51 protein-coding genes, 2 tRNA genes and 2 pseudogenes are annotated in these 57,321 nt (G+C 57.5%); 36 read left to right on the forward strand and 19 right to left on the reverse strand.

Annotated elements, in window-relative coordinates; genetic code table 11:
* The first annotated feature begins 44 nt into the window (after positions 1-44).
* The 25 genes and pseudogenes from ACUVSA_RS08705 to ACUVSA_RS08825 all read left to right on the forward strand — a co-directional run bounded on the left by ACUVSA_RS08705 (position 45) and on the right by ACUVSA_RS08825 (position 24,168).
* Positions 45-1,899, forward strand: a pseudogene (locus ACUVSA_RS08705) (NADH-ubiquinone oxidoreductase-F iron-sulfur binding region domain-containing protein).
* A 12-nt stretch (positions 1,900-1,911) separates the two neighbouring features.
* A complete protein-coding gene (locus ACUVSA_RS08710; protein ID WP_445894509.1) occupies positions 1,912-2,301 on the forward strand; it encodes an NADH-quinone oxidoreductase subunit A in 390 nt (129 codons plus the stop codon).
* Entirely contained in the window at positions 2,274-2,789 is a 516-nt protein-coding gene (locus ACUVSA_RS08715) for an NADH-quinone oxidoreductase subunit B (RefSeq protein ID WP_445894510.1), read from the forward strand. The genes ACUVSA_RS08710 and ACUVSA_RS08715 overlap by 28 nt, the downstream gene beginning before the upstream one ends.
* A 2-nt stretch (positions 2,790-2,791) precedes the next feature.
* Positions 2,792-3,265 carry an NADH-quinone oxidoreductase subunit C gene (locus ACUVSA_RS08720; RefSeq protein ID WP_445894511.1) on the forward strand — a complete coding sequence of 158 codons (474 nt, stop codon included), beginning with the start codon at positions 2,792-2,794 and terminating at the stop codon, positions 3,263-3,265.
* A complete protein-coding gene (locus ACUVSA_RS08725; protein ID WP_445894512.1) occupies positions 3,258-4,379 on the forward strand; it encodes an NADH-quinone oxidoreductase subunit D in 1,122 nt (373 codons plus the stop codon). Before ACUVSA_RS08720 ends, ACUVSA_RS08725 begins: the two co-directional genes overlap by 8 nt.
* Before the next feature lie 81 nt (positions 4,380-4,460).
* Positions 4,461-5,447, forward strand: a complete 987-nt coding sequence (gene nuoH / locus ACUVSA_RS08730) for an NADH-quinone oxidoreductase subunit NuoH (protein ID WP_445894565.1) — start codon at positions 4,461-4,463, stop codon at positions 5,445-5,447.
* A 124-nt stretch (positions 5,448-5,571) separates the two neighbouring features.
* Positions 5,572-6,012, forward strand: a complete 441-nt coding sequence (locus ACUVSA_RS08735) for a NuoI/complex I 23 kDa subunit family protein (RefSeq protein ID WP_445894513.1) — start codon at positions 5,572-5,574, stop codon at positions 6,010-6,012.
* On the forward strand, positions 6,009-6,536 hold the full coding sequence (locus tag ACUVSA_RS08740; RefSeq protein ID WP_445894514.1) for an NADH-quinone oxidoreductase subunit J family protein: 528 nt from the start codon (positions 6,009-6,011) through the stop codon (positions 6,534-6,536). Before ACUVSA_RS08735 ends, ACUVSA_RS08740 begins: the two co-directional genes overlap by 4 nt.
* Positions 6,533-6,841: an NADH-quinone oxidoreductase subunit NuoK gene (gene nuoK, locus ACUVSA_RS08745; protein WP_445892284.1), complete on the forward strand. Its 309-nt coding sequence runs from the start codon at positions 6,533-6,535 to the stop codon at positions 6,839-6,841. Before ACUVSA_RS08740 ends, nuoK begins: the two co-directional genes overlap by 4 nt.
* Before the next feature lie 67 nt (positions 6,842-6,908).
* Positions 6,909-8,852: an NADH-quinone oxidoreductase subunit 5 family protein gene (locus ACUVSA_RS08750; protein ID WP_445894515.1), complete on the forward strand. Its 1,944-nt coding sequence runs from the start codon at positions 6,909-6,911 to the stop codon at positions 8,850-8,852.
* A 63-nt stretch (positions 8,853-8,915) separates the two neighbouring features.
* Positions 8,916-10,391 (forward strand): complex I subunit 4 family protein, encoded by a 1,476-nt coding sequence (locus ACUVSA_RS08755; RefSeq protein ID WP_445894516.1) that lies wholly within the window; start codon positions 8,916-8,918, stop codon positions 10,389-10,391.
* Positions 10,392-10,413: 22 nt separating this feature from the next.
* Positions 10,414-11,835 (forward strand): NADH-quinone oxidoreductase subunit N, encoded by a 1,422-nt coding sequence (locus ACUVSA_RS08760; protein WP_445894517.1) that lies wholly within the window; start codon positions 10,414-10,416, stop codon positions 11,833-11,835.
* A 42-nt stretch (positions 11,836-11,877) separates the two neighbouring features.
* On the forward strand, positions 11,878-12,753 hold the full coding sequence (locus ACUVSA_RS08765; RefSeq protein ID WP_445894518.1) for an NADH-ubiquinone oxidoreductase-F iron-sulfur binding region domain-containing protein: 876 nt from the start codon (positions 11,878-11,880) through the stop codon (positions 12,751-12,753).
* On the forward strand, positions 12,660-12,953 hold the full coding sequence (locus ACUVSA_RS08770; RefSeq protein ID WP_445894519.1) for a 2Fe-2S iron-sulfur cluster-binding protein: 294 nt from the start codon (positions 12,660-12,662) through the stop codon (positions 12,951-12,953). The genes ACUVSA_RS08765 and ACUVSA_RS08770 overlap by 94 nt, the downstream gene beginning before the upstream one ends.
* A gap of 27 nt (positions 12,954-12,980) precedes the next feature.
* On the forward strand, positions 12,981-13,940 hold the full coding sequence (locus ACUVSA_RS08775) for a 4Fe-4S dicluster domain-containing protein (protein ID WP_445894520.1): 960 nt from the start codon (positions 12,981-12,983) through the stop codon (positions 13,938-13,940).
* Positions 13,937-14,989: a molybdopterin oxidoreductase family protein gene (locus tag ACUVSA_RS08780; protein ID WP_445894521.1), complete on the forward strand. Its 1,053-nt coding sequence runs from the start codon at positions 13,937-13,939 to the stop codon at positions 14,987-14,989. The genes ACUVSA_RS08775 and ACUVSA_RS08780 overlap by 4 nt, the downstream gene beginning before the upstream one ends.
* A 679-nt stretch (positions 14,990-15,668) precedes the next feature.
* Positions 15,669-16,055 carry a coiled-coil domain-containing protein gene (locus ACUVSA_RS08785; protein ID WP_445894522.1) on the forward strand — a complete coding sequence of 129 codons (387 nt, stop codon included), beginning with the start codon at positions 15,669-15,671 and terminating at the stop codon, positions 16,053-16,055.
* A gap of 13 nt (positions 16,056-16,068) precedes the next feature.
* Positions 16,069-17,205 (forward strand): DNA-processing protein DprA, encoded by a 1,137-nt coding sequence (gene dprA, locus ACUVSA_RS08790; RefSeq protein ID WP_445894523.1) that lies wholly within the window; start codon positions 16,069-16,071, stop codon positions 17,203-17,205.
* A gap of 67 nt (positions 17,206-17,272) precedes the next feature.
* Positions 17,273-19,612: a type I DNA topoisomerase gene (topA, locus tag ACUVSA_RS08795; RefSeq protein ID WP_445894524.1), complete on the forward strand. Its 2,340-nt coding sequence runs from the start codon at positions 17,273-17,275 to the stop codon at positions 19,610-19,612.
* Between the two features lie 20 nt (positions 19,613-19,632).
* Entirely contained in the window at positions 19,633-20,424 is a 792-nt protein-coding gene (locus ACUVSA_RS08800) for a prepilin peptidase (RefSeq protein WP_445894525.1), read from the forward strand.
* Positions 20,425-20,508: 84 nt separating this feature from the next.
* A complete protein-coding gene (locus ACUVSA_RS08805) occupies positions 20,509-21,333 on the forward strand; it encodes an RsmE family RNA methyltransferase (RefSeq protein WP_445894526.1) in 825 nt (274 codons plus the stop codon).
* Entirely contained in the window at positions 21,330-22,367 is a 1,038-nt protein-coding gene (locus ACUVSA_RS08810) for a hypothetical protein (RefSeq protein WP_445894527.1), read from the forward strand. Before ACUVSA_RS08805 ends, ACUVSA_RS08810 begins: the two co-directional genes overlap by 4 nt.
* A gap of 51 nt (positions 22,368-22,418) precedes the next feature.
* Positions 22,419-22,494: transfer RNA gene (locus ACUVSA_RS08815), tRNA-Phe, on the forward strand.
* Between the two features lie 85 nt (positions 22,495-22,579).
* Positions 22,580-23,194, forward strand: coding sequence for a hypothetical protein (locus ACUVSA_RS08820; protein WP_445894528.1), 615 nt, complete (start codon positions 22,580-22,582; stop codon positions 23,192-23,194).
* Between the two features lie 26 nt (positions 23,195-23,220).
* Positions 23,221-24,168: an iron transporter gene (locus ACUVSA_RS08825; protein WP_445894529.1), complete on the forward strand. Its 948-nt coding sequence runs from the start codon at positions 23,221-23,223 to the stop codon at positions 24,166-24,168.
* Here ACUVSA_RS08825 and ACUVSA_RS08830 read toward each other — a convergent pair.
* Positions 24,120-25,067, reverse strand: coding sequence for a D-alanine--D-alanine ligase family protein (locus tag ACUVSA_RS08830; RefSeq protein WP_445893197.1), 948 nt, complete (start codon positions 25,065-25,067; stop codon positions 24,120-24,122). The two genes, ACUVSA_RS08825 and ACUVSA_RS08830, sit on opposite strands and share 49 nt — an antisense overlap.
* 459 nt (positions 25,068-25,526) lie before the next feature.
* On the reverse strand, positions 25,527-26,093 hold the full coding sequence (locus ACUVSA_RS08835) for an HD domain-containing protein (RefSeq protein ID WP_445894530.1): 567 nt from the start codon (positions 26,091-26,093) through the stop codon (positions 25,527-25,529).
* A 572-nt stretch (positions 26,094-26,665) separates the two neighbouring features.
* Between ACUVSA_RS08835 and dnaA the strand changes: the two genes are divergently transcribed.
* A complete protein-coding gene (dnaA, locus tag ACUVSA_RS08840; protein ID WP_445894531.1) occupies positions 26,666-28,030 on the forward strand; it encodes a chromosomal replication initiator protein DnaA in 1,365 nt (454 codons plus the stop codon).
* 117 nt (positions 28,031-28,147) lie between these two features.
* Here the strand turns inward: dnaA and ACUVSA_RS08845 are convergent, their stop codons facing one another.
* From ACUVSA_RS08845 to ACUVSA_RS08870, 6 genes are all read right to left on the reverse strand, one after another.
* Positions 28,148-28,777, reverse strand: coding sequence for an ABC-type transport auxiliary lipoprotein family protein (locus tag ACUVSA_RS08845; protein ID WP_445892620.1), 630 nt, complete (start codon positions 28,775-28,777; stop codon positions 28,148-28,150).
* The gene (locus ACUVSA_RS08850; protein ID WP_445894532.1) at positions 28,774-29,775 is read right to left on the reverse strand and encodes an MlaD family protein; all 1,002 of its coding nucleotides are present in this window, start codon (positions 29,773-29,775) and stop codon (positions 28,774-28,776) included. Before ACUVSA_RS08850 ends, ACUVSA_RS08845 begins: the two co-directional genes overlap by 4 nt.
* Before the next feature lie 11 nt (positions 29,776-29,786).
* Positions 29,787-30,587: an ABC transporter ATP-binding protein gene (locus ACUVSA_RS08855; RefSeq protein ID WP_445894533.1), complete on the reverse strand. Its 801-nt coding sequence runs from the start codon at positions 30,585-30,587 to the stop codon at positions 29,787-29,789.
* A gap of 165 nt (positions 30,588-30,752) precedes the next feature.
* Positions 30,753-31,883, reverse strand: a complete 1,131-nt coding sequence (locus tag ACUVSA_RS08860) for an ABC transporter permease (protein ID WP_445894534.1) — start codon at positions 31,881-31,883, stop codon at positions 30,753-30,755.
* A 25-nt stretch (positions 31,884-31,908) separates the two neighbouring features.
* Positions 31,909-32,196 (reverse strand): integration host factor subunit alpha, encoded by a 288-nt coding sequence (locus tag ACUVSA_RS08865; protein WP_445892616.1) that lies wholly within the window; start codon positions 32,194-32,196, stop codon positions 31,909-31,911.
* Between the two features lie 168 nt (positions 32,197-32,364).
* Positions 32,365-32,441: transfer RNA gene (locus ACUVSA_RS08870), tRNA-Met, on the reverse strand.
* Between the two features lie 210 nt (positions 32,442-32,651).
* Between ACUVSA_RS08870 and queD the strand changes: the two genes are divergently transcribed.
* Together queD and ACUVSA_RS08880 are read left to right on the forward strand one after the other, a co-directional pair.
* Positions 32,652-33,026: a 6-carboxytetrahydropterin synthase QueD gene (gene queD, locus ACUVSA_RS08875; protein WP_445892615.1), complete on the forward strand. Its 375-nt coding sequence runs from the start codon at positions 32,652-32,654 to the stop codon at positions 33,024-33,026.
* A gap of 28 nt (positions 33,027-33,054) precedes the next feature.
* The gene (locus ACUVSA_RS08880) at positions 33,055-34,257 is read left to right on the forward strand and encodes a DUF2333 family protein (RefSeq protein ID WP_445894535.1); all 1,203 of its coding nucleotides are present in this window, start codon (positions 33,055-33,057) and stop codon (positions 34,255-34,257) included.
* Between the two features lie 68 nt (positions 34,258-34,325).
* On the opposite strand, the gene ACUVSA_RS08885 is transcribed toward ACUVSA_RS08880, so the two are convergent.
* The 6 genes from ACUVSA_RS08885 to carA all read right to left on the reverse strand — a co-directional run bounded on the left by ACUVSA_RS08885 (position 34,326) and on the right by carA (position 44,030).
* Positions 34,326-36,155, reverse strand: a complete 1,830-nt coding sequence (locus ACUVSA_RS08885; protein WP_445894536.1) for a M48 family metalloprotease — start codon at positions 36,153-36,155, stop codon at positions 34,326-34,328.
* Positions 36,155-37,063: a dihydrodipicolinate synthase family protein gene (locus ACUVSA_RS08890; RefSeq protein ID WP_445894537.1), complete on the reverse strand. Its 909-nt coding sequence runs from the start codon at positions 37,061-37,063 to the stop codon at positions 36,155-36,157. The genes ACUVSA_RS08885 and ACUVSA_RS08890 overlap by 1 nt, the downstream gene beginning before the upstream one ends.
* A 9-nt stretch (positions 37,064-37,072) precedes the next feature.
* Positions 37,073-38,038 carry a KpsF/GutQ family sugar-phosphate isomerase gene (locus ACUVSA_RS08895; RefSeq protein ID WP_445894538.1) on the reverse strand — a complete coding sequence of 322 codons (966 nt, stop codon included), beginning with the start codon at positions 38,036-38,038 and terminating at the stop codon, positions 37,073-37,075.
* Positions 38,039-38,120: 82 nt separating this feature from the next.
* Positions 38,121-39,551, reverse strand: a complete 1,431-nt coding sequence (purF, locus tag ACUVSA_RS08900) for an amidophosphoribosyltransferase (RefSeq protein WP_445894539.1) — start codon at positions 39,549-39,551, stop codon at positions 38,121-38,123.
* Between the two features lie 42 nt (positions 39,552-39,593).
* On the reverse strand, positions 39,594-42,824 hold the full coding sequence (gene carB / locus ACUVSA_RS08905) for a carbamoyl-phosphate synthase large subunit (protein WP_445894540.1): 3,231 nt from the start codon (positions 42,822-42,824) through the stop codon (positions 39,594-39,596).
* Between the two features lie 42 nt (positions 42,825-42,866).
* The gene (gene carA / locus ACUVSA_RS08910) at positions 42,867-44,030 is read right to left on the reverse strand and encodes a glutamine-hydrolyzing carbamoyl-phosphate synthase small subunit (protein WP_445894541.1); all 1,164 of its coding nucleotides are present in this window, start codon (positions 44,028-44,030) and stop codon (positions 42,867-42,869) included.
* 683 nt (positions 44,031-44,713) lie between these two features.
* Here carA and ACUVSA_RS08915 point away from each other — a divergent pair.
* Both ACUVSA_RS08915 and ACUVSA_RS08920 read left to right on the forward strand, forming a co-directional pair.
* Entirely contained in the window at positions 44,714-45,184 is a 471-nt protein-coding gene (locus ACUVSA_RS08915) for a hypothetical protein (RefSeq protein ID WP_445894542.1), read from the forward strand.
* Positions 45,165-45,416, forward strand: a complete 252-nt coding sequence (locus ACUVSA_RS08920) for a hypothetical protein (protein ID WP_445892606.1) — start codon at positions 45,165-45,167, stop codon at positions 45,414-45,416. The genes ACUVSA_RS08915 and ACUVSA_RS08920 overlap by 20 nt, the downstream gene beginning before the upstream one ends.
* A gap of 358 nt (positions 45,417-45,774) precedes the next feature.
* Here ACUVSA_RS08920 and kdsB read toward each other — a convergent pair whose 3' ends face one another.
* Positions 45,775-46,521 (reverse strand): 3-deoxy-manno-octulosonate cytidylyltransferase, encoded by a 747-nt coding sequence (kdsB, locus tag ACUVSA_RS08925; protein WP_445894543.1) that lies wholly within the window; start codon positions 46,519-46,521, stop codon positions 45,775-45,777.
* Positions 46,522-46,871: 350 nt separating this feature from the next.
* Between kdsB and ACUVSA_RS08930 the strand changes: the two genes are divergently transcribed.
* From ACUVSA_RS08930 to ACUVSA_RS08955, 6 genes and pseudogenes are all read left to right on the forward strand, one after another.
* The gene (locus ACUVSA_RS08930) at positions 46,872-47,747 is read left to right on the forward strand and encodes a 50S ribosomal protein L11 methyltransferase (protein ID WP_445892604.1); all 876 of its coding nucleotides are present in this window, start codon (positions 46,872-46,874) and stop codon (positions 47,745-47,747) included.
* Between the two features lie 33 nt (positions 47,748-47,780).
* Positions 47,781-49,019, forward strand: coding sequence for an isocitrate dehydrogenase (NADP(+)) (icd, locus tag ACUVSA_RS08935; RefSeq protein ID WP_445894544.1), 1,239 nt, complete (start codon positions 47,781-47,783; stop codon positions 49,017-49,019).
* Between the two features lie 8 nt (positions 49,020-49,027).
* Positions 49,028-49,819: a ComF family protein gene (locus ACUVSA_RS08940; RefSeq protein WP_445892602.1), complete on the forward strand. Its 792-nt coding sequence runs from the start codon at positions 49,028-49,030 to the stop codon at positions 49,817-49,819.
* A 197-nt stretch (positions 49,820-50,016) separates the two neighbouring features.
* Entirely contained in the window at positions 50,017-50,511 is a 495-nt protein-coding gene (locus ACUVSA_RS08945) for a putative molybdenum carrier protein (protein WP_445892622.1), read from the forward strand.
* Between the two features lie 173 nt (positions 50,512-50,684).
* Positions 50,685-51,458 carry an alpha/beta hydrolase family protein gene (locus ACUVSA_RS08950; RefSeq protein ID WP_445894545.1) on the forward strand — a complete coding sequence of 258 codons (774 nt, stop codon included), beginning with the start codon at positions 50,685-50,687 and terminating at the stop codon, positions 51,456-51,458.
* A gap of 105 nt (positions 51,459-51,563) precedes the next feature.
* Positions 51,564-52,772 (forward strand): annotated as a pseudogene (locus tag ACUVSA_RS08955) (citrate/2-methylcitrate synthase).
* Between the two features lie 17 nt (positions 52,773-52,789).
* On the opposite strand, the gene ACUVSA_RS08960 reads toward ACUVSA_RS08955, so the two are convergent.
* The 4 genes from ACUVSA_RS08960 to cysQ all read right to left on the reverse strand — a co-directional run bounded on the left by ACUVSA_RS08960 (position 52,790) and on the right by cysQ (position 57,306).
* Positions 52,790-53,773: a SphA family protein gene (locus ACUVSA_RS08960; RefSeq protein WP_445894546.1), complete on the reverse strand. Its 984-nt coding sequence runs from the start codon at positions 53,771-53,773 to the stop codon at positions 52,790-52,792.
* Positions 53,774-54,288: 515 nt separating this feature from the next.
* Complete coding sequence (locus ACUVSA_RS08965; protein ID WP_445894547.1) at positions 54,289-54,582, reverse strand: hypothetical protein; 294 nt, start codon at positions 54,580-54,582, stop codon at positions 54,289-54,291.
* Between the two features lie 27 nt (positions 54,583-54,609).
* The gene (locus tag ACUVSA_RS08970) at positions 54,610-55,971 is read right to left on the reverse strand and encodes a TrpB-like pyridoxal phosphate-dependent enzyme (protein ID WP_445894548.1); all 1,362 of its coding nucleotides are present in this window, start codon (positions 55,969-55,971) and stop codon (positions 54,610-54,612) included.
* Positions 55,972-56,496: 525 nt separating this feature from the next.
* Positions 56,497-57,306 (reverse strand): 3'(2'),5'-bisphosphate nucleotidase CysQ, encoded by an 810-nt coding sequence (gene cysQ / locus ACUVSA_RS08975; RefSeq protein WP_445894549.1) that lies wholly within the window; start codon positions 57,304-57,306, stop codon positions 56,497-56,499.
* Positions 57,307-57,321 lie beyond the last annotated feature (15 nt).

The following is a 57,321-nucleotide window of genomic DNA, read 5'->3' on the forward strand; positions in this document are numbered from 1 at the left end:
GTTGATTAAAGAGATCAAAGCCAAGAGCACGTAGGTGAAAAACCATGAAGCGGCTCACAAGCATTCAAGATCTGGACGCGTTGCGACAGCAGATCCTCGAAAAGCACAAGCACATTCGCAAGCGGATTCGCGTGTGCAACGGAACGGGGTGTCATTCCCAGGGAAGCCAGAAGCGGGTGGACCTCTTTGAGAAGGTGTTGTCGGATAAGGGGCTGGATCGAGACTATCTGGTGGTGCCCACGGGATGCAACGGCTTTTGCGCCGCGGGACCCATTGTGGTCATTGAGCCCGAGGAGATTTTCTACCAAAAAGTCAAGGCGGAGCGCGTTCCGGAGATCACCGAACGCAGTGTATTGGGCGCTGAGGTCATTGAGGATCTTTTGTACATCGACCCCACTACGGGCAACCGCATCGTCCATGAATACGAGATCCCCTTTTTCGCCAAGCAGCAACGCATTGTCTTTAAAGATACCGGCAGCAATTATGTGCGGGATATTGAAGATTATATCTCGAGGGGTGGCTACTCCGCCCTGGCCAAGGTGCTTTCGTCCATGACCCCTGAGCAGGTCATCGAGGAAGTCAAACTTTCCGGGCTTCGCGGCCGCGGCGGCGGCGGATTTCCCACGGGGGTCAAGTGGGAGTCGTGCCGTCGGGCCCATGGAGACATCAAATACGTCGTGTGCAATGCGGACGAAGGGGACCCTGGCGCCTACATGGACCGCTCGCTTCTGGAAGGCAATCCCCACCAGGTGCTGGAAGGCATGATCATCGGAGGGTATGCCATCGGAGCCAAGGAGGGCTACATCTACGTCCGGTTTGAATACCTCATGGCGGTGGAAAACGCCATCTGGGCCATTCATCAGGCCAAGGAATACGGCCTATTGGGCGAAAACATTTTGGGAACCGATTTCTGCTTGGACATTCATGTGAACCGTGGCGCCGGTGCCTTCATCTACGGCGAATCCACGGCGCTCATGGCTTCCTTGGAAGGCAAGATCGGAGAACCTCGCGGCAAACACATTCACACGGTGGAAAAGGGCCTGTGGAACCGCCCGAGCAATTTAAATAACGTGGAAACCTGGGCCAATGTGCCGCTTATCATCAACAACGGCGGCGCCTGGTACGCCTCCATCGGCACGGAGCGCAGCAAGGGGACCAAGATTTTCTCCTTAGTGGGCAAGATCGACAACACGGGCCTTGTGGAAGTGGCCATGGGGACGCCGCTGCGCACCATTATTGAGGACATTGGAGGGGGCATTCCAGGAGGGCGGAAATTCAAGGCGGTCCAGACGGGCGGGCCGTCGGGGGGGCTGCGTGCCGGAGCGGCTCATTGATCTTCCGGTAGACTTTGAAAGGCTCAAGGAAGCCGGCTCCATGATGGGCTCGGGCGGCATGATCGTCATGGACGAAGTGACCTGCATGGTGGATGTGGCCCGTTATTTTCTGAATTTCCTCGTGGAGGAGTCCTGCGGCAAATGCATTCCGTGCCGTGTGGGCGTCAAGCGCATGCATGAGCTGGGGGTGGACATGTGCGAGGGGCGTGGGACTCCGGAGCACCTGACCAAGTGGGAAGACCTGTGCCACGCCATTGAAGAAACGGCCCTATGCGGGCTGGGCAAGAGCGCCCCGAATCCTGTCTTGAGCACCCTTCGGTATTTTCGAGACGAATACGAAGCCCACGTTTATGACAAAAAATGCTCCGCCAAGATCTGTAAGCCTTTGATCCAGTATGTCATCGATGTGGACAAGTGTACGGGCTGCGGAGCCTGCCGTCGTCGCTGTCCGGAAAACGCCATCATTGGCGTCAACAAAGAGTGTCATGGGATCGACGAAGAAGTCTGCGCCCGGTGCGGTATCTGTATCGAGACGTGTAAGTTCAAAGCGATCACCATCGAATAAGAGGGACGTCTTATGGTGCCGCAAGTTCTGCTTGGAGACTTTCTGGCCGTCGCTTTTTACCTTCTGGTGGGTGTGGTTTTCGCGGTGATTCCCATCATCATCTCGCATCTTATTGTGCCGCGCAGCACGGGGCGTCGTCGGGACGAAACCTACGAGAGCGGCATGGAGACCATTGGGAGCGCCTGGATTCAGTTTACGGCGGCCTATTATATCTACGCCTTGATCTTTTTGGCCTTTGATGTGGATGTCCTGTATCTCTTTCCGGTCACCTTGGCCTACGGTCAGTATACGTTTCGCGACTGCATCGAGGTGGTGCTGTTTCTGGGCATTTTGTCCCTGGCGATCGTCTACGCGTGGCGAAAAGGAGTGTTTGAGTGGAAAACCAAAGAACAGAGCCGGTAATCCAGTTCGCACTGCTGGACGACCTTCTCAACCTGGCACGGGCCAATTCCCTGTGGCCCATGACCTTTGGCCTGGCCTGCTGCGCCATTGAAATGATGGCGACTGGGGCGTCTCGTTTCGATTTGGACCGGTTCGGGGCAGGGGTTTTTCGCCCGTCGCCGCGGCAATCGGACGTCATGATCGTGGCCGGGACCATTTCCAGAAAGATGGCGCCGGCGGTCCAGATGCTTTGGGACCAGATGCCCAACCCCAAATGGTGCATCGCCATGGGCAATTGCGCCATTTCCGGGGGGCCCTTTGAATACGATGGCCAGTATGCCATTGTGCCTGGAGCGGACCTCATTGTGCCGGTGGACATTCACATTCCGGGATGTCCGCCCAGACCGGAAGGGCTCATTCAGGGCATCCTGGCATTGGAAGACAAGATTACCAAAGGGGAAAAGCGCAACGTGTTGCGCCGTTTTCGGCGACTGAAAAAGGTGCGTTGATCATGGCGGCAAAAGACGAAGCGGTGCGGCGGCTTCAGGAGCTCCTCGGGGAGAAGGCCCTGACGGCGGATCCCGACTTTCGAACCGGAGTCTCGTGGACGGTGTCCTGTTCCACGGAATCCTTGGTTCCGGTCATGAAGGTCTTGAATGAGTGCGGCTTTTACCTGGAATCTTTGACCGGCTTGGACTTTCAAGACACTTTGGAGCTGGTCTATCACGTGAACACCTACGAACCGAGGGCACGCATGGCGGTGCGGGTTTTGTGCCCCCACGACGGCGAAGTCCCGACGGTGACGGGCATCTTTGACTCGGCCCTGTGGCAGGAACGCGAAGCCTGGGAATTTTTCGGCGTGCGCTTCCGTGGACATCCGGATCTCAGGCGGCTTCTGCTTCCGGAAGACGCGAATTTTTATCCGCTTCGCAAAGATTTCGGGACGGTTCACGCTTACCGAAAACGGGAAGAAGTTTATGGCTGATCACTTTCCTCAACCGGTCCAGCAGCAGCTCTACAGTCTCAACCTAGGGCCTCAGCACCCGAGCACGCACGGCGTTCTGCGCGTGCTTCTCACCCTGGACGGCGAGTACATTCTCAAAGCGGACCCTGTCATCGGTTATGGCCATCGCGGTCACGAGAAGATGGGTGAAAACCGCACCTATCTGCAGTTTATGCCCAATTCCAGCCGCATGGACTATCTCTCGGGGCTGCTTTACAACCACGGCTTTTGCCTGGCCGTGGAAAAGCTTGCCGGCATCGAGCCACCCGAGCGGGCCAAGTACATTCGAGTAATCTGCGCTGAGCTGAACCGCATTTCCAGCCATCTTTTGTGGTTCGGCACCTTTCTCATGGACTTGGGGGCCTTCACCCCGTTTCTGTATTGCTTCGACGATCGTGAAAACATTCTGGACATCTTGGACCGTGTCACCGGGTCTCGCCTGACCTACAGCTACTGCCGATTCGGCGGTGTGGCTCGCGATGTGGATGAGGTGTTCATCGATCAGACCCGGGCCTTCATTCGAAGGTTGCGAAGCCGATGGCCGGATTACCACAATTTGGTGACTAAAAACGTTATTTTTATTCATCGGGTTCGGGGTGTGGGCATCATCGACAAAGACCTGGCGCGCCGTTTTGGAGTCACCGGGCCGAACCTTCGCGCGGCTGGTGTGCCCTTTGACATGCGCAAGGTGGAACCCTATGAGGTCTACGACAGATTTAATTTCGAGATCCCCACGGGCACCAGGGGGGACGCTCTGGACCGCTACCGCGTGCGTCTGGAGGAGATGGAGCAGAGCTGCCGCATCATCGAGCAGGCCTTGGAGCAGCTGCCGGATGGAGCGTACCGTCAGGAGCGCGTTCGGTTGAAACTCACGCCGCCACGAGGTGACGTGTATTTCGCCTTTGAGAGCGCCCGTGGGCAGACGGCTTACTATCTCGTGAGCGATGGCAGTCCTTATCCGTATCGAGTCCATGTGCGGGTGCCAAGCTTCGGCAACCTGCATTGCTTGACCGAGGTGTTGCAGGAAACCCTTGTGGCCGATGCCATTGCGATCCTGGGCAGCATCGACATCGTCGTGCCGGAAATCGACCGTTGAGGGGCTTCGGGACCGCCCATGAGGCCTGGGCTTAGGAAATGACGGCCCGCACCAACTTCGGAAGGAGATCGTTTGGACATGATGGAAGCCGCCGCAACTTCGGGTGCCTATTGGCTGAGGCTCATCGTGGGCCTGATCATCGTCCTGGCGTTCAGCCAGCTCAATGCCCTCTTTCTCGTGTGGCTGGAACGGAAAGTGGCCGGCCATATTCAAGTCCGTCTCGGCCCCATGGAAGTGGGACCGCACGGTTTGCTGCAGACCATTGTGGACGGCATCAAGCTGGTGGGCAAGGAGCTTATCACGCCATCGCGAGCCGACCGAAAGCTCTTTGTGATCGCGCCTGTTTTAGTTTTCATGCCGGTTTTAGTGGCATTTTTAGTCTTGCCCTTTGGCCCGAACCTCATCCTTCGCGACATGAATGTGGGGCTGTTGCTGATCTTTGCCTTTTCCACGTTTACTGTACTGGCGATTTTAGTGGGCGGCTGGGCGTCCAACAACAAGTATGCCCTACTGGGTGCGATTCGTTCTGTGGCCCAAGCCGTGGCTTACGAGATTCCACTGCTTCTCTCGGTTATGAGCGTGGTGCTCATGGTGAATTCCTTTCGGTTCAGCGAACTGGTCATGGCGCAACAGCGCATCTGGTTTGTGTTTCTGCAGCCTGTGGCGGCGCTCATTTATTTTATCTGCGCCACGGCGGAAACGAACCGTGCCCCCTTTGACATTCCCGAAGCGGAATCCGAGCTGGTGGCTGGATTTCATACAGAATACAGCGGCATGCGCTTTGGCCTCTTTTTCCTGGCTGAATACACCAACATGTTCATCGTCTGCGCTGTGGCCACGAGCCTGTTTCTTGGGGGATGGCACGGACCCTTTGGGTTCAGTTTCAAGATTCCCGGCGTGGTCTGGTTTCTGGCCAAGACGTACGTGCTCCTCTTTGTGCTCATGTGGTTTCGATGGACGTTTCCGCGCGTGCGCTTCGATCAGCTCATGAACTTTTCATGGAAGGTGCTCATTCCCCTGAGCATGCTCAACCTGGTGATCACGGCCTTGGTGCTCAAGCTGGTGTGAGGGTTCATAATCCAATAACCTTTAACCACTAAAGCACAGGTGATCACGGCCTTGGCTGGTGTGAGGGCACCGACAGCTCGAGACGGTGTGACGACAAAGGCATAAGCGGAGTTAAAGGGCGGCTATGGGATACTGGAAAGACATCGTGCTGGGAGGCCGGAGCCTCATCGAAGGGATGAAGGTGACGGGCCGGGCTCTTTTCAAGCCGGTGGTCACGGTGCAGTACCCTCGAAAGCACCTGGAGATGTCCCCGGCATACCGAGGACACATTGAATTAAAGGTTTTTCCGGAAACAGGAACCCACGGGTGCATTGCCTGTGGAACGTGCCAGAGAGTGTGCCCGTCCAGTGTGATCAAGGTCCAAGGGGTGAAGGCGCATGCCCGCAGCGGCAAGATCGCTACCCATTACGTCATCGACTATACGCGCTGCAGCCTCTGCGGATTGTGTGTGGAAAGCTGCCCGACCCAGGCCCTGAAGTTTTCGACGGAGTACGAGCTGGCCGGCGACTCTCGATGGGACGCTGTGGTGGACTTGGTCTTGCGGATGGAGGAAAGCCGATCATGAGCGGAGGTTTTTTAGTGGACAGCCTGGCCCAAGCCGCCTTTTGGATGGTGGTGGGCATCGTCTTTGGAGGGGCCGTTGTGGCGGTTTTTCCTCGAAACATTGTTTACAACGTGCTGGGTCTGATTGCGTGCCTGAGCGGCGTTGCAGGGTTGTTTCTTTACCTGGGAAGCTTCTTTCTTGCTTTGATGCAGCTGCTGATCTACGTGGGGGCCATTTGTATCGCCATCGTCTTTGCCATCATGCTTTCCCGGCCTCTGCATCTGGAAGTGCCCAAGAGGCGCATGCCCAAACTGGCGGCGGGTATCGGGGCGGCTTTCCTCTTCTTTGTGGCCGTCACGGCCGTGGCCTGGAAGACGGCCTGGAAGCCGGCGGCGGAACGTGGGACGGACTGGACCATCACAACCATCGGCCACCTACTGCTCACGCGTTATGCTTTGGTTTTTGAAGTCATCTCCCTGGTACTACTGGTGGCCATCATCGGCGCCATCGTGACCACAGGATTCAGCCGGAGGTTGTCCTCGTGAACTCACTCACCGTCTATTTGATCATCGCGGCGGCACTCTTCAGCCTGGGACTGTTCGGAGTGCTCATGCGCCGTAACCTCATCGGTATGCTCATTTCCATCGAACTCATGCTCAACGGCGCAAACCTGAACTTCATGGCCTTCAACCGCTTTCTGGCACCCGAACCGGCCGTGGGGCAGATCGTGACCTTGTTTGTCATGGGCATTGCCGCGGCGGAAGCGGCCATCGGGTTGAGCATCATTTTAGCGCTTTTCCGCAGGCTTCGCTCCATCAACATCGAACGCGCTCAACGGCTGCGCGGTTGAAAACCCTTGCATTATGGTTGGTGTGGTTTGACTCATCCGTAACTTCAGCGTGTGAAGGACGATGTCCATGATGTGGCTACCGCATGATTCCGTTCTAACCGCGGCTCTGGCCTGTGCCACCTTACCGTTTTTGTCCATGGCGGTCATTCTCATTTTCACTCGAGCCTATCCGAGAGTCTCATGCGCCATTTCGGTGAGTGCCATCACGGTGTGTTTGGGCAGCGCCTTGTATCTGCTGCTTACCCTGCGCCACGCCCCGGCGGCCGTGGAATACCAATGGGCTTGGATCATTTCCAGCGACATGGTGATTCCCTTTGGATTCCTTTTGGATCGCCTGAGCCTGCTGATGCTCAACATCGTGGCGGTGATCAGTTTTCTCGTTCAAGTGTATTCCATCGGATACATGCACGGGGATCCCGGCTTCAGCCGCTATTACGCCTTTCAGTCCCTTTTCGCCTGGGCCATGATGACCATGGTCATCGCGCCTGGCATGCTGCAATTCTACATTTTTTGGGAACTGGTGGGCCTCGCCTCCTATCTTTTGATCGGCTACTACTACGAAAAATGGAGCGCTTCGCAGGCCGGCAAGAAGGCCTTTGTCATGACCCGCCTTGGAGACATCGGCTTCTTCTTGGGCATCATCACCGTTCTTTTGGGCTTTGGAGACTTGGGCATTCAGCACATGAACGCGGCGGCGCAATCCGGGGACATTTCCCCGTGGGTGGTGACCGTCGGGGCTTTGTTGATCTTTTGCGGCGTGGTGGGCAAAAGCGCCCAGTTTCCACTCTTGACCTGGTTGCCGGACGCCATGGAAGGTCCCACGCCTGTGAGTGCCCTGCTGCATTCGGCCACCATGGTCGCCGCTGGTGTGTACCTCATGAGCCGCATCTTTTCCTTCTTTGCCGCCTCACCTGATGCCATGGCGGTGGCCCTGGTCATCGGCACCATCACCATGCTCTTGGCGTCCACCATGGCCTTTGTCACCTATGACATCAAGCAGGTGTGGGCCTATTCCACGGTCAGCCAGCTGGGGTTTATGGTCATGAGCCTGGCGGCGGGGGGCTATTTTGCCGGCGTGTTTCACCTGACCACCCATGCCGGCTTTAAAGCCCTTTTGTTCTTGTGCTCCGGCATTTTCATTCATGAATACCACACCAACGATATGCGGGAGATCGGGCGTGGAGGAGGCCGAAAGCTGATCATTCCCATGATCTGTATGACCGTGGGCGCGCTGGCCTTGGCGGGGATTTTTCCCTTCAGCGGCTTTTTCAGCAAGGAGGCTATTCTCGGTGTGCTGGCCGGGTATCCCAGCAAGATTTATTTGGGAGCCGGTCTCCTTGGAGCGCTCATGACCGCCTACTATAGTTTCCGGCTGATTTTCTTCATTTTGTTTCCACGACCGTCGGCGCAAGGGGCGCATCTTTTGGAGGACCATCACGGCCATGGCCACAGGGAGGATCACGGCGGAGGCCACCACGGCCATGTGTTTTGGGCCATGGCGTGGCCGTGCATGATTCTTGCCACCATCACGCTGGCGCTCGGCTTTTTCCAAAATGAGCTGCAGGTTTACCTGCTGGGACACGAAGCTGTTGCCCATAGCCAGGAAGCGGCGGAACACGGCGGCCATGGGTTGAGCCATTATCTGCTGCTCATCACGGCGGTGAGCCTGGCGGTGGGCGGTGTGTTTTTCGCTTACCTGGAATTCGGGTGGAAAAAGGCCACGCAAAAAGGGTTTCTCAGCAGGTTTCCTCGCGCGGAAGCCCTCTTCGCCAACCGCTGGTATATGGACCATTTTTACCGTAAGGCTTTGGATCTTTTGGTCTACTGCGGTTTCACCAATATCTTTACGCGAAACGATCGCCGCGTCATCGACGGAGGCATCGACGGTATTTGTCGTTTTACGGTTGGAGGCGGCCGTGCGGTGAGTTTTCTCCAGTCGGGGATGCTTCAATACAATCTGGTGCTCATGGTTGCCGCCGTGGGGGTTCTGGTCTTGGTGTTTGCCTTGTAGCGCCACCTAAGGCTGCGGCGCGAATAGAGCGAAGGGAACGTCTAGACGCGAGTGAGCATGCTTATGACAGCAATGGAATTTGCGCAGTTTCCGATCCTTTCGGCGATCCTGTTTTCCACCCTGCTGGCCCTGCTGGTTATCCTTTTCATACCCGATGATCGGCCCAAGTTGGTCAAGCAGGTGAGTCTGGGTTTTGCCGCCATAGGCCTGGTGCTTAGCCTGTACCTGTACGTGGCCTTTGACCCGCAAAAAGGCGGCTTCCAGTTCGTGGAACGAGTCCTGTGGGTCAAGAGCCTGGGCATTTATTATTTCCTAGCGGCGGACGGCATGAACGTGCCCATGGTTTTGCTAACGGCCGTGGTGCTTTTTACGGGCGTGCTCACCATGTGGGAACTGGACAAACGCGTCAAGGAATACTTCGCATTGACATACTTGCTGGTGGCGGGGGTTTACGGCGTCTTCATGAGCATGGACCTCTTCTTTATTTTCGTCTGGTATGACGTGTCGCTCTTTCCCATGTACCCGCTCATCGCCATCTGGGGCAGTACCCGCAAGGAATACGGCGCCATGAAACTCACCCTATACCTGCTGGCAGGGAGCGCGCTGATCCTTCCGGGCATTCTCTATCTATGGGCCGCGGCCGGCGGCACCACCTTTGATCTCTTTGAGCTGCAGCGGCTGGGCTTTGACGTCCAGGTGCAGCGCATCGCCTTTGTGATGCTCTATCTGGGTTTCGGCATTCTGGCGGGTGTGTGGCCGTTCCACACATGGTCTCCTGTAGGCCATGTGGCGGCACCCACGGCGGTGAGCATGATCCACGCGGGGGTGCTCATGAAACTGGGGGCCTACGGTATTTTACGCGTTGGCATGACCCTGTGTCCGGAAGGATTGGTGTACTGGGCGGATTTGATGGCGCTGTTGGCCACCATCGGTATCGTATACGGGGCCTTTGTGGGCTTGGCCCAAACAGACCTGAAGTATGTGATTGGCTACTCCAGTGTGTCCCACATGGGCATTGTGGGTCTGGGGTTGGCCACCATGACGGTGGACGGCATCAACGGGGCCGTTTTTCAAATGTTTTCCCACGGCATCATGACGGCTCTGTTCTTTTCCGCCGTGGGCTACATTTATGACAAGACCCATACCAAGATGATCCCGGAACTGGGCGGATTGTCCAAGACCATGCCCAAGGCCTCCGCCTTCTTCATTGTGGCGGCCTTTTGCGGCATCGGGGTGCCGTGCATGAGCAGTTTCTGGGCGGAGCTTTTGGTGTTCATTTCCGCGGTGAAGACTTATCCGCTGCGCGGCATCTTGGCGGTCTCGGGGCTGGTGGTGAGCGCTCTGTTTATGCTGCGGGTGGTGCAGAAAACCTTTTACGGGGACAAGAACCCCAGGTGGGAACACATTCCCGATGTGCCCCTCTTTTTGGCGTCTCCGCGCATCATTTTGATAGGGATTTTAATTTTCTTCGGTCTGTTCCCGAGACTCATTCTGGACGTGATCCAAAGTGCCGTAGTTCCTTTTGTGAACAGCCTGTAGCGAGACGAGGGATGAATTGGTCATGATGAAATGGACCCTGTTTACCCCCGAACTGTATTATGTGGCTGTGGCGTCCGTGTTTTTCATCGGCTCTCTGGAAAAGAAAGCGGACCCGAGGCGTCTCTACCGCTGGGCGGTGGCCTTGGCGGGCATCGGGCTGGCGGTGACGGTGGCATGCGCCCGCATGGAGGGGTTCCTGTTTTTCGACTCCTACAGGGTGGATCTGTTCAGCCAAGTGTTCAAGGTGCTCCTGGCCTTGGGGATGTTTTTCGTGGTCTTGGTGTGCGATGAGCTTCACGGCATTGAGGCGAGAAAGCACGGTGAATTTTACTTTTTGCTGGCCGTGTGCACATTGGCCACGATGATGTTGGTGAGCGCCGTGGAGCTGCTCACCATTTACATCGCCTTGGAACTCTCGTCCTATTCGCTCTATCTGCTGGTGCCCATGCGGCATCGTGCCGATGAATACGTGGAAACGGGCATCAAGTATTTCATGGTGGGCGCGACGGCTTCAGCCCTGATGATTTTCGGCATGAGTTATCTCTTCGGCGTCACCCATAGCACCTATGTGGTGGACATTGTGCAGAAACTGCCGCACCTTTTGCAGCAACCGGCGGCTCTCGTGGGCCTGGTGCTGGCCCTTGGCGGCTTTTTCTTCAAACAGGCCTTGTTCCCGTTCCATATTTGGGCTCCGGACGTCTACCAGGGGGCGGCCAATCAAGTGACCACCTACATCGCCACGGCATCCAAGATAGCCGCTGCCGCCATGGTCATTCGGTTTGTGGGCATGAGTACCGGGCAGTCAGAACTGCTGGTGCAGATCCTGGTGGTGCTCTCGGTCGTGTCCATGACCTTCGGCAACCTGGTGGCCATTGTGCAAAAAGACATCAAGCGGCTTTTGGCCTATTCCAGTATCGCCCACGCGGGCTATATGCTCATCGGCATTTTGTGCATGACCCAACGGGGGTATTCCAGCGCGGTCTACTATGCTTTGGCGTATTTAGTCATGAACTTTGCCTGCTTCATGGTCATCATTCGAGTGGCTCCGGACGGGCACAACCTGCAGATCCGGGAATTGGCGGGCTTACATAAGCGTTCCCCCATGCTGGCCATGACCCTCATGCTAGCGCTCTTCGGCCTGGCCGGCATTCCGCCCACGCTGGGCTTTACTGGTAAATTTCTGGTCTTTGCGGCGGCCTTGGAAAAGGGATACCTCATGCTGGTCATCATCGGCATGATCAACGCCACCATATCCCTTTACTACTATCTGATCGTCATCAAAGCCGCCTACCTTTTGGAACCCGTTCGAGAATACCCTCCCGTGCGCGTGGACACCTGGACGCGGGTGATAAGCGCCGCACTGGTGATCGCCATGGTGTACGTGGGCATCTTTCCCGATCGCTTTGTGGCGCTGGCGGAAGCGACCGTCGCGGTGCTGCCCTAGCCGAAGCGCCGCTGCCGTCTGAAACGGAACAAGGATAGGACAATGCGGGAACGGTTAAGAGATCTCAAGCACTATATGGAGGAAAAGGTTCGGGCTGGCGTCCGTGCGGCGGTGGACATGGCGACCCCCAAGAGCAGGGAATCGGACCGCACGCCGCTGTCTAGTGAACGGACGTTTTGCGACCCCGCATCCAAAAAGGCGTGTGTGACCGTGTGCACACCGCGAGGGGACTGTTCGTGCGATGCGGCGGCCTTAAAGGATGCCCTGCAAAAGGCTCTGGAAGAGCACGGGCTGCAGATCAGGGTCGGAGAAGCCAAAACGGGGTGTTCCGGCACATGCCGTCAGGGACCGTTTCTGGGATTTCCACAAAAAGGGTTTTTCTATCTGGGTGTGCCTCCCCAGGCGGCGGCCGACGTTGCTCGCGAAACCCTTGTGAAGGGTCGACTTCTTTTTCCTTACCTTTCCATCACCCCTGACCGCTCTTACCGCCCCGATGTGCTTTACGATCGTTTCAGCGGCCTTTTGGCCGCCATTGACGACACCGTGTGCATGGTCGATGTGGCCAAGTACTTTTTGGATTTTGAAGAAGGCCTCTCCTGTGGCAAGTGTGTTCCCTGTCGTTTAGGCATCAAGAGGATGGAAGAGAGCCTTGAGCGTATTGTGGGCGGCGCGGGAACCATGGAAGATTTGGAGCAGCTGGGCATACTGTGTGAGACCATGATCTTGGCTCCGCACTGTGAATTTGCCATGACAAGCACCAAGCCGGTGCTGAGCGCCATCACGTATTTCAGAGACGAGTTTTTGGAGCATATCGAAAAGAAGGAATGCCGCGCAGGCGTTTGCCAGCCGCTGGTGGAAATCCAAAAGAAGAAGGCCTTTCGCGAGCGCATGGCGCCCAAGAACATAAAAGCCAAGTAGGCGGGTCCCTCGGCACGGCGCGGATTCGGGAAACGAAAGGAAAGCACCGGAAGAGGGATGGGACATATGGCGACGATCACGTTAAGATCAATGCCCAAGAAGTGCAGGTGGAAGAGGGCGCGACCATACTCGATGCGGCAAAGAAGGCGGGAGTGTATATTCCCACGTTGTGCTACCACCCGTATCTGCCTTTGGAGTAAGCCTGCCGCATTTGTGTCGTGGAGGATGTGCGTCGAGGGTGGTCGACGCTTGTGGCCGCCCGTGTCTTTCCGGCCCGCCAGGGTATGGTGATTGAAACGGATTCGGAAAAGGTTCAGGAATCGCGAAAGAGCATTTTGGAACTCCTGCTGTCGGATCATCCCAATGCCTGTATGACCTGCCAAGCCACAGGGGACTGCGAGCTGCAGGAGCTGGCTTACCGGCATCGCGTCAAACCTGATGCCTATCCTGGAGAACGCCACAGACATCCGGTGGATTCGGACCCCAACCCTTATCTGCATATCGACATGAACAAGTGCGTGCTGTGTCGGCGATGCATTCGCGCCTGTCATGACGTGCAAGGGGCGGACATCTGGACCAAAGTGGGGCGCGGCTTTGAACAACGCATCTCCACGGCCTTTGAGTTGCCCTTGCAGGATGCCGGCTGCGAATTCTGCGGCCATTGTGCGGACTTTTGCCCTGTGGATGCCATTGGTTTTCGGGCCGGCCGTTATGAAGTGCGTGCCTGGGAATTGCGCAAAGGAACGACCATCTGCCTGCAGTGTCCCATGGGGTGCGGCGCCGTCTATGACACGCACAAAGGCAAGGTGGTGACGGTCCACGGGGACTTTGAGGCCCCCGCCAACACAGGGGCCCTATGTAAGGTAGGACGCTTCAACTACAACTTCGTGAATACCCCCCATCGCTTGCAGAGTGCTTTCGTGCGCGGCCCGTCTGGGGAACAGGCGCCAGCGCCCATGCATGCGGCTCTGGATTTGGCGGCGGCGAAGCTGGCGGAAATCGTCGAAAAGCATGGAGGCTCGGCAGTCGGGATCGTGGCTGGCGGCATGCTCACCAATGAAGAATATTACCTGCTGCAGAAGCTGGCGCGCGGCGCTTTGCGCTCTAACAATGTGGACAACGTGGCCGGCCCGTGGCAACTGCCGCTCTATGAAGGGCTCAGCAGCGCTTTGGGCTGGGGGGCATGACCAATCCCTTGGACGACATCGCTTTGGCCAAGAGTTTGCTTGTTCTGGGATCCAACACTTTGGAAAGGCATGCCATCGCGGCCTTGCGCGCTCGCAAGGCGGTGCGTGAAGGCGCCGCGATGATCGTGGCGCATCCGGATCGTGTGGGTTTAACGAAAAACGCGGAGCGTCATCTGGCCCTACGGCCCGGATCGGAATCCAGCCTGCTGTGCGGATTTCTCAAGGTCATCGTTTCCGAAAAGCTCTACGATGCTTCGTTCGTGGACAAGTACACGCAGGAATTCGACAAGCTGGAACGAAGTCTGGAAAAGATCAGTCTACAGGATGTGGCGGAACGCACGAGCCTTTCTGAACAAGAAATTCAGGAAGCCGCTCGACTCTACGCCTCTCGAAGGCCGGCGTTTCTCATCTACGGACAAGATATGGGTCAGGAACCCGCCAATGAGACCCTTTATCGCATGGGAGCAGCCCTCCAGATGCTTTTGGGGTCGGTGGGGATCCCCGGGGGTGGGTTCGCGGCCATGGGGGTAACCGGAAACGCCCAAGGGGCTGCGGATTTCGGCGCGTGGCCCAAGTATCTTCCGGGATATCGCAGTGTGGCCCAGGCGGCGGCGCGCAAGACGGTCGGCAACCTATGGGGTGTGGAGGTTCCGGGGGATGCCGGCTTGAGCTGGCCGCAAATGTATGAAGCGGTGGAAAAAGGGGACCTCAAAGCCCTGTACCTGGTTGGTGTGGACCCCTTTGAACTGGGCTTGCCGGAACGTGCCGTGGAAAGCGCTTTGGCCAAGTTGCCGCTTCTCATCGTCCAGGACTGCGCCACGACGCGAGCGGCGCAGTACGCTCACGTAGTGCTGCCCTGGGCCGCCTTCATGGAAAAGGAGGGCACGGCCGTCAATTGCGAGCGGCGCATGCAAAAGCTCTCTCCCGTCATGACCCCTCCCGGTGAAGCCAAACCGGACTTTGACCTTATTCAAGAGCTGCTTCGCCGACTGAACGGCGACTGGTTCCGACCGACCGAGCGCAGGCCTTTGATGAGGCGGTGCAACTGATTAAGGACATGAGTCCCCTGCGGTATGCCGCGGTGGGCAAGAAGGGACCCTGTTGGCCCGTTCAAGAAAACGGGTCGGGCATGGAACGCCTGCCGCTCCTGGAAGACAAGCCGACCCTGAAGTTTTTCGCGACTCGCCTTAATGACTTCATGGCCCTATGGCCCCGAGGGTGCCCCCGGGGCCATAGGGCATTCCTCAAACCGGAAAAAACCGCGCCTCTGAAGTGCTTCATCGCTTCCTGCATAAGCCCGTTTCATGAAAGCTTTCTCCAACGGGCTGATTCAGAAAATTCTTGGAATCTTTCTGACCGGACTTTAGACTGTGGCCCGGCCACGGAGACCTTTGGTTCCACAGCCTCGACCTGGACCCATCGTTCGGCCCTCACCTTCTCCCGGGGAACCCTAACTCTGTCGAGCTCCTTTTTTGCGAGTCCCCCTGGATTCCTCCATGGGAGAATGCCGTGAGCGAAGAGACTCAACGTTTCAGGACCATCTGGAACTTAAACACCCTTTCAAAGGGTGGCTTTTGAAGGCATAGCGACCCGGGGCAACGCCGCTCTGGGTTGCTCCCCCAAGAGGGATTCGATAAGCTTTTGTATAAGGCCACGCCTCGAGGCCGTGTGACGAGAGATTTTTCGAAAGCCCCTGTGGTCGTCACGAAAGGAAAGCGTGCTTTGGACATGAAAGAGACCATTCGGTCGGTCATTCAGGAATTGATCGGTCCGGAATTGAGAATGATCAAAGGGGAACTGCGCGAACTGGAAATCCGTGTCGACGGCGTGAAAAAGCGCCTGGACGACTTCAACACTCGCCTTGACACCATCTTATTACAGCTTGTCGAGCACAGTCGACGTCTTGATGAAAACAACAAACGCATCGACGAGACGAATGCGCGGGTGGACAGGGTTCATGCCGACCTCATCCTGCGCATGGATCGGATCAACGGCCGCATCGGTGAAAAGATGGACAAAATCCGCCAGGACCTCCCAAAGGATTCTCTCAGCGGAGTCATGGTTAGGCAAAAAGAACGGGGTGCACTGAGGAGCCGTCTTCAAAAAGGTTTTTGAGGGTTCCCCTGCCGTGCGAACCGAGCTGGATAAGAATACGCGGGTGTGGCTTTCGCTCAAGCTCACCCCGGAACTGGGCAACATCTCCATATTGCGGCTTTTGGAGTGTTTTGGGTCCGCCGAAGCGGCCTGGGCGGCACGGACAAGTGCGGATCTGGACTCTGTTCCCGGGCTGCGACGAGAAGCGAAAGCCGCCTTGCGTGCAGGCCGCACGATCCGCCCCGTGGAAAAGGAATGGCGTGCCCTGCGAGAGCGCGGCTGGGGTCTCATCTGCCTGGGCGATTCCGATTATCCTGAAAATCTGAAGAGCATTCCCGACCCACCCGCAGTTCTTTACGTCACAAGCGCTCCGGAACTTCGAGACCTTGTGGCCGTTGCCGTCGTGGGATCCCGATGTGCCTCACCCATGGGGCTTGTCTTTACGGAGAAACTCTGCGCGGATTTGGCGCGGCGCGGGGTGACGGTGGTAAGCGGCTTGGCTTTGGGGATTGACAGCGCCGCCCATCGTGGTGCCATCAAAGGGGAAGGGCGCACTTTGGCGGTTTTGGGCTGCGGTTTGGATGTGATGTACCCTCGGCCCAACGTGGATCTTCGACGCGAGGTGATGGAGCATGGAGCGCTGCTGACCGAATTTCAGTTGGGCACGCCGCCCTTGGCCGGGCATTTTCCCCAAAGAAACCGAATCATTAGTGGTCTGGCCCTGGGGGTTGTGGTGGTGGAGGCCACCGCAAAGAGCGGCTCGCTCATCACGGCGCGGTGTGCTTTGGAGCAGGGTCGTGAGGTCTTTGCCGTTCCCGGCATGGCCCGGAGTGTGCTCAGCCAGGGCCCTCACCTTTTACTTCGTCAAGGAGCCACCCTGGTGGAAACGGCCGATGACATTCTGGAACAGATTCGACCCATGATTCGCCCCAGCACGCTGCCCGTCGATGTTCAAGCCGCCGCGCCGACCCCAAGTTCCGTGGAATTGTCCAGTGTCGAAGCGGCTCTTTTGAAATGTCTCGGCGATGAACCCGTCCATGTGGACCGAGTGTGCCGAGAAAGCGGCCTGAATGTGTCCCTTGTTACAGCCACCCTTCTGGCGCTGGAACTCAAAGGGCTTGTGCGTCAGATGCCGGGCAAGTATTTTATGCGGCTCTCTGAAAGAGTCTGACAAATTCACTTTAACGCTTCATCGGAAATGCCGAATGAAGAAATGACCTGGAATTCATGGGGGAACAATGGCGCCGTCGCTTTTGATCGTGGAAAGTCCCACCAAAGCCAACACACTGAACCGGTACCTGGGGAAGGATTTCATCGTGAAAGCTTCCGTGGGCCACGTCAAGGACCTGCCCAAAACCAAGCTGGGCATTGACGTGGAAAACCAGTTCAAGCCCGAGTATCAGGTTCTGCGCACCAAGAAAAAGGTGCTCAAGGAACTGAGCGAAGCGGCCGCCAAAGCCCAAGCCGTCTATCTCGGGCCTGACCCGGATCGGGAAGGGGAGGCTATTGCGTGGCACATTGCGGAAGAATTGAAAATCAACGGCAAGCCCCTTTATCGCGTTCTTTTTTATGAACTGACGCCAAAGGCGATTCGAGAGGCTTTGCAAAACCCGGGACAACTCAACCCCAATCTCTACGATGCGCAACAAGCGCGCCGCATCCTGGATCGTCTCGTGGGCTATCTCATTTCTCCCCTGCTGTGGGAAAAGGTCAAACGGGGGCTGAGCGCAGGACGGGTTCAGTCCGTGGCCCTGCGACTCATTTGTGAGCGGCAGCGGGAAATCCAGCAGTTCGTTCCCGAGGAATATTGGACCCTGACAGCCGAGCTGTCCCCGAAGCGGGAGGCAACGGTCACGGACACGGCGGAGCGCTTTGAAGCCAAGCTGTGGCGTATCGGGACCAAGAAGTGCAAGCTGCATTCCAAAGAGCAGACGGAAGCGGTGCTTAGGGCCTTGGAAGGAAACACCTTTCGAGTGCTCAAGGTGGAAAAAAAACAGCGCCGCAAGAACGCTTCGCCTCCCTTCATTACCAGCACGCTGCAACAGGAGGCGGCGCGAAAATTGCGTTTTTCCGCAAAAAAAACCATGCGCGTGGCCCAAAGACTCTACGAAGGTGTGGACATCGGCGATGAAGGTGCTGTGGGATTGATCACCTACATGCGCACGGACTCCACACGCCTTTCCGACGATGCTCTCAAGGCCGTGCGAGCCTACATCGGCGAGCGCTACGGGGCGCCGTATCTGCCTTCCAAGCCCAATGTGTACAAGACAAAGGCCGGAGCGCAGGACGCTCACGAAGCCATTCGGCCCACCGATGTGGCGCGAACCCCGGAGTCCTTGGAACGGTACCTGTCCCGTGACGAAGCGGCCCTGTACGGCCTTATCTGGAAGCGGTTTGTGGCGTCTCAAATGAGCCCGGCTCAGATTGCCCAGACGACCGTGACCATTGAAGCCCGTGCCGAGGGGCAGGACCAAGGGAATGAGGACATGTTGGAAGGGGCATGGAAAAGAGGCGGCCTCGCCCATTTGTTTCGTGCGACGGGATCGGTTGTGGATTTCCCCGGCTTCATGGTCCTCTATACGGAAAGTGACGACGAGGAAGCCGAGGAAAAAGACGGAACGGCTCATGGACGTCTTCCGGCGCTCGTGGAAGGACAACCCTTGAATCTTCACAAGCTCCTTCCCAAGCAACACTTTACGCAGCCGCCTCCTCCGTATACGGAGGCGAGCCTGATCAAGGAACTGGAGGAACGGGGTATCGGCCGTCCCAGTACCTACGCGACCATCGTTACGACCATCCTGGACCGAGAATACGTTCAGGAAAACCGAAGGCAACTGGTGCCCACCGAATTGGGCCTGCTCATCAACGATCTCTTGACGGCCCATTTCCCCGAAATCGTTGATGTGGAATTTACGGCTAGAATGGAGCACAGTCTGGATGAGGTGGAAAAGGGCACATGCCCCTACCTCAAGGTCTTGGAAGAATTCTACGAACGCTTTCACACCACGCTCAGCGAAGCCCAAAAAAAGATGCTGAACCTCAAGGTGGGCGGCCTGCCCACGGGGGTCAGTTGCCCGAAGTGCGGTGGGCCTTTGCACATACGATTCAGCCGCAACGGGCCCTTTCTCTCTTGCGCCAATTACCCTCAGTGCCCATTCACCTCCAACTATCGCCGGGACGAAAAAGGGCAAATCCAGTTGGAGGAACGGGCATCCTCGGGCCAGATGTGTGAACGGTGCGGCAGTCCCATGGTGCTGAAAAAAGGCCGGTTCGGAGAATTCCTCGCCTGCAGCGCGTACCCTCAGTGCAAGCACACGCGGCCCGTGAGCCTGGGGGTGGCGTGCCCTCGAGAAGGCTGTGATGGGGAGATTGTGGAGCGTTACAGCAAGAGGGGAAGAAAATTTTACGGGTGCACACGTTATCCCGACTGTCATGTGATGCTGTGGCATCGGCCCATTGCCGGCACATGCCCTCAGTGCGGTTCTCCAGCTTTGTTGCTCAAGGCCGGCAAAAAAGGGGATCAATACATGACCTGCGCCCGTGCAGGCTGTGATTACAAAGCCCCCGTGGAATCTTAGGGAGTGCAGGGAACCAGGCCATGGGGTATGAACCGTTGGCACCCTGGATTGAACCCGCCGTGGCGTTCATGGTTGGGTGTTGCCTGGGCAGCTTTTACAATGTGGTCATTTACCGGTGGCCCAGAGGCGAATCCATCGTGAGTCCGCCGTCGCGATGCCCTGCCTGCGGCGCCTTCATTCGCTGGTATGACAATCTGCCGCTCATCAGTTTTGTGCTGCTTCGAGGCCGATGTCGGCAGTGCCGACAGGCTATATCCTGGCGCTACCCCGCCGTGGAACTCTTGACGGGACTCATGACCTCGGGATTGTTTCACATCTTTGGATGGAGCGCGTCGTTTTTCGTTTTTTTCGCTTTTGGAACCCTGTTGCTGCTCATCGCTTTCATCGACCTGGACACCTACCTTATCCCAAATGTGTTGTCTCTAGGAGGTCTGGTGCTGGGTCTGGGAACGTCCCTCGTATCGCCGCACATCACCTGGGTCGACTCCGTGACGGGTGCTGTGCTGGGCGGGGGGCTGTTCTTTGCGGTGGCCTGGGGGTATGAGCAATGGCGAAAACACGAAGGGCTTGGCGGCGGAGATATCAAGCTGCTGGCGATGATCGGAGCCTTTATTGGGTGGAAAGGGGTGGTGTTCACCGTGTTTGTCTCCTCTGTGGTCGGCGCCGCCGTGGGACTTTTGGTCATGGCTCGGTCCCGACAAGGGCTCGTGACGCGCATTCCCTTTGGGCCGTTTCTCTCGCTGGGCGCCATGTGCTATGTCTTTTGGGGGGAACGCCTTGCGAAATGGTACTGTGAAAGCCTAGGCCTTTAAAAGGGCGGCCCGATTCGGGCCAGCCCGAAAAGGCCTCAAATCCGCTCGGAAAAGACGGGCTTTGGCGGCTCTTTTCTTTGGGGCATGGGGATCAGTTCAGATGGCATGACGCGCCGCTGTTTTTTTTGCGAATCCCTAAAGGAGGCTTCGGGTGAGCCGGTTCTTTTGAGTCCCGAAGTGTCCCATCACGTCTGGCGGGTGCTTCGACATCGCCACCACGATGTGGTGGAACTGCGCGATGGCCAAGGGCGAAAGGCTAGGGCACGGATACGCGGGTATCGACAGGGCCGAGTGGCCTTGGACATTCTGCAGGTGTCGCGGGAGCTCAGGGAGGAGACGAGCACGGCCCTTCTCATTCCATGGGCGCGATCGGATCGCATGGATCTTGTGGTGCGACAGGCTGTGGAGTTGGGGGTGCACGAATTGTGGTTCTTTGAGGCGGAACACAGTCAATACACTGTTCCAGAGGCGCAGAAGGCCAGAAGGCTTGAGCGGTACCAAAAAATTGCCCAGGAAGCCCTGTGCCAGTGCGGCGGCATGTGGCTTCCCACAATGCACGCTGAAGATTCTCTGGAAGACGTGTGGGTTCGGCTGGAAGAAAGGCCGCGGGATAAGAGTGGGGAACTCCGGCTTCTGGCCTGCGAAACGGGGCCTCGAGAAACCCTGTTGTCCCTTCGGGACCGGTATCCGGTGATGCAGCGCATTGTGGCGGCCGTAGGACCCGAAGGCGGGTGGACGGATCATGAACGCCATGCCTTTCAAGCCCGAGGTTTTGTCCCTGTGTCCCTGGGAAAACATGTGTTGCGCTTTGAAACGGCCTGCACGGTGGTGTTGGCCGCCGTGGAGGTTCTCTGGAAACAGGCGTTTCACCAAGAGGCCCGGAATGGAGCGAGGATGGAGACGCCATGAAGTGCACAAAGTGTGGTTTTGTCGGGTTTGATCATGTGCGCACCTGCGCCAAGTGCGGAAGGGACCTGGAAGCCGTTCGGCAGGAGCTCAATCTGTGGGACTTTTCTCCGGCCGTGCCTTCCTTTCTCGTAGATGCGATGCTGGCCATGTGCCAAAAAGCTGGGGCTGCGGCGGCGGCCGCAGAAGCGCCGTCCCCAGAGCTGGCGGATCCTTTCGATTTGCTGAGTGAAATCGACCTTAAGGTGGATCTGGACGAAAAAACAGAGGAAATCACCTTGGAATTGCTGGATGAAGGGGAAGAGGTCCTGTTGGCGCCGCAGCCGATGCGGAAGCCGTCCGAGGCGGCTTCAGAGGAACAGGGTTTGGGTGAAGAAGATTCCGTTGTGGAAGAACAACCCTTAAGTCTTGACCAGGGATTGCAGGACCTGGATTTGAAGATCGCGGGAGCCGATGAAGGGGAAGAAGAGGTCGACGTGTTCGACTTGTCCGACGTGGAAGATACCTCTGAATTCGCGGTGTCCGTGGATGAAGAAAGATTGAGTGAAGAGGCTCTGGAACACCTTCGCCGAGAGTTGGCGTCGGCCGACGATCTTCTCAAGGACCTGGAAGGAGAAGCCCCTGACGCGGCAGACGTGGAACGTGAGCAGCCATTCACGCCTAGGGCGGAAGAAAGCGCGGTGGACGTCCTGTCCGTGGAAGGCGATGCGCCGGATGAGGATGATCTGAAATCTTTTCCGGAACCCGGCCCGGAGGGTGAGGAAGAGGACGTGTTCATCCTCATGGAAGAGCGCGACGGTGGGCTGGCCGTACAGGAATTCATCTTGGAAGAAGGGGCGTCAAAGGAAGACAAAGCTGCGCAGGCTTCGAATGAGGAGCTTGTTTTGGATCTGGACGCCTTGACGGAGGAGCTGAAACCCGAAGAAGGGCCACAGAAAACGCCCATGAATGAAGATCCGGCGCTGGATGGTTTGGTCCTGGAACTGGAGGACGGCTTTTATATCGAACCGGACGAAGACGAGAAAGAAGGGTCATGATAAAGTCCTTGACAAGGACAAGAGCGATCCTGTAAGTTCGCGCACGGTTTTGGCGAGGTAGCTCAGTCGGTAGAGCAGTGGACTGAAAATCCTCGTGTCCCCAGTTCGATTCTGGGCCTCGCCACCATTCATCATTCACTCAGGGGTTACCGCCCCAACTATAGAAAAGCCCGCCAACAGCGGGCTTTCCTCTTTTGAACAGGGGCAGGCATATGGAACTGCGCGTTGTTCGAGTGCAGTATCGTGGCGCGGAGGAGTTGCTGGAACGGTTGCGGGGGGTGACGCTGCTCAAAAGACCCGACGTCTACGTCTACCGCGATGCGGCCCTCAGTCTGGAAGAAATCCCCGTGGAAGACCTGTATCCGGCCCAGCGTTATGTCCTGGTGCACGAGCTGCAAAAGGTGCGTCACCTCAAGTGGGAACTGGAACGGTTTGGTTTCGACCTGTTTCATCTCAACGGTTACCTGAAAATTTGGCTAGAGGGAGAGGAGGAGGCCGTGGATCTGCTGCCTCCAGTGGTGGAAGAATCCGTGGAACGCAACGGCCGGCTGGTGAACCTCATCAACGACGGCATGCACCGCCTCTACCTGGCCTATTTGGAATGGGTGATACCCCAGGTCGTCCTCGTACGTGGAGTTCCCGAAGACCTTCCTTACTATGCCTTTCCCATGCCGGAGCAATGGAAAGGTGTGCAAATGGTCAAGGATCTTCCTCCGGGATACATGAAAAAATGGCACCGCATTCGGGACTACCATTCCCTGTACCGCAATTTCAATTCGGCCTTTGACAACGTGGGAGCTCCTCGAGGCTACTTCACGAAGCCGTGAATCCCGGCGCACGGGAATAGGCACCCATGGTGACAACGCGAGAAGTTCTTCGGCAAGGTGCTCTCAAAGGGCTGTCCGGATTCCTCTGGATGGCAAAAATCATCGTTCCCGTCTCCTATGGCACCGCGCTGCTGGCCTGGACCGGCGTATTGGACGTCATCACGGCCTTGCTCAAACCCTTGATGCATCACTTGGGCCTTCCGGCCATCGGCGCCGTGCCCTTGATCGTCGGCGGGCTCACCAGTGTTTATGGAGGGATCGCCGCCATGTCGGTTTTGCCCTTTACCTCGGGCGAAATGATCCTTTTGGCCAATTTCATTCTCATCTGCCACAACATGATTCAGGAAACCATCATACAGTCCCAGTCGGGCATTCGCGCCTGGAAGGCCGTGCTGGTGCGTGTGGCGGCGGCTGTGGCCACGGTTTATGTGTTGCAGTTTTTCTTGGGCACCACGCCTCAGAATGTGGCCTCGGAAGCCATGCCTCAAGCGGCTTCGCAAAGCTTTATGGACATGACGCTGACTTGGATGGTGGCTACAGGAAAGCTCTGCCTCAAGATCTTTGGCATCATCATGGGCATCATGATCGTGCTGGAAACAGCCAAGGCGCGTAATTGGATTGAATGGATCGTGAAGGCGGTTCGGCCCCTGTTGCGGGTCATGGGGCTGTCCCATCGGGTCGGCGTGTTGTGGATGACGGCGGTGGCCTTTGGGTTGGCTTACGGCGGAGCGGTCATCGTGGAAGAAGCCAAAAATGCCGCCTTGACCCGGCGGGAACTGGAGGCGCTGCATTTGTCCATCGGGGTCAATCATTCCATGGTGGAGGATCCCATGCTGTTTCTGCCTTTGGGACTGCCGCCTTTTTGGCTCTGGGTGCCGCGCCTCGTCACCGCGGTCTGCATCACCTGGTGCCTGTCCCTTGGTACTTACCTCCTGTCCTCCAGGGCCAGATCAATGAGTCGGTCCAGCAGTTGAGAAAAGGACAGACCCGCGGCGGCGGCGGCCTGAGGGAAAAGGCTCGTGGGCGTCATGCCCGGAATGGTGTTGGTTTCCAAAACGTAAATCTCCTCCGTCTCCACATGCACCATCATATCCGTTCGGCTGTAGCCACGGCAGCACAGGGCGCGATGCGCCCGCAGCGCCAGCTCCTGAGCCCTTTGCGTCAAAGGCGGGGAAAGGCGCGCCGGGCAGATTTCTTTGCTGGCTCCCGGAGTGTACTTGGCTTCATAATTAAAAAATTCATATTGATTCCCGGGAACGATTTCCACCAGGGGTAAAGCCTGCAGATCATCATTACCCAGAACCCCGCCGGTCACTTCAATGCCGGGAATGTACTTTTCCACCAGACATCGCCGATCGTAAGCCCATGCTTTGTCCAGGGCTTGGGGTAAGTCTTTTTCGTGACGCACGATGCTTAACCCAATGCTGGATCCCTCATGTTCCGGCTTAATGACCACGGGCAGGCCCAGCTCTTGGACAATACGCTCACAGGCCGACGGGTCTCGGCGATCGATCACCACATAGGGGGCCACCGAAATGCCGGCCTGTTCGTAAAGGCGCTTGCTCACGATCTTATTCATGGCTACGGCGCTGCCCAAAACGCCGCTGCCTTGGTACGGAATCCCTAAAGATTCCAAGAAACCCTGAATGGTCCCGTCTTCTCCCAACCGACCGTGCAGAATGATGAGCGCCACATCGATGCGGGATGCATCCTGCACCAGCCGCGGCAGATCTTCCCGTGGATCATAGCGAAAGACTTCGTATTTTTCTTTGTCCAAAGCGTGAAGCACCTGCTGGGCGCTTTTGAGCGACACTTCCCTTTCCGCCGAGACACCTCCGGCCAACAGCGCAACCCTTAGTTTGCTCCCGGCCATGTTCCCCATCCTCCCTGCGGTTCCCAGATCCTAAGACTCGGCATCCCGTCCGCGGATCATCCTTGCGTTCGGCCCTACCCACACCTCCTGCGTTCAAGAGCTCCAGGCCCTTGCAAAAACAGCCATTGCCGTAGACGAAAGTCTCGTCCGAGGCGCCTTTGTGGGGCAACGACGCCCCGCACACGGGCAGGACCGTGCCCTCGCGGTCCATTGGTCCGACACCGTTCTTTTCTCTTGAAGGGACCGGCTCCTGACGACTTGCAGGATCACGGACGTGTCGCCTAGAGGGACCATGTCTTTGCGTTCCGACCATTCGCGGAGGGCGGGAAGGTGGTCCCCTCGAAAGCGTAGCCACGCACATCTGCGATCCGAGCACAAAAACCCTTTGACACCAGGGTCGGACCAGGTTGGAGGCTTTCGTCAACTCCACAATTCCATGCGCCGGCGGATGCGAGCCTTTCACTGCGAACCGTCACAATGGCCGACCGCCCATGACACTTGAGCAGCTTCCTGTGCCAGATGTTCGGGTTTGATGGAGGTGTGGGCGAAGAGCTTTTGTTCCAGAGCCCGGTAGATTTTCCAGCGGCGTTGCAGATGCGCCTTTTTTTCCGGTGTGGTGCCATAACGGACCAGCAAGTCCTCAAACCTTTCGTCCAACAGCACAATGGCTTCGTGCTTCACACGTTTGTCGGCATAATTCACCACCACGGATTCAGAAAAAGGAGCCTCAAGCATGCTTTCATTTAAAAAAATGTGGTCGCGCACAATGGGAGCCACAAGACTGAGGCCCATCTGTTCCAAAATGGCTGCGCCGAGATGGGCGTGGTTTTTTCCGGTCTTCAACGAAAGGTCCTTGGCGATGTCGTGAAGCAAGCTGCCGGCACACACCAAATCCTCGTGAAGTCGATGGCTGTTGTTGTTGAGATGGCGGGCCAGAGTCACGGCGCATCGGGCCACTTGAAGGCTGTGGGCCACGATGTGGGCGGGCAGGTTGACGCTTTCCAAAATGCGCAAACATTCGATCATGGTCGGGATTTTCAATGCACTCCCCTTCTCGTGCTCGTGAACCGCTCCAGGTTACCATAAGCTGCAAAAGATTCAAGATGTCCAGGGATTGGCGGGAACCGAGGGTGAAAATCGGCGAATTCCTGCGAAAGGAAAAGATTGCGCGAGTTTTCCTTGTCAGGAGGGGGGACATGCCCACAAGGTTGAGGGTCCAGAAGAACGATATCGCGAAGGAAAACCCTTCTTGGGCAAAGGTTTTCCGAATCCAGCAGTTGCATGAGATGCTCGCCTAACATCTGTGCATTCCAAAAATTTTTCAAAGCCCACAGGCGGCTCTCGACAACGCCAGACGAGGGCAGACCGACTTTGACCCGCCGCCAAGAAACCGGTAATGAAGGCATGCGACGAGGCGCAAGGCTCGCGTTGACCGTCTTGAGATTTCTTAAACGATTCCGGAGAGTTTTATGCATAGAAGACCTTTCCTCGTTCCCTCGGAGTGCGCACCATCGCTCAAGGGCCGTCTGCCGAAGAGTGTGGTTCGGGCTCAGGGGCAAAGGGAGTAAGATGGAGTGGTTTTTGGGGAGGCTGAGGTCATGCAGAATGAATGGAATGCCGTCTGCCAAAGGCTTCAGCAGGGCCTTTCCAAAGGGCAATACGATTTTTATGTGGCGACCCTTTCGTTTGTTCGCTTTGACGGACATTGCCTTACCTTAGGATGTCGCAGCAAGTTCCACGCGGAATGGTTGCGCACGCACTTGGCCCGCCAAATTCTGGAAGCGGCCCAGGAGCGGTTTCCTCAGTTGAAAGAATGTCGGTTTGAAATCCATTCGCAGGTCCCGCATGACGAGCTCAAAGAGGAAGAAGAAGAGATTCGTGAGCGCCCGGACGGGCAACTCACCTTTCTGGACATCGGCCAACCTGTGCGATCGGTTTTCAATCCTCGATTCACCTTTGACCAGTTCGTCGTGGGCCATTCCAATCACTTCGCCTATGCCACCTGCATGGCCGTGGCGGCCCAGAGGGGTTTTCATCATCAATCCGTGTATCTCATGGCTGATCCCGGCCTGGGCAAGAGTCATCTCACCCACGCCGTCGGAAACCTTCTGACCCGCGAAGCCCCCAGCATGCGCGTGCGCTATGTCACGGCGGAACAGTTCACCAACGAGATGGTCGCTGCTTTGCGGCGGGACCGCATCGAAGACTTCAAGAAGACGTACCGGGATGGGTGCGATATCCTTTTGCTGGAAAAGGTGGAATTTTTCAGCGGCAAGCGCAAGATTCAGGACGAACTCATCTACACCCTGGATGAGCTGCTGGATCGAGGGCGGCGCATCATTTGTACGGGAAAAACTTCTCCCAAGGACATTCCCAAGCTCAACCGCGAATTGCGATCACGCCTGAGCGGGCTTCTGGTCGCACCCATTGATCGGCCGGATTTTGAAACGCGCAAGAAAATCGTTCGCCGCAAAGCCGCCTACGACAACGTGCATTTGCCCGCGGAGGTGGTGGAGTTTCTCGCGGATCGCATCACTACCGATGTGCGGCAACTGGAAAGCTGCCTTGTGGGTCTGATGGCCAAAAGCAGCATTTTAGGCATTCCCATCTCATTGAGCTTGGCTCAGGAGGTCACGCAGACCATTCTGGAATATCTGCCCACATTGGACATTGCCCATGTGACCAGCGCGGTGTGCCGAAGCTTCGGCCTTCAGGAGCAGGATTTGCGCTCCAAAGCGCGCAGCCGCCGCATTGCGGAAGCCCGCCAGCTGGCCATGTACTTGTGTCGTAAATACACCAAAGAGTCTCTCAATGGGATTGCCCGAGCCTTTGACCGAAGCCACAGCACGGTGATTTACGCCATCAAGAAAGTGGACCAAGAACTGGGTCGCAAAAACAGTTCCTTGAAAAAACTTCTGGAACATGTGTCTCGAAGAATCGAGACCCGGTGCCTGAACGAATGAGCAGGGATGGAAAAAAAGCGGCGTTGCAGAAAACGCGCTTCTGAAGCTTTCGGCCGCCCGCTCATGTGCGGACCGACAAGAGCCGTTCCCTCCAAATGGCAAGGTTTTCAAGCCGGCCTAAGAAGCGGTGTCCAGAGACGCCTGGCATAAATCGTTCATGAGTTCTTGAATCCATTGGGCCGCCGCACGGTTCATGGCCTCGGTAAGTTCTTCCGGTGAGGCGTCGGCAGAAACGGCTTCGGTCACGCGATAGGTTTTTTGAAAAACAAGCTTCTTGGGTTTGGCTTCCCGCCACACGATGATCCGCACGTCCAGGACGGCTTGGGCCTGGGCTTGGGAAAGATGAAAAGCCAATTCACGGATGCGGCCGCCCAGGTGCAGTTCCGGTATCAAGCCCGGACTGCCGGGAACATTGACGATGGAGAAGGCGCGCAGTTGAGATGCCGTTTCCACGATGATCTGCCCCAGCATATCTCCCGGGGTGCTGATCCAGCGATATCGCGATGAGAGCTGCACCGTGTGAGGAGCCGTCACCAGAACCAATTCGTTGCGATCATAAGGAGCGGCGCCATCCAGGGGCCAAACGCGCAACGGTTCGACCTTTCGTTCGGCACAAGCCCATGCCGATGCATCGGGCGCCTGAATCTGAAAATAGACGGGAGGGGCCGTCTTGGGAAAAAGAGCAGTGCATCCTGCAGCACTGATGGCCATCATGACGACAATGCCCAGCGAGAGTCTCGTTTTCATGGCTTTTGTTTCTCCAAAGGGTCTTGAAGGCGTCCGGAGAAAAGGATTTTTTGAGGCTCTTCCCGTAGAGCGCGCACGGTGGCGGTGAGCTGCTCCAAGAGGTTTTTCAGCGCATAGAGGTTTTGGTTCAGAAGGATCAAGCTTTCCTGGGTTTGGTCTTTCCACTGGGTCATGGCCACGTGGGTTTCTTGAAACAGAGCGGCAATGGTGCGCGCGGCTTGAGTGGCAGAAGCCAGGCCTTCATCCAGGTTCTTCAGGCTTGTTTGAAGATCTTGAGATGCGGTGGCTTTTTCGAGGTAAGAAGCGGTCTTGGAGAAGTCTTCCACGCCGCGGCGCACGTGCGTTTTGAGAGTTTCCAGTTCCTCTCGCGGCAAAACGATTTCCAGGTTTTGCCCCAGGCGCGCCAAAGCTTCCGTGCCCCGACGAATGTTTTTAAGGGTTTCTGAAAGATCTTCTCCGCGCGCCACGTGGGACACCGCCGCGCCGACCTGCTTCCACTGTTCCAGAAGGCCTTCCACATCGACGGCCAGGATTTTCCCATAAAGGCTTTCCAAGGCCATCTTGAGTTCCTGAATTTCCGAAGGGTAGGAGCGAATCACGGGGTGCGGCGGTTGAAAGTCCAGCTTGGGTGTCACCTCGTGTGTGTTGGCAGGAGCCGTGTCGATTTCCAGAAACCGCAGACCCGTGATGCCTTGTTCTCGTAAGCGGATGGCTAAGCTCTCGTCGATGGGGAAGTCGGGTCGAAGATGCATGACCACTTCAATGAGGCGCCCGTCGGGTCCCAAGCCGATGGATACGACACGGCCGACGGCGACGCCTCGGTAATTAACGATGGCATCCTTTTGCAGGCCTTTGACCGACTCGGCAAAATAGGTCACGTAGACTCGAGTGTCTTCAAACAGATGCGATGCTCCAAGCCACAGGACGGCGATGAGGCCCAAAAGGCCACACGAGAGCACAAAGAGCCCGATGCGGAAAGGGTTTAGCGGACGACCCACGGAAATCCTCCTCAGCCGGACACGGTCGGCGCGACGTCCGCCGCACGCAGCCAATCCGGTCGACGGTGAAAGAAAGCGCGTACCCTTGGGTCCGTGCTTTCTTTTTTCAGCTTCTCCGGTGTTCCTACGGCGATGACACCCTGAGCGGACTTATCCAGCATGATGCACCGCGTGGCGATGGTTTCAATGCTTGCCAGTTCGTGCGTAATGACCACCATGGTGATGCCGAGAGCGCGATTGCATTCCATGAGGAGTTCATCCAATTCGGCGGCGGTGATGGGGTCCAGGCCCGCGGACGGCTCATCGCAAAAGAGAATCTGTGGATCCAGCGCCATGGCTCGAGCCAGGGCTGCCCGCTTGCGCATGCCTCCGCTCAATTCAGAGGGCATGAAGTGCGCGTAGTCGCCAAGACCGACTGTTTCCAACTTAAAACGCACCATCTCTTCAATCAATCGGCGGGGCAGGTCGGTAAATTCCTCAAGAGGCATGGCCACGTTGTCGGCGATGGAGAGGGATCCCAGCAGAGCCCCGTACTGAAACAACACGCCGATATGCCGTCGAACGGTTCTCAAGGCCACGTCCCGTTCCGCTCCCGTGATGCACCGACCAGCGATCCACACGGAACCGCGAAGCGGCTCAAGAAGGCCGATCAGGGCCCTGAGCAGCGTGCTCTTGCCGCACCCGCTGCCGCCCAGAACGGCGACGATTTCCCCGGAAGTGACGGAAAAGGTCACATCCTTGAGGATCACATGGTCCCCATAGCCTATGGTGAGACCTTCGGTGCGAATGGGAGCGTCCGAGGCAAAAGACATGCTCGTTTCCATGCCCCACATCTCATACCTAAAATCCGACCCACATACACGCTCTTCACGACTGCATTCAGTGTCCGCGCTTTCCTCACGCAATGGAACTGCGGACCAGCGCGCCATGACTTCAGGTGTGGGGCGCATCCACCCTTTCCGTTCTCCAACACGTTCCTAAATGTCGAACTCATGATAGAGGACGGTAAAGACCGCATCGGCCAAAATGATCATGAAGATGGAGGTGACTACGGCTGATGTGGTCATGCGGCCCACACTGTCCGGCGATTTCTCCGTTTGAAGCCCTCTCAGACACCCCACCAAAGCCACCAGAACCGCGAAAACGAAACTCTTGGCCAAACCCGAAAGCACATCGGTGAGGGTAAGAATTTGCCCCACTTCCACAAGAAAACTGGCGGGCGTGAGGTCCAGGCCGAGCGCGCCCACCACCAGGCCGCCGAAGATGCCCGATGCATTGGCAAAGACGGTGAGTAAAGGACCGGAAACGGCCAAGGCGTTCACCTTGGGCATGATGAGATACTCAGTGACATTGAACCCCATCACCGTCAGTGCATCCACTTCTTCATTGACCTTCATGGTGCCGATTTCGGCGGCAAAAGCCGCAGCGGAGCGACCCGCGAGAATGATGGCCGTCATCAAAGGGCCCAATTCCCGAGTGAGGGCCAGGCTCACCAGGTCCGCCACAAAGATGTTGGCGCCGAATTGTCGCAGCTGCACCGCGGCTTGAAAAGCCATGATCAAGCCCATGAGAAAGCTGACGAGGAACACGATGGGCATGGCTTCCGATCCGGACCGCTGCACATAGTAGAGAACTTCCTTGATCCGGAACCGTTTGGGCTGAAGACAGCAAGGAAAAAAGGCGACCGTGACGTTGCCCACAAAATAAACCATGTTGCGCAGGCCTTGCCAGGTTTTCAGAGCGGCTTCCCCAAGCCGCGTCACAAGGCCCGGCGAAGGCTTTGGTGCCGAAACCTTTTGTGCGTGCCCGCGATCCAGTCCGCCAAAGGTGAAAAAGGCGTGCAACCGCTCAGGAACCCCCTTCAATTCAAAAGCGATGGAGGCTCGAGCACACCGTTCCCGCACGCTCTTGAGCAGCACCAGGCCGGCACTGTCTACAGCCTCCACTCCCGACACATCCACTACCATGTGCCGGAGCGCAGCATGCGTCCACAGGTCCTGAAGGGTTTTCCAATGATCGGCGACGGTCTTGAGGGTCAGGGGGCCGGTGGGGGCCCATGTGGCGCGCCCAGCCTCCCCGACGTCGATGCTGGCCTGAGGGGCCCTCATGGAAGGACGAAATGTTGCATGCGACTCACCCACCATGGTTGATGCGGTCGCGCAGCACTCCTGAACATTTGAAAGTCACCACGCGGCGCGGCGGCAATTGGATGGGATCGCCGGTTTGCGGATTGCGTCCACGACGCTGATTCTTTTGCTTGACGCTGAATTTCCCAAAGCCGCTGATAAGCACGTCTTCCCCGTCTTCCAGGGTCTGTTTGATGATTTCAAAAAGTGTTTCCACAATTTGGGCGGATTCGGCTTTGGTGAAAATGTTTTCGGCAAAAAGGTTGTCCACGATCTGTGCTTTGGTCAAGGTCATGTTTCGTCCTTTCCTTCGACGTGGATCAGGGTGGCTCGAGAACCTCGAGCGCAGGAGGACCAAAGACCCGATCTTTCGCTTCGTTCCCGATTCATTACAGGAACATCCCCCGGATTTCAATACAAAAAAAGGACCGCTGTCTTCCTTGCGGTCCCCGTTTTTTCAGAATGGTGGCGGTGCAGGGCTTCGAACCCCGGACACTGCGGATATGAGCCGCATGCTCTGACCGACTGAGCTACACCGCCATTTTCCGGCCCTTTCTAAAGAATTCGACCCACGCTGTCAATAGTCAAAAAGGCGTTGCGCCTTGAGGCCTGGCGTCTGTTCTGGCGATTGACAAAGAAGAGGGTCTTGAGTTTAATGGCCAAGCGCTTGAAGGCCAATAGGATCTGACGTGAAGGCGCCGAAGGGGTGTGCGGGGCGGCGTGAAAAAGATGGGGAGGAACAGAGTGTCCATGTATGAAGTCAAGGTGACGGCGGATTTTGCCGCAGCGCATAACCTGCGGAATTTTCGAGGGCGTTGTGAGAACCTTCATGGCCACAATTGGAAAGTGGAAGTGACAGTGCGAGGAGACCGCTTGGAAGACAGCGGTGTGCTCATGGACTTCGGTGAAGTCAAGGACGCGTTGCGAAAGGTTTTGCAGGAGTTGGACCATCAGTACCTGAACGATCTGGCGTATTTTCGGCACAAAAACCCTTCATCGGAACTGATCGCCCGGTTTCTCTTTGAAACCCTGTCGGCCGTCGTGGACGGCCCGCACCGGCGAGTGTACAGTGTGTCCGCATGGGAGTCCAAGGATTCATGTGCCACGTACTACGGTGAGCGCTAGCCGCCTTCTGGGAAAAAAGGAGCAGATCATGAGCCGATGCGTGCAGATGCCTTTCGCTGCTTCGCCCCGTGCGACAGGAAAAGGGGTGGGACCTCTGGCCCTTGGCCTTTTCTTGGCCGGCCTGGTGGTTTTCTTGGCCGCAGAGGCTTTTGCCCTGCAAAAGCACACTTTGGAAGGGGTTTCACCAGCCCCGTCCATGGAGCCATCCGTCAAGGCGAGTCCCGCCCCTCACTCGCAACAGAGGCCGGCTCAAGCTCCTTTGCCGGAAGGGCACCAGCAGCCTTCGGCTGCTCCTTCCCTGGAAGTGAAACCGGCCCCTTCCGCGCCGGCGCAACCTGCCACGCCCCATGCCCAGGAATTTAAACCCGAAGAGAAACCCGCCACGCCCGAACCCAAGGTGGAGCTTCACCCGCCGGCTTTGCCGGGACATGCCGAGGAAGAAAAGCATGAAGAGCACCGTGTGGTGCTGCCGCAGATCTCGCCGACACCCGGCGTCACTTTTGTGGAAACCATGATCGGACTCATAGAACACGAACTGAAGGGCCGTTTTCTGGGGTGGCGTCCCAACGACTTGATCCTGGGCCGCTTCACCGACAACATCAACAACTACCAACTGGGTGTTCTGGAAGCCATGCGGTTTACGACACTGCGCCTCAAAGACAGCCTCACCCGCATGGGCGAGGCGGACACCTATGATCGCGATTTGGAAGATGCTTTAAATCTTTTCATGAACAAAGCCACACTCTTTTGGTTTCCTTCGGCGGAGACATCTTACGGTGAGGCTGTGGAACACCTCAAGAAATTCCTGGAGAAACTCAAAACCGGTCGACGCAGCTTTTATTACCGTGTGGACAACCTGTTATCCCTCCTGAAGACTTACGGCGACCTGCTGGGCAATGTGAATAAAAGCCTCATCATCGACCGGTATCCCGATGGGCGCCCGGTAAGCTGGTTCGCCGTGGACGATTACTTTTACTACGCCAAAGGGGTCGGCCATGTGATGTATGAAATCCTGAAGGTGTGCCGCGTGGGGTTTTACGAACAGCTGGTCACCTTGGATGCCGTCGACATTATGGATGAAATCCTTCATGAACTGCACCGCGCCGAGCAGATGGATCCGTGGATTGTTTTGGATGGAGACTTGGACGGGTTTCTGGCCAACCATCGAGCCAATCTCAATGCCCCCTTCTCCGAAGTGGCGCACCTGATCACCATTGTAAGTCGCTTCTAAGAGCCCGAAGGCGCCCCCTTTTCGGGAAGGGGGGGCGCCCGCAAAGGGCCTTTTGGCGCCATGCCTGTTCATTGTGGCATGGCCTTTTCCAGAGCGTCCTTAAACTTCTTTTCCTGTTCCAGGAAGTAGTTCCAGGATTTGGGTTTCTGTGCGATGGCCTGCCGAATCGCCTCCAAAGCCTCGGCGTAGCGACCATTGACATAATAGGCCTCGGCCAAAGTATCCAGAACGAAAGGATCCGGCAGCTTGGCGGCGGCTTGCCTGGCCAGCGCCAGAGCTCTGACCGGATCGCGGTAGGGCGGAGGCGCCGTGGCATACAGCCAGGCCAGGTTGTTGAGAATACCGGGGTGATCGGGGGCGAGACTCAAGCCTTTTTCCAGGATCAATCGGGCAAAGTGATAGCGCTGCTGCTGTAAGAGTAAGGCGCTGTAAGCCATGTAAAGTTCCGGCTTTTTTTCGTCCAGCTGCAGCTCGGCTTCCAGTATGTGCAGCTGGATTTCCTGGCGCCATGCCTGAGCCTTCTCGCAGTGGCGCAACTGAATGGTCCCGTGAAGGAAAACAGCGAGGCCGACAAAGAACAAAGCGGCGGATCGCCACAGTTTGCGATTGTGGTCGGCGATGCGTCCGGGGTTTTCCGCTGCCGCGAGCAGCGTGACCACGCGTTCTCGAATACTGTAGTGATGCCAGCTGGGAACATCTTCTGTGTGGCCGCTGTGTATGGCGATCTTTTTCAATGAAGACACCAAAGGATAGGGATCCCCCAAGGTTTTCAGAGCGAAAAGGTCGGCCTGCCGTTCGCAATTGCGCATAAAGAATCCGAAAAGATAACGAAAGTAGAGCACGAGCAAGGCCAAAACCGGAAGACTGTAAAGCAGGCTGAAAAGGTTTCGGTAAAAAGTGTCTTGGGAAAGCGCCCAACGCAGAGCCCATTTTTCTCGAAGAATCATGAGAAGGATGATGTCGTGCAGGGCGTAGGAGGCGGCCGCGTAGGCCAGAAACAGAGACAGATAGAACAGCGCATGAAACCGTTTCACGTGACCCATTTCATGGGCGACGACGGCTTGCAGTTCCTGCTCCGTCAACAGGTGCAGCAGTCCTGGAGTGATGAGAATATAGCGAAACCGGGGTAGAATGCCGAGCACGGCGGCGGAAAGGTGATTGCCTCCGTGCAGAGGCCACAACAGAAAGTCGCCAAAGTGGAAATTGTGCGATCGGCAAAAGGCTTCCAATCGGTCTCGCAAAGGGGATGAAGGTACCGACGGGCAACGCCACAGCCGCACAATGACAGGCGGAGCCAGGCATAGAAAAAGGGCGAAGACGGCACCGAAAAAAAGGATGTGTCCCAGTTCCGAAGCAAAAAAAGGGGGCAAGGGTACCCACTGCAGAGCATCCATAAGAAGGGCGATGAAAAACCACGGCAAAAGAAGGGCCGTGTAAAAGGCGAACTGACCTCGAAGGTATGCACGTCGTCCGGCCGTGGCACCGCTCAGGCGCCGGTGCAGGGGGTAGGCCCAAAACCAGATCGCTGCCAGATGCGCAAAATACAAGGCCAGCCCGACCAGGCCGGACAGGGTTGAGGAGCGGGAAAAGCCGGGTATCCATTGAAAGAAGTCTTCAATGTTCAACACGAACACGTGCACCGCGAGAAAGCCCAGAGCCAGGACGGTCAAGTGGCTGTGCAGCCTATGGTAACGCGCGGAAACCTTTGCCAGCCCGGCGCCTCGTTTCAACGACACCTCCACACGCCGAAAAAGCAACCCGCACAGCAGGAAAAAGGCGGCAAAGACGGCGAGGGTCAAGGAAAGGGTCTTGACGGGAGGGCGCAGGGTTTCATTGCCCGGTTCGTGAAGGGAGAAGAGGGCGAGCGCCACAATAAAAGAAAGGATCTGCCCGTACATCAGTCCCCTGCACCTTCAAGGCATTGAGCAAGCCGCTGCGAGCGATCGTCGGGTAGGGGCGGCGCCGCATGAAGAAACCCCAGGCGGTGAAGCGCCCAGGGCACGGCGCGCAGCGGTTCGGGGTCCATGGCGTCCAGGAGTTTCAGAAGCCTCTGCATCACGGCCATGGAGCCGTGAAGGTCCTGCGCGCGGGCACCGATGCTCTTTCGATCCATCAGTTTTTTCCACAGCCGAGGCACCACGTTGGCTGTGATGGACACGAGGCCTGTGGTGCTGGGATATTTCAAAAAGGGGCGTTCTTCGCCGTCCATAAGGCCGAAGTCCGGTCGCTTGACCACGGCTTTGGCGTAGGTAAACATCCGTTTGAACGATCCATGATGAATGAGGCCCACGATGCGGGTATTGGCGGCGAGACGCTTTAACACGCTGGTGCGCACATTGACGTGCCTGCCCCAGGTCTTGATGGGCCGAACGCGGTCAGGTTCGTTTTCCAGGACGAAGCCACGGTGGGTCAGCACGGCCAGTTGTTGGTACAGATCGGGAAGTCCTCGATTGCTGTGGTAGACAAGAGGTGTATCCAGCCACAGAAGATGCGAAAAATGGCTGTCCTTTTCCAAGGCTTGTTCGAGCTGGTGCACATTGTCAAAGGTTTCCGTACGATCTTTTCCCGTGATGCGCACGGCCACCGGCTGATCATCAGGAAGTCGAGGGATTAGTTCCGGAATGGATGTCAGATCGCGAGCCGTCAGGTGCGCGCCCCTTTCGGAAAGCCTCCAAAACGGTGGATCAATCACCCAACCGTCCACAAAGGGGGCCGTGGCCGTGACCAACGCCGGCCAATCCATAGCCTTCAGGTCATCGGGAATGTAGAGCCGGCACCAAAGTCCTCGCAGACGTGATGGCGTCATCACGGCATCCTATAGTGCAAAACGGATCTGGCCTTTTCCCAGCAGATCGTGAAGATGCAAGATCCCCACGATTCGTTGGGAAGCATCGACGACGGGAAGGACCGTGACCAGGTGTTTTTCCATAATTTCGATGGCTTCCCCCACCTTTCGGTCAGGCTTCAGCGCCTTGGGGTTGGCCGTCATGATCTGATGGACGCGCACATCCGCCACCGAGACAAACCGTTCCAAGGCCCTTCGAAGATCGCCGTCTGTAACAATTCCTGTGAGTTTGTGATCCCGGTCCACCACCAGGGTGGCCCCGAGGCCTTTTTCCGACATGACGCGCACAGCTTCCGTCAACAAACACTCCGGCGTGACCATGGGAACGGCGTCTCCTCGGCGCATGACCTCCATCACATGACTTTGCAGCCTATGACCCAATTGACCTCCGGGATGATAGCGCCGAAAATCCAGCACCGAAAAGTTTCGCTTTTTAATCAAAGCCACCGCCAAGGCGTCTCCCATGGCCAGCATGGCTGTGGAACTGGCCGTGGGGGCCAACCCGAACGGGCAGGCTTCCCGAGGCACTCCCGTAAAGATGGCCAAATCGCAGTGGCGGGCCAGTGTCGACTCCAGATTGCCTGTAAAGGCGACGATTTTGGTGCCGATGGCGCGCAGGCTGGGCAGAATAAAATTGATCTCGTCCGTTTCCCCGCTGTTGGAAAGGGCGAGCACAATGTCCTCGGAACGCACCATACCAAGATCCCCGTGCATGGCCTCCACAGGGTGCAGAAAAAGGGCCGGTGTTCCAGTGCTGCTCAAGGTGGCCACAATCTTTCGGCCCACGATGCCGGATTTGCCCACGCCGGTCACGATCACCCGCCCGGACGACGCATAGATCCATTCCACCGCTCGAGCGAAGCGCTCATCCACATGTTCTTTAAGGGTCAAAAGCCCTTCCGCTTCGATGTGCAGAACTTCCTTGGCAATTCGCACCAGCTCTCGAGCGCTCGAAGGCCCTTGACCTTCCTTCGATGACGACGTTCGAGGACGCGACTTCACTGTGCGTGACACTTCTTTATTCAAAGCAGTCCTTTCGCACCTCATCCTGAAACACGACGGGATACTCCCCCGTGAAACACGCCAGGCAGTACGGATGATCCTCCAAGGACGCGCCGGCTCCCTTGAGAAGCCCTTCCAGGGAGAGGTAGCTCAGGGAATCCAACCCGATGAAGGCCTGAATTTCATCCACATTGTGTTGGGCGGCAATGAGCTCTCCCTTAGTGGAAAAATCGATACCGTAGGGACAGGGGTGCCGGTGCGGCGGGCAGCTCACCACCATGTGCACTTCTTGAGCGCCGGCTTCACGAAGGGTCTTGATGCGGGTGCGCGTCGTGGTGCCGCGAATGATGGAATCTTCCACGATGATGACCCGCTTGCCGCGAAGAATTTCCCGAACCGGGTTGAGCTTGATGCGGACGCCGAAATCGCGCATGGTCTGGGACGGTTGAATGAAGGTTCGGCCCACATAATGGTTGCGAATGACACCCATTTCCAGAGGAATGCCCGATTCCTCGGAATAACCCAAGGCGGCGTAGGTGCCGGAGTCGGGAAAGGGCATCACAAAATCCGCCTCGATGGGGTTTTCCTGGGCCATGAGATGCCCCAGGCGCTTGCGGCAGCTGTAAACGTTTTGGCCGAAAATGGTGCTGTCGGGCCGTGCAAAATAGATGAATTCAAAGATGCAGTAGGCACTGCGAACCGGGGCAAAGGGTTTGAGGGATCGCAGCCCGTGACGATCAATGATGACGATTTCTCCGGGTTCCACATCCCGAATGTAGGTGGCTTCGATGAGGTCTAGGGCGCAGGTTTCTGACGATAGCACATAGCTGCCGTTCAATTGTCCGAGACACAGAGGGCGAAAGCCTCGAGGATCCCGCGCTCCGACAAGCGTATTGCGGGTGCAAAGGACCAGAGAATAGGCCCCTTCCACCTTGGCCAAGGCCTCGCTCAAGGCCTCTTCCAGCCCGTAGCGCAGCCCTCGAGCCATCAAGTGCACAATGACTTCCGTGTCCATGGTGGACTGAAAAATGGTTCCCTCCCGCTCCAAGTCGCGCCGCAATCGCGCCGCATTGACCAGATTGCCGTTATGGGCGATGCCGTAGTATTCGTTCTTGTGAAACACCACAAAGGGTTGTGCGTTGGCCAACCGTGAAGATCCTGTGGTGGAATAGCGCACATGGCCGATGGCCAGGTGACCTTTAAGACCCTTGAGCGTGTCTTCCTTGAAGACTTCGGAAACCAACCCCATGTGCTTGAATTGATAGATGTGGCAGCCATCGGAAGTGGTGATGCCGGCGCTTTCTTGGCCTCGATGCTGCAATGCATACAGGCCGAAATAAGCCAACTTAGCGGCTTCCTCATGGCCGAAGACGCCGAAGACCCCACATTCTTCCCGCCGGCTCGGTTGACGCTGACGGGTGAAAAAAGGTGACGATTGCAGATTCATGAGTCTGTTGTCCTTCCGATGACCCTGTGTCGGGCACATGGATCATGCGCTCGGCGATGCCATTTCTTCCAAGTAATCCTGAATCGCCCGCACTTGCCAATCGCCCTGGCGCAATGCCGCCACAGCGTCAACCATGGCCTGAGCTGCAGCCACGGTGGTGGCGTAGGGAAGGTTGTAAGAAACGGTGGCGCGTCGAATCCGGTAAGCATCGGAATAAGTTTTTGGTCCAAAGCTCGTATTGATCACAAGATGCACGTCGCGGTTTTTGATGTAGTCCAACACGTGAGGACGACCTTCGGAAAGCTTGGGAACTTGTTTGGCCGGTACACCGTGATCCGCGAGACGGGCGCTCGTGCCCGCCGTGGCGATCAAGGCAAAGCCCATGTGCTGAAACGCGCGGGCGATAGGCACCACGGCCTCTTTGTCTTTGTCGTGCACACTCACGAACACGGTCCCTGAAAGTGGCAGTGTGTAGCCTGCCGCCATCTGCGCCTTGGCGTAAGCCAACCCGAAATTCCTGTCAATCCCCATGACTTCACCGGTGGATTTCATTTCAGGGCCTAAAGAAATATCCACACCGGGAAAACGAGAAAAGGGAAAAACCGATTCTTTCACCGATACGTGACGCGGTTCCCTTTCCCGAGTGAAGCCCAGATCGCGAAGCTTGTGGCCCAGCATGACCTTAGTGGCGATTTTGGCCAAAGGCACCCCTGTCGCCTTGCTCACAAAAGGCACCGTTCGGGAGGCACGAGGGTTCACTTCCAGCACATAGATGGTATTTTTCTGAATGGCAAACTGAACATTCATCAACCCCACCACACCCAGCCCGTGGGCCAAGAGGCGGGTTTGGCGCTTGACCTCTTCCTGCACATCCCGGGAAAGGTGCACAGGGGGCAGCACACAGGCGCTGTCTCCCGAATGAATCCCGGCGGGTTCGATGTGTTCCAGGATCCCGCCGATGAATGTGGTTTCCCCGTCGCAAATGGCATCCACGTCCAGTTCCACGGCATCTTCCAGGAACTTGTCGATGAGAATGGGATGTCCTGGGGACACTGCAGCCGCCACATCCACAAACCGGCACAACGTGGACTCGTCATAGACGATTTCCATGGCCCGTCCGCCAAGCACATAGGAAGGGCGCACCACCACCGGGTAACCGATTCGACGCGCAACTTCCGCCGCCTCACGAGCCGTAAGGGCCGTGGCGTTTTCCGGCTGCTTCAGTCCAAGGCTGTGCAACAGGTGTTGAAAACGCTTGCGGTCTTCGGCGAGATCGATGGCGTCCGGCGATGTTCCCACAATGGGAACCCCCGCTCGCTGCAAAGCGCCGGCGAGGTTCAGCGGGGTCTGACCCCCGAATTGCACGATAATCCCCTGCGGTTTTTCCTTTTCCACGATGTGCAGCACGTCTTCGCGTGTCAGAGGTTCAAAATAGAGTTTGTCTGAGGTGTCGTAGTCCGTGGAGACGGTTTCTGGGTTGGAATTGACCATGATGGATTCGATGCCCAGTTCCCTGAGGGCAAAGGCGGCGTGCACACAGCAGTAGTCGAATTCAATACCCTGGCCGATGCGGTTGGGGCCCCCGCCTAGAATCACGACCTTGTTCCGCGATGAGGGCCTTGATTCGTCTTCTTCCTCGTACGTGGAATAAAAATACGGCGTGTAAGCTTCAAATTCGGCGGCGCAGGTATCCACAAGCTTGTAGACGGGGCGAACCCCTAGGTTTTGGCGAAGCGTCCGAATGGACTCTTCGTCGGATTCCAGAAGTTCGGCGAGGCGTCGGTCGGAAAAGCCCCAGCTCTTGACGAGGCGCATACCTTCCGCATGGGTTGTGAGGGACTTCAAGTGCTGAGGGTCTTCCATTTCCACGATCTCTCGAATGTGTTCCAGAAACCAAGGATCTATGGCTGTGAGTGCCTGCACTTCGGCCACGGAAAAGCCCAGGTGAAAGGCTTCTGCGATCTGAAAAAGCCGCCGTGAATTGGGGCGCCGCAAGGCCTGCATCAGGGCCTCCCGCCGCTCGGGATAGCGTTCGGCCGAGGGGTAGGAAAAACCGTACCGGCCAATTTCCAAGGACCGCACGGCCTTTTGCAAAGCTTCCTTGAATGTTCGACCGATCGCCATGGTTTCCCCGACGGATTTCATGGACGTGGTCAGAATGTCCTCGGTTTCCGGAAATTTTTCAAAGGTGAACCGAGGAATTTTCATCACGACATAATCGATGGTGGGTTCAAAGGATGCCTTGGTCTCTCGTGTGATATCGTTGGCCAGTTCATCCAGGGAATAGCCTACGGCGAGCTTGGCGGCAATCTTGGCGATAGGAAAGCCGGTAGCTTTGGAAGCAAGGGCGGAAGATCGCGAAACACGAGGGTTCATTTCAATGACCACCATCTCTCCACTCTTGGGATGGATGGCGAATTGCACGTTGGATCCCCCGGTCTCCACTCCGATCTCTCGAAGAATGGCAATGGCGGCGTCGCGCATTTTCTGGTATTCGCGGTCCGTGAGGGTCTGTGCAGGAGCCACCGTGATGGAATCGCCCGTGTGCACGCCCATGGGATCCATGTTTTCGATGGAACAGATGACGACCACGTTGTCCATGTGATCGCGCATGAGCTCCAGTTCAAATTCCTTCCACCCCAGTACTGACTCCTCCAGCATGACCTGGTGAATGAGGCTGGCATCCAAACCAGCCCGTGCCAGATCCACAAGCTCTTCGCGGTTATAGGCGACGCCGCCGCCGGTACCCCCCAGAGTGAAAGCCGGGCGGACAATCATGGGAAACCCGATGGCCTCCGCGATCTTCAGCACATCCTTTTCCGAATACGCGATGCCGCTTCGAGGAACCCGAAGCCCGATGCGGGTCATGGCGTCCCGGAAAAGCTGCCGGTCTTCGGCTTTCTTGATGACATCCACGCGGGCGCCGATCATTTGTACGCCGAACCGTTCCAACACACCCATTTCCGCCACGCGCACCACCGTGTTGAGCGCTGTTTGGCCACCCAACGTGGGCAGCAGGGCGTCGGGGCGTTCCTTTTCGATGATCTTGGCCACGGATTCCGGCGTGATGGGTTCAATGTAAGTGCGGTCGGCCATGTCGGGATCGGTCATGATGGTGGCAGGATTGCTGTTGATGAGCACCACCTGATAGCCTTCTTCTCTTAAGGCCTTACAGGCCTGGGTGCCCGAATAGTCGAATTCACAGGCCTGGCTGATGACGATGGGGCCGGAGCCGATAAGGAGAATCTTGTGGATGTCTGTCCTTCTGGGCATAAGGGGAAACTCCGTGGCATCGCAGGGGCAGAAATGACGGTCTCAAGGCACATCGGGTGTGGAGTCGCCTTTGTTGCGGCGCATCAAATCGACGAAGCGGTCAAAGAGGTAAGTGGCGTCGTGAGGGCCGGGTGCGGCTTCCGGATGAAACTGGACGCTGAAAGCCGGAATTTCCAGGTGTTCCATGCCCTCTAAAGTGTTGTCGTTCAGATGGAAATGAGTCGGCCGGAGCGGCATATGGCTCAAGGACTCCAGATCTACGCAGAATCCGTGGTTTTGGCTTGTCACTTCCACACGACCCGTGCGCAGGTCTTTGACCGGCTGGTTGGTGCCCCGATGACCAAACTTGAGCTTGAAGGTGCGCCCCCCCAGGGCCAAGCCCATGAGCTGATGGCCAAGGCAGATGCCGAAAACGGGTTTGTGTCCCAGGAGCTTACGGACGGTGTCGATGCCGTAGGTAACGGCCGCCGGATCGCCGGGGCCGTTGGAAAGAAAAATGCCGTCGGGTTCCGTGGCTAGGATCTTTTCAGCGGGAGTATGTGCCGGAAAGACCAACACCTGGCATCCGCATTGCTCGAGGTGTCGTAAGATGTTGTATTTGACACCGAAATCCAACGCCGCCACACGAAATCCGCAATGGTCTTCCTTCCAGACCACATCGGGCTGAGGTCCGTTTTCCCATCGATAAGGTGCGGCACAGGTGACCTTGCGCACCATATCCACGCCAACAAGACCGGGAAAGGCCCTCACCTGATCCAAGAGTTCGCCGAAATTGTCCGTGTCCGTGGCGATGATACCGCGCATGGCGCCTACCAGACGAATATGGCGGGTCAGCCGGCGCGTGTCGATCCCCTCCACACCCATGACCCCCTGGGATTCGAGAAACTCGGCCAGGGACCGTCGGCTGCGCCAGTTACTAGGTAAATCCTGATATTCCTTGACGAGAAAGGCTTCCACTTGAACGCGCGCCGATTCCATATCCTCGTCATTGATGCCGTACGTGCCGATCAAGGGGTAGGTCATGGTGACCATCTGCCCTTTGTAGGAAGGATCCGTGAGGACCTCCTGATAGCCGGTCATGGCCGTGTTGAAGACCACTTCGCCCAGGACACGTTGTTGGTGGGCGCAAGCGAACACTCGACCTCGAAACACGGTGCCATCTTCCAAAACCAGGAGAGCTGGTGGTCTTTGGTAAGGTCTGGTCATAAGGTGTCATCTTTTCTTTTATAAGAGTTTTTCGTGCCGTCGCCGAGGCGTGCAGAAGATCGTGGTTTTCGACGTCCTTGGCGGCGTGATTTTGTGGGAGCACCGCATCCCGCGAGCCCTAAGCGCAACGTGTGCCGCTCCTTTATGGTATGTCCTGGCATGCGTTCCCGAGAGCTTGTTCGACACGGTCCTTCTTACCCGCAAAGGTTGGAACTGCATTCGCCATGAAGACCAGGCGAACGCCCGCCTTCTAAGTCAAAGTGCCCTTGAAACTTCGTGCCCGCCGCGACGCTAAGGTTCGTGCTACCCGAGCGCACCGGGGTGGATTCTTTCCAAATCGCGTCATTCTATCGAGAAAATTTCCTCTGACAAGGCCCATGTCTCGCGAACCCTCTGGGAGGCATTCAGGCAACCTCGCCGTGGCTGAGAGCGCCCTGAGCCGCGAGATCTTTTTGCCCTCGCGGCCTTCCTGCAATGATCCTCGACCCCAGGGGGGATTCATGCAAAAAAGGCGAGCATGGGCAGAAAGACATTGAGCCCTCTGGCGGCCGAGTGTAATCAAACACACAAATTTTAACACAGCACGAGACGTGAGGAGCATGGACCCGAAAAAGGGAGCGACCGGGACAATGAAGTTTTGTCAGATCCTTGAGCTTCTTGTGTCTTTTTTTGAAAAACATCGGATGGATTACGCCCTCATTGGGGCCTTTGCCCTGCACGCTTATGGCTATGTGCGGGCCACAGCCGACCTGGACGTGCTGGTCAGAAGCGAAGCCCAAGGATCGTTGATCGCTTTCCTTGAATCGCTGGGCTATGAAACCATTGCCGTGTCTAATGGCTTTTCAAACCACGTGCACCCTCTCCAGGGGTTGGGCAGAGTGGATTTTGTGTATGTCAGCGGTGAGACGGCCGACGAGATCTTTTCATCGGTTCAAAACAGGGTGGCTCTCGGCAAGAAGGATCTGCCCGTGGTCAAGCCCGAACACCTCATTGCCCTTAAGGTTTTTGCCATGAAAAATGATCCCTCCAGAACATTTCGTGAAATGGCCGATGTGGAATATCTTATGCGGTTGGATGGCGTTAATTTAGAGGAAGTCAGAAGAATCTTTGTGCACTACGGCCTGGAGGAACGCTATGAGCAGCTCATGTCCTGACGCGCCGAAACGGCTGAAGTTGGAAGACGTATTGCCTTTGGGTTTGTGGAAAGTACCCGAAGAGCAGTCTTCACGCTCTGGAGCGGCGTGGACGTTGGAGGCCTACCTGGCATTTCTGGAGGATATCGACGCCTTCGGCCGAGCCAAAGCCCCCGCAAAACTTTACAGCTGCACCTTTCGTTTGCCGGGCCTCGGTGAAAAACGCCTTGACCCGTTAAACCCTTGTTCATAACCGATGTGTCGTCGGTATCGTTCCCACGCATCGGGGTCCCCGAAAAGCGGCCTTTGGGGCCAGGCACCTCAGCGCTTGTTCGACAATGCTTTGGCCGTGCGGTTTCGCCGAAGCACCGCAAGGCGCGATAAGGCATTGCGGCTTGCGCCGATCCAGCGGAAGGTGTTCTCGAACAAGCTCGCCAGAGCGTGTCCGAGAATGCCTTTCCTTGACATTCGAACCCGCACGTCCCAGCGCAGGGCCGCGTTTGAGCGCTTTGTTCGTCGCGCATTGGTTGATTTTGTCGAATGGACCGACTTCTGCCTGTCCGCACGTGAGGTGAAGTGGGCGAGGACGTGGGGCGATTCTGAACGGCCCCTCAGGACGGGCCCTTGTGCCAACGGCTTTCCAATCGCATGAGATCCTCCGGCGTGTCGATACCGCAGGAGTCCTTGGGGGAGAGACCCACCTGAATGGAGTAGCCGTGTTCCAGAGCCCGCAGTTGTTCGAGTTTTTCCGTCAGTTCCAAGGGAGTCGGCGGGAGGGCGGCGAAGATCTGCAGAAAATCGGCTCGGTAGCAATAAAACCCCAGGTGTTTGAGAAAGCGCAGGGGCTCTGGGCCTGCGTCCCGCCGATGGGGAATGGGGGCTCGTGAAAAATAGAAGGCCCGGCCGTTTAGGTCCGTCACCACCTTGACCACGTTGGGATCCATGTAAGCTTCCCGATCATCGGTGGGATAGGCCAGGGTGGCCATGGGTGTGTCGGGATGTTCCAAGGCCGTGCGCACGAGGCTGTCCACCATAGCCGCATCGACTTCGGGTTCGTCCCCTTGAACGTTCACAACCCAATCGGTGGGTGTCAGGCCCAGCTTTTGCGCCGCCTCGGCCAGCCGATCCGTTCCGCTGAGATGATCCGAGCGCGTGGGGACAGCCTCTACGTCCAACGAACGCACCACGTTCAGAATGCGCTCATCATCGGAGGCCACTGCAATGCGGTTCAGACTCGCACAGGACTCAAGGCGCTTCACCACCCACTGAATCATGGGTTTTCCAAGAATCAGCGCCAGGGGTTTTCCCGGAAATCGGCTGGAAGCGTAGCGGGCGGGAACAATGGCCGTGACGGACATGAAATCCTCCTCAATGGGAAACTGTTTTGCTATGCTCTTCCGGCGAGTGCCGCGCTGTTGGGCCGTGAGCAGGGAAGAGTTGCTGTGTCCTTTCGTTTTGCATGCAACCCACGCCGCGAAGGTGGCTCAGCAGGTCCTCTGAAAACACCTGCTGTAGGAGAGCGGCGCACGCCGCGGCCTGATCGTGCCGTGATGCGCTCCTACAGCCGCAAGCCCAAAGGACGCGGCCAAACCATTGTCGGACACGGTTCTCAAGCGGCGTGTGCGAAAATGCGGTTCAAGCACACATTGGTAGCACCGAAAGGATTCGAAGAAAAGCACGGAATGCGTTTCCCTTCAAGGAGGTGAATGTGCCTAAGGGATGGTGGGTTGCGGATGTGCCGTGCCCGACGTCGGCATGCGATGAACTGGCGGGGGTTTTGGCACAAACCTTCGGTGTCGGCGTCCAGGTGCAAGACGACGTAGTGCGGCTTTATCTTTCCGCGGATTCGACGGATTCGGACTGGAAGGATGTTTTGGAAAAGACGGTGGAAGCCTTTCGAGCGTCAGTGGGCTTGCCATGGATCGGTGCCGTCAGCTATGGATTTTGCGAGGACACGGATTGGAACGCGCGGTGGAAGGAAGGCTTCAAACCGCTTCGAGTCGGGCGGCGTCTGGTGATCACGCCCACCTGGGAGTCCTACACGCCGCAGGGCCGCGATCTGGTGCTCACCCTAGATCCCGGCATGGCCTTTGGCACCGGCCATCATGAAACCACGCGCCTGTGTCTGGAATGGCTTGAAGACATGGCGGCCGCAGAGCCGGACGTGCCTTCATTGTCTCTTTTGGATGTGGGCACGGGTTCGGGCATTTTGGCTATGGCTGGAGCGCTTCTCGGATTTCAACCCGTGGTGGGTGTGGACAACGATGCCGAAGCCGTTGCCATTGCCAAGGCGAACCAGGCCTTGAACCCCAAGGCGGCATCGGTGCATTTTGTGGCCGGCACGGCGGAAAAGATTCCCGGACGATTTGCCGTGGTGGTGGCCAACATTCAGGCGGGACCCTTAACGGCTATGGCGCAGGTGTTGGCCCATAAGGTTGAGCCCGGTGGAAGGCTTGGCCTGTGTGGTCTGCTGGAAGAACACGTTTCCCAGGTCACGGCTCCATACCGCGCTCTGGGGTTTCGTGAAGAAAAACGCCTTCAGGCCGGGCCGTGGGTTCTGGTGTCCATGCGGTGCAGCATGTGAATCGTCAGCGTGAATCGGGAAAGGATCTCAGAGGTGCAGACGAAGGAAAATCAGGGACAGTGGATCAGTGTGGATGATCAGGGGCGCCTTCACGTGCCGTTGCGACCCGTGATCGGATTCATCGAAGGCGACGGCACAGGCCCGGACATTTGGGCGGCGGCCCAGAGAGTGTTGGATGCGGCGGTGCGGGTGGCTTATGAAGGATCCCGCGAGATCGTGTGGAAAGAACTATTGGCGGGGGAAAAGGCTTTTGCTCGCACCGGCCAGTGGCTTCCGGACCAAACCGTGAAAGACATTCGCCGGTGCATCGTGGCCATCAAGGGTCCGCTGACCACGCCCGTGGGCGGCGGTATGCGCAGCCTCAACGTGACCCTTCGCCAAGTGTTGGACCTTTACGCGTGCGTGCGGCCCGTGCGATGGGTGCGCGGCGTGCCGTCACCCATGAAACATCCCGAACGGGTGGACATGGTGGTGTTTCGAGAAAACACCGAAGATGTGTACGCGGGCATCGAATGGCCTGCAGGAAGCAAGGAAGCGGAAAAACTTCGAGCCTTCTTGTGTGAAGAGATGGGTGTGTGCGTGCGGGAAGAAGCGGGCCTCGGCGTCAAGCCCATCAGCCGGTTCGGCACGCAGCGGCTGGTGCGCCGCGCGATTCGCTATGCCCTTCAGCATGGCCGGCCCACGGTGACCCTGGTGCACAAGGGAAACATCATGAAATACACTGAAGGGGCTTTCCGCCAATGGGGTTATGAACTGGTCGCTCAAGAATTCGCGGAAGCAACCGTCACCGAAGAGGACGTGCACGAGCGATGGAACGGTCGCGTGCCGCCGGGAAAGATCGTCATCAAGGATCGTATTGCGGACGCCATGTTCCAACAAGCCCTGCTTCGTCCGGAAGAATACCACGTGCTGGCCACGCCGAACTTGAACGGGGATTACCTCTCCGATGCTTTGGCGGCTCAGGTGGGCGGGCTCGGCATGGCCCCCGGCGCCAACATCGGAGATCAATGTGCGCTCTTTGAGGCCACTCATGGCACGGCACCCAAATATGCCGGCCAGGACAAGGTGAACCCGAGCTCCGTCATTTTGTCCGGAGCCATGATGTTGGACCATCTGGGCTGGCATGAAGCGGCCCGCCTTGTGGAAAAGGCCTTGGAACACACCGTGTCGGACAAGATTGTCACTTACGATTTGGCGCGCTTGATGGACGGAGCTCAGGAAGTGAAGTGTTCTCAGTTTGCCGATGCCGTCATCGAGCGTCTGGTCCTGTAAGGGGCGGCATGGGGGGTGGAGTGTCGCGTCTTTGGCACCAGCTCAAGGGGTTCAAAAGGGCTTTGGCATGGCTGGCCGATCAAGTGTTCCCGCCACAGTGCGCTGCCTGCGGCTCCATGGGCGGGCTGGGGTCAGGATCACCCTGGTGTCCTGAATGCCTGGATGCCGTGCCTTGGATTCTTTCACCTTTGTGCCCGTCGTGCGGACGGCCTTACGACCGTACCGAGGCGATGCCCGATCATCTGTGCGGCGAATGCCTGCAAGGGCACTATCGCTTTGATGCGGCCCGCTCCGCAGCCCTCTATGAAGGCGCTGTTCGGCGCGGCATTTTGCAGCTCAAATTCGGCGGCCGACTGCACTGGGCTCCGGCCCTGGGCCGCCTCATCGCGCATCACGCGCCCACTCGGGCTCTGCTGGACCAGTGTGATCTGTTGGTGCCTGTGCCCATGCACCTGCGCCGAGTGCGGCGGCGGGGCTTCAATCAGGCCGCGCTGGTGGCGCGTTTCGCCGCTCGAAGTTGTTCCCGGCCTGTGCACCTTTCCCTTCTTCGGCGAACTCGCTTCACACGGCCGCAGACGCGCCTTTCACGTGCGGAACGGTTGCGCAATGTGCGCGGGGCCTTTGAGGTGGTGGATGAACGAGCGGTTCGAGGCCGAAAGGTGACGGTTGTGGACGATGTGTTCACCACGGGAACCACCCTGAGCGAATGCGCCGATGCCTTGAAAGGCGCCGGTGCCGCCTGGGTCGGTGCCGTCACGGTGGCTCGAGTGGTCCTGGGCGCTCGTCCGACAACGGCTTGACTGCGTCATGGGGAGCCGATGTTGGAGGAGCGGCGCGCGCCGCGACTCCAGGCCGGCGGGGGTTCCATGACCATCTGGGTCCATGCGGAGATCGCGCTTTGCGGTGCTCCCAGAGAATGAAAAGAAAACAGCGCCGAAACACTATTCTCGAACAGGCTTATGGGACCGTGCGCGCCGCGCTTGGAGAAAGTTCATCAATGAACGTCTACGACCCCGTTTTTGAAAAGATTATCTCCGGAGGACAAACCGGAGTGGACCGGGGTGCTTTGGACGCGGCGCTGAGTCTTGGGCACCCCTGCGGCGGTTGGTGCCCCAAAGGGCGCCGAGCCGAAGATGGGCGCATACCCGATCGCTATCCCCTGCAGGAGCACGTTTCCTCGGCGTATCAGGCACGAACGGAAGCCAACGTGCTGGATTCCGACGGCACGCTGGTCTTTTGTCGAGGAAAAGCCACGGGAGGCACGGCCCTGACCATTCGTTTGGCCCACCAGCATCAAAAACCTTGTCTGGTGGTGTCCTTGGACGGGGCGCTCGATTTGCACGCCATGGCCCGCCATATTCGATGCTGGGGACAAAGCCACGGCATTCGCGTGCTCAATGTGGCGGGCCCCCGCGAAAGCGAAAAGCCGGGAATCCAAAAAGCGGTCGCCGCCGTCATGCGTCAGGTGTTGCGTCGGGACGTTGAGGCCTAAGCGTGGGCATCGCTTTTCTTCCGACAAGGCGGCCGTTCCACGGCTTTTCAATGAGCGGCGCATGTCGCGGCCGCGCGCATGGCGAACCGGACCTTGCACGGCGCCGTGTGTGAAAGCTTTGTCGGCCGTTCATCGGTACGACGCGGCGCAGCGCACCTTCGCTCAAGAGGCCGATGATCATGCGAGTGGAATCCCTGAATTTTGAAAACGCCCAAGGGCACAGGCTTTCCGGGCGGTTGGACAGGCCGTCTGAAGGGGCGCCTCGTGCCGTGGTCCTTTTCGCCCATTGCTTTACCTGTTCCAAAAACCTGAGCGCAATCGTGCATCTATCGCGGGCTCTCACCGACGCTCAATACGCCGTGTTTCGATTCGATTTCACAGGCCTTGGAGAAAGCCAAGGCGATTTTGCCGAAACGGGCTTTGTCTCCCATGTGGACGATGTGGAAGCGGCAGCCGCCTTTCTCGCCCGCAAGGGCCTGGCTCCGCGTCTTCTCGTGGGGCATTCCCTGGGCGGAGCGGCGGTTCTGTACGCTGCATCGTCCGTGGCATCGTGTCAAGCGGTGGCCGTCATCGGCGCCCCGTTCAATCCGACCCATGTGGCTCGACTGCTGCGCCCGTATCGGGACACGTTGCAGCGCGACAGCGCTGTGGAAATCGTTTTGGGAGGCAGAACGGTTCGAGTGGGCCGCGGGTTTTTGGAAGAAACTTCCGATGATGTGGTGGCAGAGCGCGTGCGGTTTCTGAATCGGCCTCTTTTGGTGTTGCACGCTCCGGAAGACGCGGTGGTTTCCGTGGAAAACGGGGAGCGCATCTTTCACGCGGCGCGGCATCCCAAAAGCTTCATCGCGCTGGCCGGAGCGGACCACTTGCTTTCCGACAAACGGGATGCTCGATATGTGGGCGGGCTTCTTGCCGCATGGGCCGGACGATTTATTTTAGGTGCGTAATGTCCAGCCACGGCACGGCGGCGGAAAGAAAGGCCGGCCCTTTGAGGACCTCGATCCGTTGCCGTGCGCAGATGATCACCCGCAGCGGATTCAAAGGAGGTATCCATGGCCGAAAGGATCGTCCGGACCAAAAACATCGGGCTGCGCGGCATCGCGGTGGCCGACACCAAAATCAGTTACATTGACGGGGAACGCGGCGTGTTGATTTATTGAGGCTACCGCATCGAGGATCTGGCTGCAAATTCCACTTTTCCCGAAACGGCTTTTCTGCTTCTTTACGAAACCCTGCCCACTGTGGAACAGTTGGCGGGCTTTGAAAAGGATCTTCGCGCCGCTCGCCATCTGCCTGCGTTCCTTGTGGAAACGATGCGGCAATGGCCCAAAACGGCGCATCCCATGGATGCCCTGCAAGCCGCCGTACCTCTTTTGGCCATGGATGACCCGGACCTCCTTGATGAAAGCCGCCAGGCCAATCTTCGAAAAGCGGTTCGCCTCGTGGCGCGCCTTCCCGCCGTGGTGGCGGCCTGGCATCGGATTCGACAAGGCCTTGACGTGTTGCCGGCCGACGACACCCTCACCCACGCCGCCAATTTCCTGTGGCAGACCTTCGGCATCGTCCCCGATGCTGAAACAGCCAGCGTCATGGACATCTGCCTCATTCTGCACGCTGATCATACCTTCAACGCGTCCACCTTTGCCTGCCGGGAAGTGGTGTCCACTCGAGCGCACATGTATGCCGGAGTGGCCGCGGGTGTGGGGGCGCTGTCCGGGGAACTTCACGGTGGCGCCAACGCTCGAGTCATGGAAATGCTGCAAAGAATCGTTGCCGACGGCATCACCGACATTCCCGGGTGGGTGCGCCATCAACTGGATCGCAAAGAACGGATTATGGGTATGGGCCATGCCGTCTACAAGACCATGGATCCTCGAGCAAAGATTCTGAAACAACTGGCGTTTCAACTGGGGGAAAAGATCGGGCAGCGGCTTTGGCCCGAGCTGACCCATGCCGTTGAAGAAGCCGCTTTGGCCGAATTGAGCGCCCGGGGCAAGACTGAGATCCAGCCCAACGTGGACTTTTACAGCGCGTCCGTCTACCACATTCTGGGCTTTCCTGGGGATCTCATGACATGCATCTTTGCGGCCTCACGCATCGCCGGATGGTGTGCCCACATCATCGAAGAAAAGTTCGGGGACGCTCAGGGCAAACCCGCCCTTTATCGTCCCCAGGCAGAGTACGTGGGCGATTACTGCGGAAAATTGGACTGCGAATACGTGCCGCCGGAAAAGCGCCGGGACGTCGCCGCATCAGCATGACGCCCCGGTGTCGGTCTTTAGAAATGCTGGACGAAACGGAAGTTGAGCCGCTCTCCTTCAGGGCGGTTTTTCGCTGCGGTTTCCAGGTAGAGGTTGAGGAAAAAGTGGGTGTCCTTGGAAAAATGCAAGACAAAACCGGGCCCTAGAGCGAAGACTTGTTCCTTGCGGTCCTTGAGGTCCTTGCCGTCCACCTGCGTATCGGTGATCTGCTTGAGGTAATAGCCGTTGAGGCCCAGGCGCAATTTTTGAGGAATCACTTCATAGGCTGAGGCGAAATTCAAGTGGACGGCCTGACCCGCCTGGGTGTCGTCGGCGTCGCCGAAGGCTCGGTTGGGGTCGGTGTTTTTGGCGTTCCAAAGGTAATGAATTCGGGTGCTGGCCGTCCATCGCGGCGTGAAGAAAAGGGTTGCGGCCCAATAGGGGTTGAAGCTGAAGAAGTGGCTTCCCGGATTGATTTCCCGATCGGCATCATATTTTCCTGTGGGAAAGATCAACTGAAACTCCACTCGATGCATGAACCGAGGTCCGGCCGGGCCCATGATGGGATCCCACTGCAGATATGGGCCGATGAGCAGGTCTCCGAAGCCTGCACTGTTGGCCTGAGGCAAAGGGGCCTCGATGTCCTCGTCCAGATCGGCGTCCACATAGGGAATGATGACGTCCAGTCCCCATTTGCCGCCCAAAAGAAGGGCCCGGTTGCTTTGGTAAATGAATTGGGTGAGGCTGATCCAGACGCTCAGATCCTCATCTACGACCTTGGGAAAAAGACGATGGCCGTCCTTGTCGCGAAAGGCATCGCTGGTCCAGTATTGAAGGTACTGAGCGAAATACAATCCAGGACCGGCAGGTGGTGCGCCGTCCAGAAAACTGGTGAACCCAAGGTTGACGGGAGGCAGATCGTAGGCGAAGGAAGAGGCGGGCGCCAGGGCCCCAAGGTAGCACAAAAGGCAGATCTGCACGACGACGGCCTTTTTTTTCTTGATAAAAGATTTTCCGCGCATGCAAGGCTCCTCTTCTGAATGCCAAAGCCTGTCCAAAAAGGCCTTTTCACGGCAATGCTGCCAGCGCATACGTTCCAACGCAGGGACCGTCTTCTGGCGCGCCGTTGCTTTTCCACCGGGTTAGGGCGCTCCTTCCGAGCCATGGCGGAAGGTCGAAGACTGTCCCTTGGAAAACGTGGGCGCCGAAGATGCACCATCAAAACAGGAGAATCCTCAAAGCGCCTTCTCAAACGGGCTTTAGATCCTTTGTGGAATAAAATCTCTCAAGCGACGGGCGCACGCCGCGGCGCCCGATAACGCCGGGCGGCGCTTCTTCAGTCAGGCTCGACAACGATTATTTCTTCGGGCCCAGGGCCCGCTTTCAGGCAGCGCCCTCCTTGAGGCAACAACCTGCGCTGGGGCATGCCAAGGCGGCGCGACGAACCGCTGCTGTATCCGGTGCTGCTCAATGGGCTTGCGAGTCCCCCGCCGATGGCCCGAGTTGTTCGATTTCCGCCTGCGGTCGGCCGATGTGTTCACGGCCCGCTTGGTGCTTCGCTGCAGCGTTCCTTGGCGGCTTCAATGGCTTCCATGAGGCTCTGGATGCGGCTTTTGGGTGGTGCCGCAAAAGCCGCTTCATAGGCCTCATCGCCGAGATATTTCCTCAAAACCAATGCGACGGGAAACCGAGGGCTCCAGCACACCAGAGCCCTGGAACAGGGCAAGGCGCCGGATTCTTTTCGGCAATAGGCAAAGGGCACCTGGTGTCCCAACTTGGGGCAACGGGTTTCCAGAGCTTCTACTCGTGCCAAAATATCGTGGTCTTCCATACCGAGTCCTGTGGGGTTTTCCAGAGCTCAGGGCTTGGGAAAAGCGTCGGTGGCCGCCAGAGCCCGCCGAATTTCCTCTTCCGGCAATTCGTAGCGCGTGAGCTTTCCCGAAAGAAAGGCATCGTAGGCGGCCATATCCATGTAGCCGTGACCGCTCCAGTTGAACAGAATGACCTTTTCCCGGCCTTCTTCTTTGGCGCGCAGCGCTTCCTGCACCACGGCGGCGATGGCATGGTTGGTTTCCGGTGCGGGAATGAAGCCCTCCGCGCGAGCCCACTGGACGCCGGCGGTGAAGGTTTCCACCTGGTCAAAGGCGCGAGCCTCGATAAGCTTTTCCTCCAGCAGATGGCTCACAATGGGCGCCATGCCGTGATAGCGCAAACCGCCGGCATGGATAGGAGCGGGCACAAAGTCGTGGCCCAGCGTGTGCATGGCCAGCAGCGGCGTGGTCATGGCCGTATCGCCGAAGTCGTAGCGAAAATGGCCTTTGGTGAGCGTAGGGCAGCTGGTGGGTTCGGCGGCGACGATGGTCACCTTTTTGCCGTGGATCTTGTCGCGCACAAAAGGCAGACAAAGGCCGGCAAAATTGCTTCCACCTCCCGCACAGCCCATGACCACGTCGGGGTAAATGCCGAGCTTTTCCATTTGTTTTTGCGCTTCCAGCCCGATAATGGTCTGATGCAGCAGAACGTGGTTCAGAACGCTGCCCAGGGAATAGCGGGCTTCAGGATTCCCCACGGCATCTTCGATGGCTTCGCTGATGGCAATGCCCAGACTTCCGGGAGAATCGGGATGCTCCGCCAGGATCTTTCGTCCGGCTTGCGTCCGGTCACTGGGGCTGGGAATGCATTCCGCTCCCCACGTCTCCATCATGCTGCGGCGATACGGCTTCTGATGGTAACTCACTTTGACCATAAAAACGCGGCACTGCAACCCGAACATTTGGCAGGCCATGCTCAGGGCGCTGCCCCACTGGCCCGCTCCGGTTTCCGTGGACAGCCGTTTGATGCCAAATACCTTGTTGTAATAGGCTTGAGCCACCGCCGTGTTGGGCTTGTGGGATCCCGGAGGGCTTACGCCCTCGTTCTTGTAGAAAATTTTGGCAGGCGTGCCCAAAGCCTTTTCCAAACCTCGAGCGCGATACAGCGGCGTGGGGCGCCACAGAGCGTACTTTTCCAACACGGGTTCTGGAATGGGAATCCACCGCTCTGTGGATACTTCCTGCTCGATGAGGTTCATTGGAAAGACGGGCGCCAGATCGTTCGGGCTGATGGGTTTGCCCGTGGCGGGATGCAGCGGCGGCCGAAGGGGTGTGGCGAGGTCCGCCTGAATGTTGTACCACTGCCGGGGCATTTCCTTTTCGTCCAAAAGCACTTTGATCTGTTCCATACCTCCTCCTTGCTGTGTGTGTTGAAAGCATCAGGACAACAAAAAAGCCATGAGGTTCACCCCATGGCCTTTTTCTGCACGACAAAAAGAGCCATGGGGAGGGAGCCTCACCCACGGCTCTCGATCTTCATCACTATCAAAGATCCTCAGTGGGCAGGCTCATTTCCAGGCCTGCCACCACCATGACCCTTCGCGCCGTTTTTCACTCGGCGCCATGGATGCTCTGTTGCGTCTCACTGCGCCTCTCTTCCTGAACCTGCCCGCACCCATAACGAAAGAAAACATAAGCTTGCTAGCACGCCTCTTGACGCTCTGTCAAGCCGGAATTGCAGCGATTTCCTTCTAACCTTCACAAGTGTCAGACTCCGCAGAAACTGAACAGAGCAATCAGGCGGCCGTTCGCCTGCCGCCACGCATTTTTCTAAAAGGGCATGTGCGGTTCACGAAGCGCAGCGTTCTGAGCCGCCTATTATTTTAAATGATCGGAAAAGGCGGACGTGATGTGGCTCAAAGCCGTTCCACGGATTACGGACAGACGGCTCTGGCGGCGGCCAAAATGCCTGCGGCCTTCATCCACGCCAGGCTCGGGCCCGCCAGGAAGTATCCATTGATGAGATCCGGTTTGTTGTACCGCAGGGGCTCTCCATGGGGATCCACCACCACGCCGCCGGCGGCTTCCACCACGGCGTGGCCTGCGCCCGTATCCCATTCCCATGTGGGGCCGAACCGCGGATAACAGTGTGCTTCTCCGGCAGCCACGGCGCAAAACTTCAGCGCGCTGCCCCTGGGCAACCGCTCATGGGCGGGCAGATGGCGGAAAAAGGTTTCCATCTCCGGCGTGGGATGCGATCGCGTGGCGACCAAGACCATGGGCTGCGTGGGGTCGGGTTCTTCCATGCGAAGGCGACGCATGCCATGAGCCCTCTTTTCCACGCAGCCGTCAAAGACGTCCCCGATAAACAAGCGATTCAAATCGGGCACCAGCACCAATCCCAGCACGGGCCGACCGTTTTCGATCAAAGCCACGTTGATGGTAAACTCCCCGTTTCGGCGAATGAATTCCTTGGTGCCATCCAAAGGGTCCACAAGCCAAAAGTGGGCCCAGGCCTTTCTTTCTTCGTAGGGAATGGTCGCCCCTTCTTCCGAAAGGACAGGAATGTCGGGGGTGATTCGGCGAAGACCCTCGACAAGAATGGCATGGGACCTCTGGTCGGCCACGGTGAGGGGTGTGCGGTCGTCTTTGGTGGTCACGGCGAATTCGGAATGGTACACGTTCAGGACCGCGTCGCCAGCGGTGCGGATGAGCGTTTCCAGCTCCGGAAGCCAGGAATGCATGGGGGAATGTCCTTT

Source organism: Desulfosoma sp. (assembly GCF_052743555.1).

Bases quoted from the DNA above. Each gene is read 5' to 3' on its own strand.
- cysQ (WP_445894549.1), bottom strand. From the start codon at position 57,306: ATGCATTCCTGGCTTCCGGAGCTGGAAACGCTCATCCGCACCGCTGGC.
- ACUVSA_RS08810 (WP_445894527.1), top strand. From the start codon at position 21,330: ATGAAGTGCACAAAGTGTGGTTTTGTCGGGTTTGATCATGTGCGCACC.
- ACUVSA_RS08735 (WP_445894513.1), top strand. From the start codon at position 5,572: ATGGGATACTGGAAAGACATCGTGCTGGGAGGCCGGAGCCTCATCGAA.
- ACUVSA_RS08770 (WP_445894519.1), top strand. From the start codon at position 12,660: ATGCCGCGCAGGCGTTTGCCAGCCGCTGGTGGAAATCCAAAAGAAGAA.
- ACUVSA_RS08785 (WP_445894522.1), top strand. From the start codon at position 15,669: ATGAAAGAGACCATTCGGTCGGTCATTCAGGAATTGATCGGTCCGGAA.
- ACUVSA_RS08880 (WP_445894535.1), top strand. From the start codon at position 33,055: ATGAGCCGATGCGTGCAGATGCCTTTCGCTGCTTCGCCCCGTGCGACA.
- ACUVSA_RS08710 (WP_445894509.1), top strand. From the start codon at position 1,912: ATGGTGCCGCAAGTTCTGCTTGGAGACTTTCTGGCCGTCGCTTTTTAC.
- ACUVSA_RS08740 (WP_445894514.1), top strand. From the start codon at position 6,009: ATGAGCGGAGGTTTTTTAGTGGACAGCCTGGCCCAAGCCGCCTTTTGG.
- ACUVSA_RS08855 (WP_445894533.1), bottom strand. From the start codon at position 30,587: ATGTCTTTTGCCTCGGACGCTCCCATTCGCACCGAAGGTCTCACCATA.
- ACUVSA_RS08820 (WP_445894528.1), top strand. From the start codon at position 22,580: ATGGAACTGCGCGTTGTTCGAGTGCAGTATCGTGGCGCGGAGGAGTTG.
- ACUVSA_RS08915 (WP_445894542.1), top strand. From the start codon at position 44,714: ATGGATTACGCCCTCATTGGGGCCTTTGCCCTGCACGCTTATGGCTAT.
- ACUVSA_RS08780 (WP_445894521.1), top strand. From the start codon at position 13,937: ATGACCAATCCCTTGGACGACATCGCTTTGGCCAAGAGTTTGCTTGTT.
- ACUVSA_RS08825 (WP_445894529.1), top strand. From the start codon at position 23,221: ATGGTGACAACGCGAGAAGTTCTTCGGCAAGGTGCTCTCAAAGGGCTG.
- ACUVSA_RS08765 (WP_445894518.1), top strand. From the start codon at position 11,878: ATGCGGGAACGGTTAAGAGATCTCAAGCACTATATGGAGGAAAAGGTT.
- nuoH (WP_445894565.1), top strand. From the start codon at position 4,461: ATGGAAGCCGCCGCAACTTCGGGTGCCTATTGGCTGAGGCTCATCGTG.
- carB (WP_445894540.1), bottom strand. From the start codon at position 42,824: ATGCCCAGAAGGACAGACATCCACAAGATTCTCCTTATCGGCTCCGGC.
- carA (WP_445894541.1), bottom strand. From the start codon at position 44,030: ATGACCAGACCTTACCAAAGACCACCAGCTCTCCTGGTTTTGGAAGAT.
- ACUVSA_RS08725 (WP_445894512.1), top strand. From the start codon at position 3,258: ATGGCTGATCACTTTCCTCAACCGGTCCAGCAGCAGCTCTACAGTCTC.
- ACUVSA_RS08960 (WP_445894546.1), bottom strand. From the start codon at position 53,773: ATGCGCGGAAAATCTTTTATCAAGAAAAAAAAGGCCGTCGTCGTGCAG.
- ACUVSA_RS08950 (WP_445894545.1), top strand. From the start codon at position 50,685: ATGATCATGCGAGTGGAATCCCTGAATTTTGAAAACGCCCAAGGGCAC.
- ACUVSA_RS08845 (WP_445892620.1), bottom strand. From the start codon at position 28,777: ATGAAAACGAGACTCTCGCTGGGCATTGTCGTCATGATGGCCATCAGT.
- ACUVSA_RS08835 (WP_445894530.1), bottom strand. From the start codon at position 26,093: ATGATCGAATGTTTGCGCATTTTGGAAAGCGTCAACCTGCCCGCCCAC.
- ACUVSA_RS08890 (WP_445894537.1), bottom strand. From the start codon at position 37,063: ATGACGCCATCACGTCTGCGAGGACTTTGGTGCCGGCTCTACATTCCC.
- ACUVSA_RS08865 (WP_445892616.1), bottom strand. From the start codon at position 32,196: ATGACCTTGACCAAAGCACAGATCGTGGACAACCTTTTTGCCGAAAAC.
- ACUVSA_RS08755 (WP_445894516.1), top strand. From the start codon at position 8,916: ATGACAGCAATGGAATTTGCGCAGTTTCCGATCCTTTCGGCGATCCTG.
- dnaA (WP_445894531.1), top strand. From the start codon at position 26,666: ATGCAGAATGAATGGAATGCCGTCTGCCAAAGGCTTCAGCAGGGCCTT.
- ACUVSA_RS08830 (WP_445893197.1), bottom strand. From the start codon at position 25,067: ATGGCCGGGAGCAAACTAAGGGTTGCGCTGTTGGCCGGAGGTGTCTCG.
- ACUVSA_RS08805 (WP_445894526.1), top strand. From the start codon at position 20,509: ATGGGGATCAGTTCAGATGGCATGACGCGCCGCTGTTTTTTTTGCGAA.
- ACUVSA_RS08720 (WP_445894511.1), top strand. From the start codon at position 2,792: ATGGCGGCAAAAGACGAAGCGGTGCGGCGGCTTCAGGAGCTCCTCGGG.
- ACUVSA_RS08965 (WP_445894547.1), bottom strand. From the start codon at position 54,582: ATGGAAGACCACGATATTTTGGCACGAGTAGAAGCTCTGGAAACCCGT.
- queD (WP_445892615.1), top strand. From the start codon at position 32,652: ATGTATGAAGTCAAGGTGACGGCGGATTTTGCCGCAGCGCATAACCTG.
- ACUVSA_RS08920 (WP_445892606.1), top strand. From the start codon at position 45,165: ATGAGCAGCTCATGTCCTGACGCGCCGAAACGGCTGAAGTTGGAAGAC.
- ACUVSA_RS08970 (WP_445894548.1), bottom strand. From the start codon at position 55,971: ATGGAACAGATCAAAGTGCTTTTGGACGAAAAGGAAATGCCCCGGCAG.
- ACUVSA_RS08860 (WP_445894534.1), bottom strand. From the start codon at position 31,883: ATGAGGGCCCCTCAGGCCAGCATCGACGTCGGGGAGGCTGGGCGCGCC.
- ACUVSA_RS08750 (WP_445894515.1), top strand. From the start codon at position 6,909: ATGATGTGGCTACCGCATGATTCCGTTCTAACCGCGGCTCTGGCCTGT.
- ACUVSA_RS08940 (WP_445892602.1), top strand. From the start codon at position 49,028: ATGGGGGGTGGAGTGTCGCGTCTTTGGCACCAGCTCAAGGGGTTCAAA.
- purF (WP_445894539.1), bottom strand. From the start codon at position 39,551: ATGAATCTGCAATCGTCACCTTTTTTCACCCGTCAGCGTCAACCGAGC.
- topA (WP_445894524.1), top strand. From the start codon at position 17,273: ATGGCGCCGTCGCTTTTGATCGTGGAAAGTCCCACCAAAGCCAACACA.
- ACUVSA_RS08945 (WP_445892622.1), top strand. From the start codon at position 50,017: ATGAACGTCTACGACCCCGTTTTTGAAAAGATTATCTCCGGAGGACAA.
- kdsB (WP_445894543.1), bottom strand. From the start codon at position 46,521: ATGTCCGTCACGGCCATTGTTCCCGCCCGCTACGCTTCCAGCCGATTT.
- ACUVSA_RS08760 (WP_445894517.1), top strand. From the start codon at position 10,414: ATGATGAAATGGACCCTGTTTACCCCCGAACTGTATTATGTGGCTGTG.
- ACUVSA_RS08885 (WP_445894536.1), bottom strand. From the start codon at position 36,155: ATGTACGGGCAGATCCTTTCTTTTATTGTGGCGCTCGCCCTCTTCTCC.
- ACUVSA_RS08800 (WP_445894525.1), top strand. From the start codon at position 19,633: ATGGGGTATGAACCGTTGGCACCCTGGATTGAACCCGCCGTGGCGTTC.